Genomic DNA, 57,671 nt, shown 5'->3' with positions numbered 1-57,671 from the left:
GAGGGAGATGAGGTATCGCGGCCACCGATAGATGATTGCATGCATATCCCCAAGGACCCGCCTTATCGTTTGATGGTGATCAGCATATCCTCATCCCGAAAAGCAACCTGAAGTATCTCCTTCTCCATATGAAGCCGCTGATGATCCCTGAGAAATGAAACTATCTCTTCCTCTGTCCTGAGTGTGTTCCTTGCACGCTTCAGGGCTAGTTCAAAGGGAAGATGGAAATTCCGTATGAATCCATCAAGCAGGTATTCAATACCGAGGGCTTCAAGGATAGCGGTGATATGCCTGTAGCTTATCTGCTCGGCAGGACCGCTTGCAAAATCAAGGAGGGGATCACGTTCTCCTGCCCGATAGATGAAGAATGAACCTTTCTTTCCATGGTTGATCGCCCGCCTGAGAAAACTGGTGATACCTTCATCGATGAAACTGTATGCAGCGAGGGTATAATCAACAGGCGGGATCTCCCCGGCTGCTTTTTCATCCCATAGAGAACAGATCATCTCACATTCACCTTTGCTTTTAAGGATGGAGAGGTGATATTCCGAGGGATCAAGCGCAATGACATGGTGGCCCGCTTCTGCAAGCGGGATTGCAAAAGCCCCTGTCCCTGCACCAATATCCAGGATGGTTGATTCCGGTTCAATACGGGAGAGAATTGTCGGGACAATCTCCCCCGGATACCCTGAGTGTCGGATCATCTCATCGTAGAGACCATACTCCCGCCAGAACTTATCATGGCTTATCTGCCGCTCCTTGAGGATTTTATGGTAGGTGCATGCATTCAGTGCTGTAACCCATGCGGCTTCGTCACTCATGCACCAGACCTCTGTATATTGACAAATGTCTCCATATTGTAGATTCCATAGAGCGGATCGGTCTTCCATCCGGTGAATGCCGTATTGTAGGGTGTCACAATCTTATTCCAATAGAGCGCGATTCCAGGGAGGTTTTCCGCATAATAATCCTGCATCTGCCATGCGTACTCACGCTGTAGGGAGGGATCTGTTGTATCCCGCATCATATCACAGAGTTCAAGGAAGGGGGGGTCATCAAGGTAATGCAGAACACCCTGCCCGGTCCTTCTGCTGTCAAAATACCCGGTTCCATATCCTGCATGCATATACATTCCCCAGGGTGTCGTCCGGGTAATCGTCAGATCATAGGAGTAACTATCCTTTAATGTAAACCAGGTTGTTGCATCCACGGTCTTGATGGTTGTTCTCACCCCGATATCATTGAGATAGTCGGCTATCAGCTCGCCGGTACGTGCGTATTCTGATCGGATAAGAATCTCAAGCCCGATTTCTTCTCCATCCTTTCCCTGCCGGTAGCCGTTTCCGGTTTTGTCCGCATATCCGGCAGCATCAAGAAGCGCTTCTGCATGGGCCGGATTGTATGAGAGGGGGGGTGTATCCCTGAAGAATTCCATTGATGGAGGAACAAATCCACGGTTTGGCACTTCTCCATATCCGAGAGCATCGATCCGGATGATCTCTTCATAGTTTATGGCATATGCGATCGCCTCACGGAATGCCGGATCATCTGTTGGTGCGCTCTTCAGGTTCAGTCCGAGAAATATCAGCCCGACATTTGTTGTCTCGATAAAATCGAAATTTCCGGTTGCTTCAAGACGCTGGATGCCGGTATATGGATATGATCCAGCATATCGGTAGAAGGTATCAACATCTCCCCGTTCAAGAGCAAGCATGGCGCTGTCAATGTTGCTGTACGAATGAACTTCGATACGGTCGATTGATGGCTCTTCTCCTCTCCAGTGCTGGTTTCTCTCGAATGTGAGTATTCCTGCCTGAAGATTGATATCATCCAGATAGAAGGGCCCTGATCCGGTATATGGTCCTCTGCTGGTATATTGGAGAGGCTCATCAATGGACTCCCAGTCTCGTGCAGGAACAATTCTGTATGAGCAGAACTCCAGATCAATGGTGGTGTACGGCTGGGTAAAGATAAAGCTGACATAGTTGTCACCTATCAAAATATCATCCAGGTTTTCACCGATCCAGCGTGCTGATGGTATCTTCTCTCCGTACGTGGTTATTGAGAAGGCGACATCCTCAGGGGTGACTGGTGTTCCGTCACTCCAGAAGAATGAGTCATCGATATAAAATGTCCAGATCCGGTTATCATCTGAAACGGTATAATGAGATGCAAGATACCCGATAATCTCACCATTCTCGTTCATCCGAGAGAGTGTCGGGTTTGAGAGGGCGAAGAAGATACCAAGATTATAATCTCCAAAGACATTCTGGCTTTTTATCTCCATCGGCGTTCCGATCCGGAGGACGTTCTCATGATCAGCCGGGTCGCCGCCAACACACCCTGCTGTCAGCAGTATGCTCACAGTTACAAAGACTATTCCTACTGTGTGTATTCTCATAGTATCTTAACCCCTTACCATCGAAAAATAATTACTAATCGTAATACTATATCTTAAGCAAAGGTATAAAGGTGTCGTTTTTTCATGATAATGATTGATCTATATATAAAAAAACGTGATTCTCATCAAGTATTTGGATCTTTAGTAAATAAAAATTGATTTATAGTAGAAAATTTTTCTTGTTATGTGCGAGCTGTGTTCATCCAACCACCCGGACAACCGAGACCCGCCACTCCTCTCCATGCAGGCTGACTGTCGTCCAGATCGCTTCCTTCGTCTCTCCGCGGAAGATATAGGTTCCTTTTCCCTGCCTCTCCTCAGTGACCCGTGTGACAAGAGCAATCAGCTCAGGGAACGGGCTATAGGCGGGATCATCGAGGGGGAGGCCTATCTGGTCGGGATCGGTATCATAGAGGACCCGCCCCTCCGTATCCACAATAGTTACCGTATAGGGGGTTCCCGCCATGACTGGTGAGACTATTTCATCGAGGAATACGTCCGGATGAAAGACGATGGATGTAAATCCGATGAACTGCCCTTCAGTAGCTGCCCCCTCGCCATGCGAGAAGATGGGGGATCCGATGAAGGTCGCCTCCATTCCTTCCACAACCGGGATGATCCCGCTCATGATCGGTCGTTTCGTCATGAGAATATGTCGGGTCGCCTGCTGGTGGGAGACATCGACCCCCTCGACGGTATGATAGGCGGGCGGTTCTGCTGCGATGATGATCCCATCCGGATCGACGGTGGTGCAGTCGATGATCGCCGGATGGCGCTTGCTGAGTGAGAGGAGGATCTCACGTGCGTCATCCCCCTCGATGCCGGTTTCGCCGAGTGCATATGCGGCGACAGCGAGGTCATGATCAAGCGCTTCAAGGGCTTCGGTGATATCTGACTGAAGATGGATGAGGGAGGTTGATGCATCATCCCTCTCATAGATGGGCGTTACCAGGGAGCCGATCACAACCCCGATGAAGAGGCAGGTGATCGCGATGGCTATCGTCTGAACCGGGCTGTTCATATAACTGCATCTCTTTTTTATGATATAAGATATCTATCTCCTTGTGGAGTTCTTATATCCTGAAACGGGTCATCACCGATGCTGAAACCGCCTCTGTCGTTGTGTGAAGATACCGATCCGACAGGTATCATGATCCCGTCAGTCCAAAGGCCATCCCTGTACAACCAGCTCCTTGATCCGCTTCCTCTTCTTCTCCGGAGGTCTGTCTGCCGGATACCCGAGCGGGGTAAAGGCGATCGGCTCCTCACCGTCCGGAAGATGAAGATGGCGACGTGCCGCCCTGGGATCGAAGGCAGCCACCCAGCAGGTCCCGAGCCCGAGACTGGTTGCCGCAAGGATGATATGGTCCATCAGAATTGCCGCATCCACAAGGGCATAGTTGACCCCGTCCTTCCGCGTCCATGCTTCTGCGGGGGCTGCTGTCACGCAGAGGAGAAGGGGGGCGGATGCAAACCAGCTCTTCGGATAGATATCGGCAAGTTTCTCTTCATGCCCCTTTGTTGGAAGGATGTATATCCTATATGGCTGGCGGTTCACTGCAGACGGCGCAAGGCGGCCGGCCTCAAGGATCTCTGCCAGGATCTCGTCACTCACCGGATCCGGACGATACGCCCGGACACTATACCGCGTGGTGAGTACCTCCATAAACTCCATCGTCAGAACCTCACTCCACAGCCGTTTTTCCCCTGTTTTTTAAAGTACTGCTGATGATACTCTTCAGCAGGCCAGAATCGTCCTGCAGGAATGATCTCGGTCACGACCGGACGTCTGAACCGGCCTGACGTATCCATCCGATCCCGGGAGGCGACCGCCTGTGCATACTGTTCATCGGAATGCGTGAAGATGGCGGAGCGGTACTGGCTCCCGATATCAGGCCCCTGCCGGTTCAGTGTCGTCGGATCATGCATCGTCCAGAACCGTATCAGCAGATGATCATAGGAGATGATTGCGGGATCGAACGTCACCTCGACTGCCTCTGCATGACCGGTACTCCCGGAACAGACATCCTCATAGGTCGGGTTATCCACTACCCCCCCGGTGTATCCGACCCGTGTCGATATGACACCGTCAAGTTCGGCAAACGCCGCCTCAACACCCCAGAAACATCCTGCCGCGAATGTTGCGATCTCTTGCGCACCCATGATACACCTCAGGCGAACCGCTCAAACCGATCCTTATCAACGCCGCAGATCGGGCAGGTCTCCGGCGGGTGTTTCCGTGCACAGAGATATCCACAGACACGACAGCGCCAGACCGGGAGGGCAAATCCAGCCCCTTCTTTTATGACAATCTCTCTCTTCCGTTCAGCACGTGGTGGCCGCCGTTCCGGTATACATTCGATCTCTTCCTCTCCTGAGAGAACCTTTTTTGAGACGTACAGGGAGCAGTAGCAGGCATCATACTCATCGATGTCCTGATCCCGGTAGTCACAGGGGCAGATGATATCGATATCCTCCTCTTTCCTTCCAAAAGAGAGGCGGCAGGGGCATGCCGGATATCCATACCGGCGGGAGTTTGTGATCAGCCCCTTCAGAAGTGCATGCAGCGCCTCCCTGTCCGGGGTGAGGTGGTAGCCATGTGCCTCCGCTTCAGATCCAAGCATCTCTTCAAGAGTGGCAATCTCTTCCTCTGTCGGCTCAGGAGTCATCGGGCAAACAGCCTCCGGATGTCATCTTCACGGTAGCCGACGATCGCTTCTTTCCCATTGATCACAAGGGTTGGGAAGGATCCCGCAGGGTTGAACCGCTCGACCTCGGTGATCACCGCCTCAAGCTCTTCAGGGGAGAGAAGATCGGCATAGATGTACCGGAACTTCAGGTTCAGGCTCTGCAACAGCTCTTTTGTCTTTGCACACCACCGGCAGGTGGAGAGTGCATAGAGGACCAGATCTCCGCGTTCCTCTCCATCAACTACAGTATATTCCATATATCCTGACAGGAGCCAGTACCCTTAAGGGTATCGGAGGGGATCTCTGATGAGAGGTACCTGGTGGGGGTACCTCCCGACTGCCTCGGAAATATTTATAAAAATATAGTTATATAATTCCCCTGATGAGACCGATCGATCAGGATGATGCCATATCGATCCTCTCGATCATTCTTCATCTTCTTCTGCTGATAATGATCATCACCGTCACCTTGTATCTTTTCATGTATTTTCCTGGCGAAGAGCCGAAGGGCCTATATGTACGGGCGATTGAGGTCAGCCGCGGCACGATGCAGGTTGCCGGTGATCCGCTCGGCTACTCCTCGGTTCCCCGTGAAACAGATGGTGTTGTAATACTCCCTTCTGTCCATAATGAGGAGGCCATCGGAGCCGTCAGGGTATCCTTCTCACCGGTTATCGGCGATATTGCAGTTGATATCAACAAAATATCGGTCTTTTTGTATCAAGGTGATGAAAAGATCCGGCTCACCCCCTCGCATCAATCTCCCCTCTCTTCTGGTGAATGGATGGTACTCCACCGGAGAGAATCCCGTATTATCAGGGAAACCGGTGATAGATCAACCATCGGTCTTGGTGAAAGCTTTGATATCCTGATCGTCCTTCCCGGACCTCTGGTTTCAGGTGACCGGCTCCGGCTCTCCATCTTCCTCATGCCGGATACCGCCATCCCTATCGAGCGGTCGATCCCGCACCGGGTGGCCTATACAACTCTTCTCTCCCCATGAACCATTCCAAAGCGTTTATCAGCTTTAAATCGGTAATACCAGTTAGTTGGTCAGGATGAGTGAGGGAAAAGAACTGAATCTATCTGAATTTGATATCCTGAAGAGGACCTTTGAGGCGATCGAGGACCCCATCTTCTATCTGGATACAAACGGGGTCATTCTTCATGCAAACAGTGCTTCAGGCAGACTCCTCGGACTCCCGCCCGAGAAGATTCTTGGTGAGCAGTGCTTCCGGGTTGTCCACCATACCCCGACCTTCATCCGGGGGTGCCCGTTTGTCAAGGCGAAAGTAACAGGAAGACGCGAGATATATACCGTCAACCTTGCGAACCACTGGTACCAGGTCTCCGTCGATCCGGTGAAGGACGAGAGCGGGGCAGTCATCGGGGCCGTTCATATCCTCACCAATATCGATACGGTGAAGAAGGTTCATGAACTTCGGGCAGTACTCGGGGCCATCATCGAGATGACCCCGGATGCGATCCTTGGAGAAAAGCCGGATGGAACGATCATCTCCTGGAATCATGGTGCCGAGGAGACATTCGGGTACTCTGCAGACGAGATGATCGGAGAAAGTGTCGCAAAGATCATCCCCCCGGGTTATCTGGATGACTGGAAGGGAATACTCATGCGTGTCCAGCGTGGTGAGCGGATTGAACAGTTGGAGACACGCCGGATACGAAAAGGTGGTGAAGAGCTTGAACTCTCCCTCTCCCTCTCCCCGATCCTCGATGAGCGAGGGATTGTCACCGGGATAGCGGTCATCGGCAGGAATCTCACCGAGATCCGAAAGGCAGAACGTGCACTCATCGCCTATGTGACTGAAGCGGCACTCCGGATCAAAAACCCGGTCGAGATCATTGCCCATACTCTCGAGGAGATTCGCCATCTCCATCAGGCTGGTGCCATCACTGATGAGGAACTCAGTACAACACTTCTCATTCAGGTGAAGCATGCGATGAAGATCGTCGAGAATGTCGGTGATCTCCAGCAGTCCATCATCAGCGGCCTTGAGGAGATACCGGAATCGTACCGGCGGTTCCTGATGGACGAGGAGTGAAGGAATGGGTATTGCAGATAGTGAAGGGTCGTCGATATATCTCTATATCTCAGATCCTTCCAGAATGAAACAGATGAACCTGAATATCGTCAATGATCTTGTGAGGAAGAACACCTCCTGTATCATCGTCACGACAAACATCCCGTCATCGATCCTTGCAAATCTGTACAGAAAAGAAGGTATTGTGATGGAGAAGATCCATTTCATCGATGCGATAACGAAGTATTCGCTCGGTTCAGCACCGGCCGATCAGGAGAATACCACGTTCACCTCAAACCCGGGAAATCTCACAGAGCTCGGTATCGCCATAACAGAGGCTTTGAAGAAGCGAAAAGAAGAGGATACCGCTCTGATATTTGATTCCATCAGTACCCTCCTCATCTATCTCTCATCACCGAATATCTCAAAATTCATCCATTTTCTCTCAAACAAGATCCGGCTCCTTGATCTCAAGGGGGTGTACCTGAGCGCTGCGAAAGGTCTTGATCCCCTCCTCCTGACCCAGATCAGCTCGATCGTTGATGAGGTAGTGGAAACTCCAAAAGAATAATCTTTTCTTTGCCCTATCGCCCGAAATACTCCCAGGATGCCTCAAGTGCTGCTACAGCAGGGAGCTTCTTGCCGGTCAGAAACTCGATGCAGGCTCCCCCGCCTGTTGAGAGGTGGGAGTATGCTGATTCAAGCCCCATCTTCTCGATGACAGCGGCGGTATGGCCTCCCCCGACGACGGAGAACTCGACACCTGCTGCTGCTCGGACGAGTTCATACGTCCCGATAGCAAAGTCTGGATCCTCAAAGACACCGGCGGGACCGTTAAAGACGATGGTGCCTGAGGATCGGATCTGGTCAACCATGCTTCGTACCGATTCGGATCCGAGATCAAGGATCGGAGTATCCTGTGGAATTCCGCTCACCGGGTACTCGGCCCTCTCCCCCTTCTCTCGTACTGCAACTGTTTCGGGGAGGAGAACCTGATCCGCATATTGCGCAAGGATATCCCTTGCTTTCTGGATCTCCCCGGTATATCCGAGGCTCTCGATCAACTGGCGTGAAGGCTCTCCGATCGCTCTTCCTTCTGCCGCAAGGAAGATGTTTCCCACGACACCAATGGCAAGGATCCTGTCTGCGATCCCATTCCTGAGAACATGATCGGCAACAGCGATGGAATCATCCACCTTGGTTCCACCCAGAATGAAGGTGATCGGGTGGGGTGCGCCTGACGAGACCTTTGAGAGCATCGTTATCTCACGTTCCATCAGAAGACCGGCGACCGTCTTCATCACTCGTGGTATCCCTACAACAGTTGGTTGTGAGCGGTGTGCAGTTCCGAAGGCATCATTGACGAAGAGATCCCCCATCTCAGAGAGGCGGCGAACGAGATGGGTCTTTGCCGCATCCTCCGGTTTCATCGTCAGATTCTCCTCGGCATTGAATCTGACGTTTTCGAGCATAAGAATCTCCCCCGCCCGCATCGTCCGGATCGCTTCATGTGCGGTCCGTCCGAAGATATCATCAATATAGGTGACAGGCCGGTGGATCAAGCGTTCAAGCTTCTCTGCATGTGATGCAAGCGTGGTAAAATCTTTCTTCCCCGGCCGGCTCTGGTGTGTAACAATGACGACCTTTCCATCTTCAAGTGCCCTGATCGTCGGGATATGCTCTCGAAAACGCTTATCATCAAGGATCATCTCTGATGTGGGATCGATAGGAGAGTTGAAATCCACCCGCACAAGCACCGTCTTTCCTCTGATATCAACATCCTGCAATGTACCAAATGCCATAAAACTACCTGCCGAACTCCTGATATATCATATGAAGACCTAGACAATATTCATTTCTAATAAAGCCCAAGCATATCCATCATGGATTATATCTTTACCTTTTTTGAAGAGCTCACGATGCTGGGACCGGGGGATGACCGGGTAACCAGAGAGATCATCGACTCTCTTGAGATCCCGGAGTCTCCGGTGATACTCGATATCGGATCAGGGAAAGGGCGTCAGACACGAGTACTTGCAGCAGCAAAACCGGATAGCAGGATCATCGCAGCCGATATTCATCTGCCGTACCTCAGGGAGCTGGTGGCGATGCGGGAGGTCTCTCCTGTCTGTGGATCGATGGATAGTCTTCCATGCAAAAAAAGCTCCGTTGATCTGATCTGGTCTGAGGGGGCGATCTATACCATGGGTTTCTCCGCAGGCCTGACCGCCTGGCGACCTCTGCTGAAAGAGGGGGGACATCTCGTTGTATCCGAGATCTGCTGGCATCGATCCGATCCACCCGAAGAGCTCCGAAGATTCTGGGAAGAAGATTGTCCGGGGATCGGATCGGATGACGATCGGATACGGGATGCAGAAGATGCGGGCTATTCTGTAATAGCCACACCACGGCTTTCGAGGAAGGCATGGGAAGAGTATTACACGCCAGTGATCGGGCAGATTGAGATCTGGAAGAAGATATATGATACGCCCGGGATTATGGACTTTTTATCGGAGATGGAGAAGGAGATCAGGATATTTCGGGAATATGGGTCGTATTATGGTTATACGTTTTTTATTCTAAAAAAGGATGGATCAGGCCTGTGACCGGGCCTTAATCTTCTTTAAGCGGAAGAGCTCTTCACGCTCCATCTCATCGAGACGCATCTTGATGAAGTCACGTGCCTCCGTCTGTTCGGGGATGACCTTGAACTCAAGAGCGTTGACACGCCGTTTGGTACGTTCAATCTCATCGAGGAGCCTTTTCATCGTCGTCTCGATCTCAGCGTTGTGGATGATCGTCTCGAGGAGATCCTCAAACGCATCCGCGGCCTCATCAATGACCGAAGAGGTACCGATGATGCCGTATCCCCGCTCCATCGGGTTCTTCCTCACACTTGAGGATTTGATGTCAGGGACGACGACTCCCATGATGTTCTTGCTTTTGAGCTCGATCTGTGGTACATCTCCAACAGAGAAGGCAGCAGCCTTCACACCGATGGCGCCTTCAACCGTATCTGCGATGGCGATCATCTCCTGTGCCCGTTCATACTTCCGGGCAAGCTCGTCGCGGGTGTCCTTCGCCTGTTCAAGGATCTTGAAGAACTCAAGGATCAGCCCGTCACGTTTCATCTTCAGGAGCTTATAGCCGCGCTCTGAGAGCTTGATCCTCCTCTTGAGGGCGATCAGCTCAGATCGGGTCGGCTTTACGTCGCGGAGCGCCATGGCAGGTTACTCCTTCCGGTACTTGGGATGGTACTTCCTGATCAGATCACGGTCGATCCTGACGAGCTGCTCTTCCGGCAGTGTTGCAAGGAGCTCCCAGCCGACATCGAGGGTTCTCTGAATGGTCCGATCTTCATTAATGCCCTGACGGACGAACTGGTTCTCAAAGTAGTCTGCAATTTCAAGGAAGAGCCGATCACGCTCGGAGAGCGCATCTTTTCCAACGATTGCGACGAGACCACGGAGATCGTTTCCTTCCGCATATCCTGCATAGAGCTGATCCGAGACCTTTTTGTGGTCATCACGAGTCAGTCCCTCGCCGATACCGAGGTTCATCAGACGCGACAGCGATGGAAGAACATTAATCGGCGGGTAGATGCCTTTCCTGTGAAGTTCACGGGAAACAACGATCTGACCCTCGGTAATGTACCCGGTGAGATCAGGGATCGGATGGGTGATATCATCACCCGGCATCGTCAGGATAGGAATCTGGGTGACAGAGCCTTTGACTCCCTTGATGATACCGGCACGCTCGTAGATGTTGGCGAGATCGGTATACATGTATCCCGGATATCCACGTCGGCCTGGAACTTCTTCACGGGCTGCACCGATCTGACGGAGCGCCTCACAGTAGTTGGTCATGTCCGTGAGAATGACAAGAACATGGTATCCAAGCTCGTATGCAAGATACTCTGCGGTGGTCAGTGCGAGACGCGGGGTGATGATACGCTCGACAGCCGGATCGTCTGCAAGGTTTAAGAAGACGACCGCACGCTCAAGAGCACCGGTCCGCTCGAAGTCCTCCATGAAGTGGTTGGCTTCCTCTTTTGTGATACCCATTGCAGCAAAGACGACAGCAAAAGACTCAGTTGAGCCTGGAACCTTTGCCTGACGTGCGATCTGCAGCGCGATATCATTGTGGGGAAGACCTGATCCTGAGAAGATCGGAAGCTTCTGTCCACGAACGAGGGTATTTGTACCGTCGATTGTGGAGATACCTGTCTGGATGAAGTCCTTCGGGTTTCCACGTGCGTATGGGTTGATCGCGGCACCGGTGATGTCGAGCCGCTTCTCAGGGACGATCTCAGGTCCACCGTCGATGGGCTTCCCGCCTCCGGAGAGGATACGGCCGAGCATTTCACGTCCGACCGGCATCTTGATCGATTCACCAAGGAACCTGATCCCAGAGTCCCTGCCGATACCGGCAGTCGTCTCAAAGACCTGCACGACGACGAGATCATCGCTTGTATCAAGGACCTGGCCACGCTTGATGGTGCCGTCTGCGAGCACGATGTTGACCAGTTCCTGGTATCCGACCGGCTCGGTCTTCTCGACAAAGACGAGAGGACCGGCGATCTTGGTCACTGTCTTATATTCCTTCATGCTCCTGCCCTCAGTGCGGTGAACTCAGACTCCATATCCTTATGGATCTGCTCAAGCATCGGCTTGTAGTCACGGGTGAACTTGGTCTGCGGGAGATCTGACTTCGCCTTGATGCTGATGATCTGCTGCGGAGCAACACCGGCAACCTGTGCAGCATATGCAAGCTCAGCATACACCTTGATGGCCTTCATGATATCAAACTGCTTCGTCATGTCACAGTAGGTATCGACATCATCGTAGGCATTCTGCTGGAGGAAGATCTCACGGAGCATCCGGGCAACCTCGATGGTGATCTGCTCAGATTCGGGGAGTGCGTCGGATCCGACGAGCTGAACGATCTCCTGCAGTTCTGACTCCTTCTGAAGAACTTCCATCGCCCAGGAACGGAGCTTGTTCCATTCAGGGGAAATATTTTCGTCATAGTAGTCATGGAGCTGGTCAAGGTACAGGGAGTACGAGTTTAACCAGTTAATTGCAGGGAAGTGCCGCCGCTGGGAGAGTTTTGCATCCAGTGCCCAGAAGACCTTCACAATACGGAGTGTGTTCTGGGTAACCGGCTCGGAGAAGTCACCGCCTGGTGGGGAGACTGCCCCGATGACAGTAACGGATCCGGATCCACCTGCGAGCGTATCGACGAGACCCGCACGCTCATAGAACTCAGAGAGACGGGCAGCAAGATATGCAGGATATCCCTCTTCACCTGGCATCTCTTCAAGACGGCTTGAGATTTCACGCATTGCCTCAGCCCACCGGGAGGTAGAGTCTGCCATCAGGGAGACATCATAGCCCATGTCACGGAAGTACTCCGCGATGGTGATTCCGGTATAGACCGATGCTTCACGTGCAGCCACCGGCATGTTTGAGGTGTTGGCGATCAGGACGGTCCGCTCCATAAGGGGCTTTCCGGTCTTTGGATCATCGAGATGCGGGAACTCTGTAAGAACCTCGGTCATCTCGTTGCCACGCTCACCACAGCCGATATAGACGACTATCTCTGCATCAGACCATTTTGCAAGCTGCTGTTGGGTAACGGTCTTTCCTGAACCAAATGGTCCCGGAATAGCTGCCGTTCCGCCTTTTGCAATTGGGAAGAGACCATCAAGGATACGCTGCCCTGTGTTGAGCGGGATCTTCGGGTTCTTCTTCTCTGTTACCGGACGTGGAACACGGACCGGCCAGATCTGCATCATCGGGTACTGAGATCCATCCTCAAGGGTGATGACGGTCTCATCGACTGTAAATGATCCTGAGCTGATCGACCTGACGACCCCGCCCTTTGCGTTGGGGGGGATCATGATCCGATGCATCTTGTTCGTCTCCTGGACCTCGCCGATGATCTGGCCTGGTTGGACCCGGTCACCTGCTTTGACGAGTGCTTTAAATTCCCACTTCTTCGATCTGTCAAGACCGGGGGCAGTCACACCACGCTCAATGAAGTTCCCCATCTTATCGACGAGGACCTCAAGAGGTCGCTGGATACCATCATAGATACTGGTCAGGAGCCCGGGCCCAAGCTCGACTGCGAGCGAGAGGCCCGTGTTGGTGACGGGCTCACCCGGCTTGATACCGGAGGTGTCTTCATAGACCTGGATGATGATATTCTCACCATCAATCTTGATCACCTCACCCATCAGCTCCTCATTACCTACCTTGACGACATCATACATATGTGCGTCAAGGTTGATTGCGGTGACCACGGGCCCCGCAATCCTTTTGAGAATTCCTGATTGCTTTCTTACTTCCACAGATCAACACCCACTGATCGCTTTATCCGCTCTCTCAGGGAGAGACCACCTGTTTCGCCACCGATGGAGATGACGGTTGGTTTCACCGAGTTCTCGAGGGCTACCTGGAGTTTTCTCGGGACCTGTTCCATATCTGTACTCTGGAGGACGAGGATGCCCACATTCGGATCCTCAAGGGTCCGAGTGATCGCCTCTGTGAGTTTCTCCGGGGTTTCAGCTGCATAGGTCTTATGAATCCCTGCGAGCCGGAAGCCAAGAATAAACTCATCTTTTCCGATTACTGCGATCTCCATCATATCACCAGATAGTTCTCGATCCTCTCAGCAGGAAGGTTTGCCTGCTTCCCCCGTGCGAGTGCCCGAAGATTCGTCACCTCATACTTCTTCTTCTCAAGATAGACGAGAATCGGATGAATTGAGAATGGATTTCTCTTCGAGAGCCGATCCATATACTCAAGCTGTGCACGGATCAGGGCATTTTCGACTTCATGAATGGGTTTCTCTTCACGAAGCCCCTCCAGGACCTCAACAAGTGTGGAGCTCCTTACCTTCTTCTTCAGAGCATCAATAAGTTCATCGATACTCTCCATCTGTGAGAGCCGCCTGAGTTCTTCTTCGCTGAACGAGGCACCGGGAATGAAAAGACCTTCCATCTCTTCCTGTGAGCTGACATGCCCTCTCAGCCTGAAGATTGTCTTGATATTTCTGGTATCGATATCCAGCTGGATGGATTTGAGGAACTGATCTCCACCCTTCAGTCCGCCGGATGCCTCATTAATGAGATCGGCATAGAACTGGCGGTAGAGTTCGTTCTCAAGTCGTCCAAAGGATCCCTTCTCGATCGCGGCAGGCAGCTCCCGTTCGATGACGGCATAGAGGGGGAGCCCTTTGAGCATCTCGATTGCACGTTCGCTGGACTCTTCTGAGATCATCCGGTCCAGGAACTGTACATCGAGTGATCCAGCCGGTACGACGACTTCCTTGATCTTCCCTGCTTTCATCCCCTGGTTCTTACCACGGATGATGGTGAGAACATTCTGGATGTCCCACCTGCGGAGATAGGATTTGGTGAACTGCTTAAGGATGCCAGGGGTGATCTCCAGAATCTTCTGGAACTCTTTTGCGAGATTCCAGGAGAGTGCCTCCTCGACGAGATCTATCCCGTCGAAGGATGCGGCAAGCTCATCGATCTCCCGTTTATACTCCATCTCCTCGATATGACGGGTGATCTGGGGAAGGCTCATATTGAGCATCCGGAGGTATTCTTCTCGCGGGAGCAGTTTGGATTTACGGACACGCATTCGCGTGCAGACGTAGACATAGGGCGCTGTTCCGCCAGTCACCACAGACATCAGCTCATTCCCCCTACCCAAAGAGAATATCCGAGGCGTCTTTTAACCCGGATTCCCAGACTTCGTCGAGGAAGGTCTGATAGCTGAGGTCTATGGTCAGCTGATCGTCTGCACTTTTGACAACGACGCCACCATCGATATCGATGACACCGCCAAACGAGTATCCGCTCAGAGTCTTCAGTTCGGAGAGGGCAGCCTCCACGGCTTGTTTATCACGACTGTTGCAGAAGACACGTCCTTCTTTGATCTCCTTAACGATCGCCTTGAGGAGTTCGCGGACCGCCTTTGCATGGGCGGTCTCGGAAAGCTCTGATATAGCGACCTTCGTCTCGTTATAGATCTCATCGAGCATCTCTTTCTGCGCGTTGAGGACTTCACGCTTGACGAGGAGATTTGCGGCTGAGATCTCCTGTGCCATCATCTGGCCGATCTGCCGCTCTATCTCTGTCTCTGCATCCTGTTTGATCAACAATGCCTTTTCTGCTGCTGCAGCTATGATCCGTTGGGCCTCTTCGTTGGCCTCATTCCGGATAGCAGTGGCTTCTCTCTGCCCCTTCTCCCTGATCTCTTCTGCGACAACTTCTAGTCCCATTGTCGGCTCCACTCAGAACAGGATCAGCAGTGAGACAACAAGGCCGAAGATGACGATCGTTTCCGGAATAACCGTAAGCAGAAGTGCCAGACCGAAGATATCCTTGTTCTCTGCGGTTGCACCTACAGCAGCTGCACCGATACCCATTTCGGCAACACCGGCACCAATACCGGTGAGACCTACTGCAAGTCCGGCTCCAAGTGCCTTCATACCCATCTGCGATGCTTCGACCATTTCAACTGTTACGATTGCTGTTGCTAAATCCATTTTTAATCCTCCGTTAATCTCTTTTTCATTCCAAATGGTTTATACTTCTCTCCACCGCCTTTGTAGAATTTGGTGAAGAACTCAACGTACTGCAACCTGAGAGACTGCAGACCGCCTCCAAGGAGACCAAGTGCCGTATTGAGAAGATGGCCTACGAGAAGGACGGCAATTCCGACCACAATAATGATAATTCCGACAACGGTCAGCTCTTTGAGGTTTGGCTCAATGAGCATCTCGATAGCGATGAAGTTTACCACCATTGCAATCGCCACTGATGAAAGACCGACAGCGGCAAGACGCGTATAGGAGAGCGCATGGCTGACGATCGAGGGGATCTCAATAAGTTCGAGAGGAGATTCTCTCATGACTGCAATGGTTCCTGCCACAAGAAGCAGAAGACCAATAATACCTGCTGCATTCAGTCCCATTACAACTGCCGGGAGCATCGTCAGGTCAGGCATCAGCGGAATCGCTGCAATAGACCAGATAAGGAGGAGTGCACCCCACATTAATGCTATCCAGCCAACCTGTCCCATGACATGTACCATATCACGGTGACGATAATGGTTGACAACTCCCATGCATCTACCCATGGTCATTTGAAGAATGCCCAGCCATACTGCAAATACCAGAAGAACAGCGATATCACCCTGGTGATGGGCGTGTGATCCGATAAGCAGGTGTCTGCTCAGAAGTGGTTCCCAGAGCTCAATATCCAGGGCACCTGGATGAGCACCGAATATCTCGGCATATATGACACCAAATATGATGGCTGATATACTGGCGTTTCTTAGAACATTGAGTAGATGTTCGACAGTTTCACCTTTCAGCACCCGTTTCAGACCGAGTGCAAGACCAAGCAGAACCAATCCATACCCTATATCTCCAAGAATAATTCCGAAGAATAATGGGAATATGATCGCAATCATCAATGTCGGATCAAGTTCGTCATACTTGGGTCGTGAATAAATATCCACAATCGTCTGTGTCGGTTTTGCAAAATCCGGGTTGTTATACTCAACCGGTGGTTTGCTCTGTTCACCCGCACTCTCTTCCGCTTCCATCACAAGGATCCGGTCGCCGGTTGCCTGTGACAGCCCGGATTTGACGGTCTCTACATCACCCGTCGGCACCCAGCCATCGGCGATGAAGATGAGCTCGGTGGTTGCGAACCTGAGTGGCGCTTCTGCCTGCTCGACATCTGCACTCAGAACCTCGTCACATGCTGCGAGGAACTGCCCGTTCTCGGATTTGAGTGTTTCAATCTTCCGGTCGATCTCCGCAATCTCTGCGTTTAAGGTAGAGATCTCTGACCTGTACTGGTCGATCTTCTGTCGGACAGATCCATCCTCCGCCGGAATCGGGATCTGTTGGAATTCTGCGTTCCCCAGAGCCTCTTCGACGGCACTCCGATCTCCGTTTTTAAAGAAGATGACCATTGTGCCGCCACTCTTGGCGGGTGTGTAGAATTTTTCATGTGGAACAGGAATATCGATGTCGCGGGATGTTCGTCCTGCGATGACTGATATGGAATCATATCCATGATATAAACCAAGTTCCAGTGGTATCACGGAGAAGGGCTCTAACTCTGCGATACGCTGTTCGTTTACCCTGATTCGTGCTTCGGCCGATGATCGCTGTGCCGTGAGATTGCTGACCTTTTCTTCAATTTTTGGTAGGTCACGCTCGATAATCTCTCTGATCGAGGCCGCAGGACGTTTCGGGGCGCCGAGATAATCGTCAGGTGTCAGTCCGAAGGTATTCTCGATGGACCGGATCTTGATGAGATCGGTTGAGAGCTCAGTTGCTCCTGCCATCGGCTGTCCGATTCGGACTCCTTCAAACCCTTCTTTCCCCTGATCGGTATAATCGGTGATGTGAAATAGGTGATGACGATATAGTTCAGTCACAGCTGACGACATCTGCTCCTTTGATCCAACAATGAGCAGACGCGTCATCGTCTTAGGCTGTAACATGAACTCTCTCCTTGAATCTCTCGATGAGTAAAGAAACAGCTTCTTTCTGTCGCTTATTACCCTTTGATCTGAGTGATTCAGCTTGCTTTCTGCCTTCCTCCAGGATTAGGGAATGCTTCTTTGCAGCTTCGTTTCGTGCATCTGTGAGACGCTTCTTCTTGTACTCCTCGGCGACAGATGCCGCCTTGGCAATCTGATTATCAGCTTCAACCCGGGCATTTGCAATGATCTGCTCACGCTCAGCCGATGCTTTTTCGATCATCAGACGGTACTCTTCTTCGGTCTTTTTGATGCTCTTCAGAACCTCAGTTTTCATCCAACCCTCCTCTCACGGCAACAGAATAATTGGTTGATGGAAGCTCTTATAATTGTTGTTCTGTTTCCAGAGGCTCATTCGGGAGATAGCTCCATGATTTTACCCCAGAAAGGTTTTCAACAAAAATAACGCCATCTTTGCCGGATAATACGCCTCCGGAGAGATCTTCACCTGAACAGAGGAGATGCTGCTCTGGATGTGTGCCCCGGATTATCCCGCATGAGAGGTGGATCTCCGGGCCTGCTGATAGAAGATATCTGAGCCTTTTTGATCCCGGATGCTCTTTTGGAAGAACCAGAAGGGGTTGATCATAGAGCCGGACGAGATCAAGAAGATACTGTGCCGGCCGGACAAACCCTCCTTCGGGTGCAGAGACGGCGATGATGTCATCAGGCATAATACCCTGGACAAATTCGTCATCGAAGGTATCGATGATGAGGGGAAAGCGCCTCCCTGCCCGGGCAACAATGAGAAAAGAAGTATGTCCTCTGATGAGGACTGCACGATCACCTGGTGTCAGGATCATGCTTCTGTGAGGTTATCGGACTGGCAGGTCGGACAGATGGGATGTTTCCCAACCGCTTTGAAGGTTGCATTGCAGTCACGGCACCGGTAATCCTTCCCCTTTACCCGATCCTCTTCCATCTCCACATCATGGGCTCCACCAACAGTACACATGGTTCAATCACCTACGTTTCTTTTCCCGTAGAGATATAATAAGGGTATCGCAGAAAAGTTTCCGATTAAAAGATTGCAAAAATCACAAAGGCCGCAAGGACCATGATACAGGAATGCTTGACGCCGGCAGCCAGTGTCGATTCGCCCATCAGCCCTGCGAGGAGTCCTGAACAGATCGCCTGGATGACAACGGCATGGTAGAAGAGCCGGCCGTAGGTGAGTGCTGATATCGCACCGACTGCCGAGAAGGCTGTCCCGGCAGGTGCACTATCGGTATCTGCCATCTCAATGACCGGAAGGAACTGGGTTCCGATGACCATCACGACGAAGATGAAGACAAAGAAGGCAAGGTAGACGACGGCGGTATAAAGGAACATCTCCCCTCCCCGTTCTCTCTTGAGGGTCTCGCTCATCTCGGCATCACTTGCGGCGATGTTGAGTACCTGTCCGATCTCGCCGCTCATCGCGCTTGCACGCGTGATCAGGGTGACTGTGCGGGAGATGGATGGTGTTGAGAGGCGTTCCTCAAACCTGACAAGAGCATCTTCCACATTGGCACCCCATTCGAGATCACGCTTGATCTTTTTGATCTCATAACTGAGAAGGCCGAGATTCGTCCTGACGAGGATTGAGAGTGCCTTGGCAATAGTGAGGCCGACCTCATTGATCCCTGCCAGCCGCTGGAGGAAGTCGGGGAGTGATGCTTCGATCTCACTGATCCGCCTGCTCCAGATGGTATGTGCAATGGCATACGGGCCGAAGATGATGAGGAATGTGGCGATGACGTAATCGTCAAATACCCGGATGAAGAGCTCGGTATTCCCATAATCGGGGATCTGAAGATACCAGAAGGTGAGATAGATTATCCCAATCGGGACGGTGAAGTAAAAGACCCGACTTGGAAGGACAAGAAAGTAATGAAGGGGATCTGAGAAGAACTCGCGAACCCGTGTCATTCTGTCGTACTTTTTCAGCCTCTCGATGAGTCCTTTCTCATGACTTTTCTGTATATCCCTGACCCTGACATCGGGGTACTCATGCAGCTCCTGGACGATTGAATACCGCTGCACCTTATCAGGCTGGGAGGTGATCATATCGATGAAGACGATGAAGATCGCTGTTCCGATAGGTATCAAGGCATAAATGACGATGTTGAGCTGCATCAGTGCGCCAGGCCCCATCATCCCCATAACAACCATGACAATGATCAGGAAGAGTGGCCCGGCGACGAAGAGGGTGACATACCCTTCTGCCACGAGGGAGAGGGTGCTTAGAAACTGTTTCTGCTCAAACCGTGCCTCATCCTGGTAGAGATTGACCTTTGCCTGGAGGAACCCTGTCATGTTCCCCCCGCTCTCGATGACCGAGAGGAGATCCTGGATGAAGTCCTTCATCTTTGCAGACGGTGTGGAGAGCTGAAGTTCACGGAGTGCGGAGACGATATCATGGCCGAAGAAATCACAGTCCCTGACCACCTGCCGAAATTCAAGTGAGACCTCTCCATAGACATGAGCGTTCTCAGAGAGTGACCGGAAGATCTCGATCAGTTCTGCCCCTCCCCTCCTCATCGCATACATATAGGCGACGGCATTGTGGAGTGTCAGGTTAATTCGTGTTGCACGATTGGATTTTACAAGGGCCGGAAATGCAAGTGCTAACCGGAAGGCGGCATAGGCGGATATGCAGAATATGATAATTGATGCAACACTCCGGAAGAGGAGATCCTCAAATGGAAGCTCACCAAGGAGCGGTACTCTCAGGAGGTTCTGGCGGGAGAACTCATAGGCGGCCTGTGATATGACGATCGGTTCAAAGACACCCGCAAGGAAGAAGAAGAGAATACCGAAGATACCACCCGTCAGGCATCCCATAAGGAGGGCATTAAAAAAGAACCGCTCGACGGTGATCCCCATCCGTGCGGAGAGGATATCATTTCTGATATGCTGGAACCGGAGAGGGTCACGGCGGGCAAGCCGCCGGATCCGTTCGTACAACATCATGTGAGGACCTGCCTGAGATCCCCAATCTCTGCGAGGATCAGATCCGGGGTGATCGCAAAGACCGAGAAGATCTCTGAGACTGATTTGAAATCAGTTATTCCCTGGTCATGCATCGCAGTGATCACCTGCCTGCGGCGTTCAATCTCAGCTGAGAGCTCTTCCCTGCTCCATCCCCTGTTTGCGGCTATGGCAGAGTAGACATGGGATCTCCCGGAATATTTCATCTGATCAGAGACGGGATCATACTCAAAGACGTTGTTGAGGAGGACATTCCCTGAGTTTGGTTCAATCCCTGTGATCTCAACGATCTCCTGGCATCTCCTGACCCGTTCACTTCCCCGGAAGATGAGTGCCTGGACCGAGATGATATTCAATGCCTGGAGCATGTTCCTGGGCACATTCAGGGGCTCGGATTCGAGACGGTGAATCGTTGCATCAACCCCGCCGGCATGCATCGTCGAGTAGGTGGTATGGCCGGTGTTCATCGCCTGGAAGAGGGTCTGCGCCTCCGGTCCACGTACTTCGCCGACAATGATATATTCCGGCCGCTGCCGCATCGCCGCTTTGAGGAGGTCGAACATATTGATGCTTCTGCTCCCCTCTGATGAGACCGATTCACGGGTGACGCTGGCGATCCAGTTCTCCCGGTAAAGCATAATCTCACGGGTATCTTCTATCGAGACGACTTTTGCAAGCGGCGGGATGAAGAGTGACATCGCATTCAGTGACGAGGTCTTCCCGGATGCGGTTCCTCCAATATACAGAAGGCTCTTGTTGTTCTCGATGGCAAGCCAGAAGTAGACGAGCTGATCGACGGTGAAGGTACCTTTCTCCATCAGTTCCACCGGGGTGAACGGCTCCGGCCTGAACTTCCTGATGGTGAATGATGAGCCCCGGCTCGTCACCTCGGTTCCAAGCGTCAGTTGCAGGCGGGAGCCGTCGGGGAGGGTCGCATCAAGGATCGGGTTTCCGATTGAGATATGCTTGCCTGATCGCTGGGCGAGGGTGATTGCAAGCGAATTCAGTTGCCGTTCCGGAAATCTGATATTAGTTCTGATGTTCCGATGGACACGGTGGTAAAGGAAGATCGGGATATCATGTCCGTCACAGGAGATATCCTCAATATCGAGATCCTTCATCAGCGGCTCTATCCGTGACCAGCCGAGGAAGTTCCTCTTCAGATAGTACCGTATCTTGTACATCGTCTCCGGCTCAAGGATCAGGCCATACTGGTGGAGGAGATCTTCAGTCTTTCTGAAGAGGATGATGGCGGGCTTCTCCCGGATCTCAATATCCGTCAGGATGAGGATATCGCGGAGATCCTCGTACAGCCGTTCAAGCAGCTCATATTCAAATGTTGTCAGGATCGGTTCGAAGAGATGATATTCCTTCAGCCTCGTCTCTCTGTTGTACGTGATCGATACGAGGGAGAGTCCGGGTTCAATCCAGTACGAATCGACCTCCTCCTCTTTCTCCTTCAGGACGGCAGATACAAGAGGCCCGATGGTCTCATATTCATACTCCGGAATCAGGAGGCTTGCTTCTTTCTTCCCGAAGATTCTGAGGAGTGACCGCCTCTCCGGCAATCCGGGTCCCTGAGCGGCGGCATCGACCGGATCAGCGCGCGTTAAGGTGATCCCCTCCTCTTCTTCACCTATACGATCATCAGGAGTGATCATCTCTGATTCCGGGGTCTCATCAGGTGAAGGGGGTGCATCAGGGGGCAATGCCTCTTCCTCTTCGCGATTCTCCGGGAGGATCACGGCCTCTTCGAGAGGAGGGATCTGCTGGAGCGGGTCTTGTACGATACGGTCATCGTTCACCTCCCTGGATGGGTCGTTGGGTTCAGATGGGCTCTTCTGCTCTCCCTTTCGACGTAAAAAAGAGAAAAAATCTTTCTTTCGTGGTGTGGTATTCTGGTTCTCCCTGAAATGATCGCTCTCCGGTTTCGGGAGATCGCGATCATTCTGTTTCTCTTCATCGAAAGCCACCACTATTACCCCATTGAACGGTCCAATCTCCGCTATTACAGGTATGCTTATCTCACAAAGGGATATATCTTATCCTTAGAAATTGTGGATCCCATGAATTATGGGATCTCTTGTGGGGAACTATTATATGCCTGAAGACACAGTTAGCCGGATGCCGACCGGGATTGCATCACTTGATCCGGTGTTAAACGGAGGCGTGATACCCGGATCGCTCATCCTCCTTCTCTCTGATATTGGTGCAGGAAGTGCTGAATTTGCCTATACCTCACTTATCAGCCATTCCCGGATGGGAGAAAGCCCGGCAACCGGATATGTCGTTCCTGAGGAGATTCGCTATATCAGTATCACCCGGACAAAAGAGGATATTGTCAGGGAGATAACCAGCTCATTTAAGGGTGATCTCACATCCGGAATCCCCGGGAAGGTCGCCTTCTCGGATCTTTCAGGCGGATACTTTGACCGGAGTATCGTCCCTGCCACCTGGTATGACAGCCAGGAAGGTATTATTGCACGGATGCAGCGGAAGAAGGCAGAGAATGACAACATCTTATCTGACCTTATCGGTGAACTCGGTGCAGGGAAGAAGAACGGACTAGTTGTCATCGACTCCCTCACCGATCTTGCAGGCCTCCACACCGATCCCTTACGATGGAAGAACCTTGTCGCCTTTCTTCATGGTCTTCAGAGGGTTGCGAAGACATGGAATACGACGATTCTCCTCCATCTCGCACGTGGTATCGTTGATCCCTCCCGGGAGCTGGAGATCTGTGATGCCGCCGATGCCGTCATTCTCTTCCAATGGGAGGAGAGCTCGGCTCAGCGGCGGCAGAGAACGATGTATTTCCTGAAGTTTCGTGGAGTGATGCCGTATCTTGAAGAGCGGGATCTCGTCAAGTTTGCGGTAAAAATCAGCGATGCCACTGGATTTGAGGTGGCAAATATCAGGATGGTGATCTGAGTGGAAGATGATTTCTCGGCACTTATGGATGAGCCTGTACAAGAGATAACGCAGAGCCGATCTTCAGGACAGGCGGGTGGAAGAGACGAAAAAAGGATAAAAATCGGGATAGAAGGTCTCGACGAGATGCTCGGTGGTGGACTGATCAAGGATTCGGTCTCGTCTCTCATCGGAACATACGGTACAGGGAAGACCACCTTCGCCATCAGCTTTATTTTTGAAGGGCTTCTCAAAGGAGAGACCTGTGTCTTTATCAGCCTTGATGAACGGGCAGAGATGATCATGGAGAGTATCAGGCGGAGAGGATATGATATTGATACCTACCTGAATAAGACCTTCTTTCTGATAAAACTGGATCCGACGGATTTCACGCTTGCCATCAACAGCATCAAGAACGATATTCCTGCCCTTATCAGGGAGACGAAAGCATCACGGGTCGTCATCGATCCCATCTCCCTCTTTGAGGGTCTCCTCCCGGATGAGGCGACCCGGAGGCTTGAGATGTTCCGGTTCGTTGAGATGATGCGGGATGAGAACTGTACCCTGGTGCTGACAAGCGAGACCGATACACAGATCCCCTATGCGAGCAAATACGGGCTGGTTGAGTATCTCGTCGACTGCGTTGTGCTGCTCCGGTATGTCCGGGCAAGTGATCTCTCCGGGACCCACCTTGCGGTTGAGGTGGTGAAGATGCGGCGGTCCCAGCACTCACGGGAGATCAAGCCATATGAGATCCAGCCTGACGATGTTATCGTCTACTCTGAGGCGAGTGTCTTTTAAAGGGCTCCATGCCGCCTGATATGCTCCCAGGCTCTCTGCAGGGCGGGATCTCCTCCTTCCTTCCGGTAGATTCCGGTATCTTCCCTCCCGTACAGGATACGATCTGATCCGATCGGGCAGACCTTGATACAGATGCCACAGGGGGAGATACCCTTCCGGGAGAGTGAGGCGCTGTATTTCGCACATGCCTGTTTATTTGTCTTTCCTTCCGGATACCCCTCTGAACTGACGGCTCTGACAGGGCAGGCTGTGACACATTCCATGCACCGGGTGCAGAGCTCGTCTTCCCGGATGGGATCGGGTTCGATGACAGCTGTTGTCAGGACCGATCCGAACCTGACCCGTGGGCCATACGCTGGTGTGAGGACCATATTATTCAGCCCGAATGTCCCAAGGCCGGCGAGGTATGCTGCATGGCGGTGTGAGAAGAAGGCGACCGGATTTTTGATCAACGCCTCAATTCCTCCATATCCATCCCGTGGGATCGAGACGGAGGGGAAGCCGGCCTGGTTGAGCCGTTCTGCTATCCGGTAGGTGTACTGGTCAAGGAGGGAATTGACGGTTCTGTACATCTCCGCGTACTGAATTGATGGCGATGATTCGAGGGATGGGAGATGGATGGGGAGGCCGATGACGATGACAGATCTGCATCCCGGATAGATCGAATCCGGGTGGTACTCCTCCGGAACCTCTCCTCTCCACCTCGTTGCATCCGCCACCCCCATAAGGGGAATCTCATGATCCGTACACCAGCGTTGCAGAATCTTCTTCATCATGAAAACCAGACTGATCTCGTCTTCTTTGTTTAAAAGATAATGTTTGTCTGATGATAGATCTGGGGAAAAAAGGTGGCAGGGATGCCTGTCTCTCTACCCGACGAGCCGCATATCCGAAACCCGGACTGGTGGAACGATGACCGATCCGATCCGGCGTGGCGTCTCCCCCATCCCGACGATCTTTCCGAGCATCTCAAAGATATTTCCGGCAAGCATCGCTTTTCTGATGGGATCGCCTTTCTCTCCGTCTTTCATGAAGAAAGAGTTCTGTACTTCGACCGAGAAGTCTCCGGTGAGCGGGTTGGCGGTATGGGCGCCGATGACATCGTGGATATAGACGCATCTTCCCTCACCCGGCTCAGCCATCCGTTCGGCATCAAAGATCATATTATGAATCCCTATCCCGATCCCCCCGCCCGGACCGCCATGTGATGCGTTTCCGGTGCTCTTCGTCCCAAACCGGTATGCGGTCTTGAGATCATAGAGGTAGGATGTCAGGATACCATCTTTGATGAGGTCTATCTTTGATGTGGGGACACCTTCTGCATCGAACCGGGTACTTCCAAGGCCGCCCTGGTAGAAGGGATCATCGGTGACGGTCAGATCTTCCGATGCGATCACCTCTCCGAGCTTGCCTGCAAGGAAGGATCTTCCCAGATGGACATTTCTTCCGTTCAGCGCTGACTGAAGGAGGGATGCGGCGAGGCTTGCGAATGCCATCGGTGAGAAGAGGAGATCATAGGTTCCGGTTGTCATCGGGACACCATTTCTGGATCCTGTTGCCAGTTCAGCCGCCGTCCGTCCAATTGCATGGGGATCGATGTCCATGAAGGCTGATCTGTCATACTCAAAACCAGTGGACTGATCCGCGATCGCTTCAAGGGATGCGGAGACCGAACTATGCTCTTCGTGGTAGCTGATTCCGGCAGAGTTTGCAAGGAGGACGGTACTGAGTGAAAAACCTGCCCCGCCCCCGACAACCATTGCTTCGGGATACTCTTCTGCACCTTTGAGAAGGTCGTTACAGAAGGAGAGGGCAACATCCGGATTGAGCCTGACCGATGGATCGAATGCAAGCGGTTCACCTGGGAGTGGAACCGGTCCGGGGAGACCTCCCCATGGGACTGCCTCTGCCAGGCGGGCGCTTGCTATTGCCTGATCGAGGCAGGAACGCCATGTATCCGGGCTGCTTGTGCTCGATGATCCGATCCTTCCGCCATCGATGACCCTGATGATGAGACCGGTGCCATAGGATTCTCCTGCATGAGCCGGTACCGTCTTCTTCAACTCAATCGAGACGCTCTCACTTCTGATGCAGGCGACCTCAACTTCATCGACGATACCCATCCCATATTCGATGATATCGTCTTCAATGCCTTCAAACATCGCCACTTCCTCCGATGATCGCTTCTTCAAGGAGAAGATGGGGTGACCCGTCCGATACAGGGACGCTCTGTCCCCCTTTTCCACAATATCCCGGATGCATCCGGAGATCATTTCCACAGAGGGCTATTGTGTGGAGTGTCTGGAGTATCTCGCCAGAGAGTGAGACATCCTTAACCATCTCCTTCAACTCGCCCCCTTCGATGAGATATCCGTACTCGGCATTGAACTGGAAGACGCCACGGCCAGGATCGACCTGGCCGCCACGGGACCCCGCAAGGAGAATGCCATCCCGGCATTCCTCGACGATCTCATCGTAGCTGGCATCTCCCTCTGCAATGAAGGTGTTGCTCATCCGGACGATCGGGACATTGCCCGGCATCGCCCGTGCATGGCCCGCATCTCCGGATCCGACTGCTGCAAGGGTCTCACGTGAATGGATGTACCGCTTCAGGATGCCGCCTTCGATAATCGCGGTCCGTGCACCCCCGATCCCTTCAGCATCGATCGGCTCAAATCCAAATGATCTGAGGGTCGGATCATCGATGATCGTGACGACCGGGCTTCCGATCGCTTCACCGATCCGATTCCCAAGAACAGATGCACCTTCCTTGACGAGATCTCCCTCGCTTGCATGGCCGACCGCTTCATGGGCAAAGACACCACCCAGTTCCGGATCAAGAACCGCCCGCATCCGTCCTCCCTTCGGCTTCTTTGCATCAAGGAGTGCAACCGCACGTTTTCCGGCCTTCTCTCCGTCAGATCCCCTGTGCCTGATATTGAGTCCGTCAATCGTATGATCGCGGACATATCCCATCTCCATCATTCCGTTGCGTTTTGCAACAGCCATCACAGAGAAGCCTGATCTGCAGATGGTATGCGAGGTCTCATATCCGGTCGAGTCGAGGAAGAAGACCGTCTCGTTCCGCTCGGTATAGGTGCCACGGGTGCTGGTAATACCAGGAAGGGAGGCTGCCTGTGTGATCTCCATCAGGAGTGCCGCCTTCTCCTCGAGGGATACCTCACGGGGATCCTCCTTCATCGAAGGAACAGGAAGGGGTTTCCGGTTCTCTGCGTCTGCAAGGACGACGTCCTCCCGGGTGACTACTGCAGCTTTTTCTGCCCGGCTGAGGTACGCAGAGAGCGAGGCCCGATCATCAGGGTCAAAGGGGGAGACGGTCACGATTCCCCACCCTTTCGGGCCGAGGGCACGGATGACCGCCTTTGAGAAGAAAGAGACGCCTGCAGCCTCAATATCTCTGTTATCGATATCTATTCCTGTATGCTCTCCGCTGACATACCGGAGATCCCAGTACCTGAGGTTTGTATCCATTGTTATGCAACACCTGGTTCGGTCTGGCTCTGTGATTTCTGGGGCTGGACGGCATGTTCGGCGAGCTTCCTGAGTTTGACAAGGAAGCCTTCCCGGTTCTCGGGGACGAGAGCACGCTCAAGGATCTCTTCGATATGGGAGACCGGAATGATCTCTATCATACTTTTATATCGGTTCTCGATGAGGACATCCCCCAGATTTGATGCCGGGATGAAGACCTGTTTGATCCCTGCTTTTGCCGCCGCCTCGATCTTATAGGTGACACCTCCGATAGGGAGGACATCCCCCCTGACCGAGAGTGATCCGGTCATTGCAACATCCTGCCTGACCGGGATGCCTTCGATCGCTGAGATGACCGCTGTTGCCACCGAGACGGATGCCGAGTCGCCTTCTACACCCTGGTACGTGCCGATGAACTGGACATGGATATCGATATTCCTGATATCCTTCCCGGTGAACTTCTTCAGGATTGCAGAGACGTTTTTGATCGACTCCTGTGCAATCTCCTTTAAGAGACCGGTTGCGATGACCGTCCCGGATGCCCCCTGTGCGGGGGTCACTTCAGCGACGATCGGAAGGACCGATCCCGAGTCACTCCCCATCACGGCAAGCCCGTTGACCTTCCCGATGGCTGTTCCGGAGACGATGGTGAGATCATAGTCCCGGCTCCGCCTGATGTACTCGTCTGAGATCTGGTCTTCGACTGAACGGGCTGTCTCTTTTGCGGCGATGACATGCTGAGCGGTCGTCACCTCAGCACCTTCTCCCCGTGCGATATCCCCGGCGACACGGACAAGACCGCCAAGATCACGGAGTTTGAGGGTGAGATGCCCCTTCCGGTTCGACCGCCTCCGTGCTTCCCGAATGACTTCGCTGATGGCACTGCGGTCAAATGGCGGGATCTTCCCGTCATTTTTGACCTCCTGGGCGATGAACCTGATGAACTTCTCCCGGTTCTTCGGGGTATCATCGATCGTCTCCTTCATGTAGACCTCATACCCGTACCCACGGATACGGGATCTGAGGGCTGGATGCATCCCCTGCATTGCATCGAGATTACCTGCGGCGATCATGACAAACCTGCAGGGAACCGGCTCGGTCCTGACCATTGCACCGCTTGAACGCTCGCTCTGCCCGGTGATCGGGAATTCTCCCTCCTGAAGGGCGGTAAGGAGGTTCTGTTGCGAATGCGGGGTGAGGGTGTTGATCTCATCGATGAAGAGAACTCCTTTATGCGAACGGTGAATGGCGCCTGCCTCGACACGGTCGTGGGACGGGGTCTCAAGACCTCCTGACTGGAACGGGTCGTGGCGGACATCGCCGAGGAGAGCTCCTGCCTGGGATCCTGTCGCATCGATGAACGGGGCTTTTGCATCTTTGCTGGTTGATACAAGGAGTTTTGGCACCATCACATCGTCGCGTGGCATCATCGTCCTGAAAGCGAGGAAGATGAAGGCAACAGCGATGATACCCATGAGGAGCATCCCTGAGATGAGGGCATATCCGATGATACCAAAGACGATCATCAGCATCAGCATATTTCGCCATTGTGCCCGCTTTCGTGCATCCATCTTATGTGCGCCGACGATCTCTTTTCCCCTGCCGGATGGTACGGTCCGGATGAGGGGGTTGTTATTATCATCAGAGTTTGGATAGACGAGAATGTCCTGCATCTCCTCTTTTGGCAGAAGCTCGGACATCGCCTTTGCAAGCATCGACTTGCCGGTACCTGGTGTTCCGATCATCATCACATGCCGTCGCTGGATCGCTGCCTTTCTGATCACCTCGACTGCCTGCTCCTGACCGATCACCTGATCGATGAGAGACTGGGGTACTTCGATATCCGCCGTTGTGACAAGGTCGATCTCACCGAAGAGTCCTTCCTCATCCTGATCCGCCACCGGCTCATCAGTCAGTTTTACCGTATCCATTCTGAAGTATACCTCACGAAACGTTGAATGCTTATATATAGCAGGTCAATAGTTTAAGTAGTTTCAGTACAGGGAGATACGTAATATGAAGGTCGTATGCACGGAAAAAACCCAGATTCTCGGAGCAAGAGTTGCCGAAGAAATGGGCGCCCCTCTGGGTGAGGTGAAGGTATCCCGGTTTCCTGATGGAGAGTTCTATCTCCGGGCATTGGACCTTGATGATGAGACGGTGATCGTCTCGTCATTACCTGATAATGATGCCTTTGTCGAGCTCCTCCTGCTGATCGATGCATGTGAGGGATCTGATGTAACCCTGGTTCTTCCCTATATGGGATATGCACGCCAGGATAAACGGTTTCATCCGGGCGAGCCGATCAGTGTCCGGGCGATCGCCTCGGCATTGAGCAGGGGTGTTCAACGGATCATCACAGTCAATATCCATGAACCTGCGGTACTGCAGTACTTCAGGGTGCCTGCAGAGAACATCTCCATCGCACCGGCTGTCGGGACGTACCTCTCCCGGACCGGTATTGTTGATCCTCTCATCCTTGCTCCGGATGATGGTGCATCGGAATTTGCCAGAGGAGTTGCATCCATGGCAGCGTGGGAGTATGATTTCCTTGAGAAGACCCGCCTCTCCGGTCATGAGGTCCGGATTGAGCCGAAGAACCTCGATGTCAACGGGAGGAGGGTTGTTATCGTTGATGACATCATCTCGACGGGAGGGACATTAGCAACTGCATCACAGATGCTTGGAGAGCTTGGTGCGGTGAGTATCCAGGCTGCCTGTGTTCATGGTGTCTTCTCAAGCGGTGGATATGCCCGTCTTATCGCTGCGGGGTTCTCTGATGTTGCCTCGAGTGATACCATCGAGCGGGGCTGCTCAAAATTCTCTGCGGCTCCCTCCATTGCAGAGGCGCTCAGGCGATGAAGGTTATCGACGGCGCCCTGCTTGAAGGGGGTGGCCAGATCGTCAGGGCCGCCGTCGCCCTGGCATCCCTGACCGGGGAGGAGATCAGGGTTATTGATATCAGGGCTGCCCGTTCCCCGCCGGGCCTTGCTGCCCAGCATGTTGCCGCCGTGAAGGCTGCTGCCGCCGTCTGCCATGCCCGGATGACGGGTGTCACGGTGGGATCACGGGAATGTACCTTTCTTCCCGGTACCCCTGAGAGGAGGACGGTCGCTATTGATATCGGCACTGCAGGGAGTATTCCGCTGCTCCTCTCAGCATGGCTCCCACAGGCTCTTTTCACCGGCGGCGTGATCACCGTTACCGGAGGAACCGGGGCGATCAATAGTCCGACCATCGATTACTTTAACGAGGTCTTTCTTGGCTATCTCCGGGCTCACGGGGCTGCGATCGATCTGGTGATCGAGAGGAGAGGGTACTATCCGGTTGGTGGGGGCTCAGTCACCGTAACTGTTCTGCCATCCGATCTGGCTCCCCTCGGTTCATGTACACCAGTTGGTGCCGGGATCATATCTGCTTCATCAGGACTCCCTGATCATGTCGCATCACGGCAGGCAGCTGCAGCAGCTGCGGTTGTTGGTGATCTTCCTGTCCGGATCGTCAGGCAGGCCGGACCCGGGGTCGGCTCGACATGCACCGTCTGGAGCCCCGGTCATGGGGGTTCAGCCGTCGGGAAGAGGGGGCTTCCGGCAGAGGAGGTTGGGAGAATGGCTGCGGAGGCATACCGTGACGGGCTTGGATGTGATTGTGACTCCTATCTCTTTGATCAGTTACTGATCTACCTCGCCATCTCTGGGGGTAGGATTAGGACCTCCCGCCTCACGCTTCATGCGGAGACGATGATCCATCTCCTTGAACAGTTCGGGTACTCCCTCTCCCTCACTTTTCGTGACGGGTGTGTGGAGGCGTCGGCATGATGGTCGTCTGTGATGCTTCCTTCTTCTTCGGCGAGTATCCTCTGGATGCCGGGCTTGTTACGACACCGGAGGTGGTATCCGAGCTCCGTGATCTGGGATCAAAGTGCAGATTCGACCTTCTCCGGGAGCAGGGGCTCACCATTGCCAGCCCGAATCCGGGATCCATCAGCCGGGTGAAGAGGGCCGCGGCATCAAGCGGGGATCTTGGTGTCCTCTCAGAGACTGATATCGGCCTCCTTGCTCTTGCAGATGAGATCAACGGGGTGATCGCAACCGATGACTTTGCTATCCAGAACGTCGCTGCCGTCCTTGGAGTTGCCACGCGGCCGATCCTTCAGCGGAAGGCAAAGAAGCGTCAGTGGAAACTTGTCTGTACAGGGTGTCTCCGTGAGGTCGAATCCGGATCTGACTGCCCGGTATGCGGCGCATCGCTGAAACGAAGAAATAAATAGATGGGTATCGATCGTACTTCCATGTCATCCCTCACCGATCTGAAAGAGCGTGCCCGCCTCCTCCTTGAAGAAGGGCACAGCCAGGGCCAGATTGCCGATGAACTCTCCCTCTCGATGGAGACGGTCACCTGGCTTCTCACCCAGCCAAAAGGAGATGTGGCACCGCGGGATGTGCACATTGACTGGACGGCTGTCAGCTGTGATGCGAACCAGCTTGAATCGGTCGCCTCGATGATGATCGACCGGTATCGTGCCTCCTGTAATGGATCAATGAGCCTTGATGCTGATGTGATGATCGGCATTGCGATCTCCGGCATCCCGCTTGCGACCCTCATCGGTGCACGTGAGGGATGCAGCCTCGCCATCTATCACCCGGCAAAACATGCCGTCTCTGAGACGCCCATCGGTTCAATATCCGGCAATTTCGCCTCTATTGTAGAGAAACGCTGTATTATCGTCGATGATGTCATCACATCAGGGAAGACAATTGCCGAAGTTATCGGGTATCTCAGGAGGCATGGCGGTGTTCCGGTTGCGGTCTTTGTTCTCTTTGATAAGCGCGGTATCACCGAGGTTGACGGTGTCCCGGTCTACTCACTCTTCAGAATATCCCGGATCGACTGATCTCCTCCATGATCTGGCATATATTTATATAGAACTTCAAAGCAATTTTTACCGATACAGGAGGATTATACGTTGGTACAAGGCATGCAGTCATCCGGGCAACCGGTGATTATTTTACGACAAAACGTCGATCAGACCCGTGGGTTTGAGGCACAGCGTTCGAACATCCTCGCGGCAAAGGCGATCATGGAGGCGGTCAGGACGACACTTGGCCCCCGTGGCATGGATAAGATGCTCGTTGCAGGCGATGATATCACCATAACAAACGATGGGGCGACGATCTTAAGTGAACTCTCTGTCCAGCACCCTGGCGCGAAGATGGTCGTTGAGGTCGCAACCGCACAGGATGATGAGTGTGGCGACGGCACGACGACGGCAGCAATCATGGTCGGTTCATTCCTCGACCAGGCCGAACGCCTCATCAAGATGGGTATCCACCCGACAAATATCTCCAAAGGCTACAGCCTCGGGATGAGGAAGGCTCTTGAGATCATCGATGAGCTCTCCATCACCGTCACCCCTGATGACAAGGAGACATTACAGAAGATCGCCACCACCGCGATGCTCGGTAAGACCATCGAGGCGATCCGGGAGAAGGCATCCGGCATCGTCGTTGATGCTGTCTCAACCGTGGCCAACCGCTCAGGCGAGCGGATCGTCATCGATGAGGATGATATCCTTGTCAAGACCCAGAAAGGCGATACGATGGATAACATCGAACTTGTCCGCGGGGTCATCATCGGCAAGGCCCGTGTCGATGAACAGATGCCGAAGATGGTCAATGGTGCAAAGGTCGCAATGATCAGCTCTCCGCTTGAGATCACCAAGACCCAGACGAAGTCAAAGATCAGGATCTCCTCCTCAGAGCAGGTTGCTGCGTTTGGCGATGCCGAGCGTGCATCCTTAAAGAAGATCGCCGACGAGATCATCGCCTCGGGAGCAAATGTCCTCCTCTGCCAGAAGGGAATCGCCGATGCGGTTCAGTTCTATCTCGCAAAGGCAGGAATCTATACCCTTGAGGATGTTCCTGAGAAGGAGATGAAGTACGCGGCAAAGGCACTCTGTGGAGAGATCGTCAACAAGCCCGAGGATCTCACAACCGAGACTCTCGGAACCGCAGAGCAGGTCGAGCAGATGGACGGGGAAGACCTGACCAAGATCTCAGGATGCGAGAATGCAAAGGCGGTCACCATCCTGATCCGCGGCTCGACCCAGTATGTGGTTGATGAGCTCGACCGTGCCATCAACGATGCAAAGCGTGTTATTCAGGATGCGATGGAGGATGGAAAATATACCATCGGTGGCGGCGCTGTCGAGACCGAGCTTTTAATCAGTCTCCGTGACTATGCATCAACCATTGGTGGCCGTGAGCAGATTGCAATCGAGGCATTTGCACAGGCATTTGAGATCATCCCGATTACCCTCGCCGAGAACTCAGGGTATAACCCGATCGATAAGCTCGTTGCCCTGAAGAAGGCACACAGCGAAGGGCAGAAGAATGCCGGCCTGAATGTCTATACCGGAGCGGTCGTTGATATGGCTGCAGAAGGTGTCTTTGAACCAATGCGGGTGAAGCGCCAGGCGATCCAGAGTGCGGCAGAGACTGCGGCACTTCTGATCCGGGTTGACGATATGATGGTCACCCAGTCCCACTAATCGCGGGATCCCAACCTCTCTCTTTTATTTTTATTTTCAGCGCGATACCAGATAGTCGCCAAGCTCATGCAGATCGGAGACGATCGTCTCAACACCCGGGAGATCCTCAAATCTGTTGATATCGTCTTCCGCAACACGGGCAATGAACCGCACCCCGGTCTCCTGGGCTGCCTGCCAGTCCTGAGGGGCGTCACCGACGAAGAGGGCGTCCTCCGGGTGGACACCTGCCTCGGAGAGGATCTCCCTGATGCAGTCTGCTTTGGATCGCGGGGATCCATAGATCCTGATGAAGTAGCCGGCAAGCCCTCGCCTCTCCGCGATGGTATGCATCTCCTCTTCAGGGGTGGCAGAGACGACGTAGAGGGGGATGACTGCCGCATACCGGCCGAGGAGGGCTTCTGCCCCCGGGATGAGGGGGATGGTGTACATCGCCTGCAGGATCTGCTCCTGGTACCTGGTTGCAAGCACCTCCTCCTGTTTCCTGGTGAGGGGCTGATGGAGAATATCCCTGTAGATATTTTTGAATTTGACATATCTGGACATGCCGCCGTTATCGAGATGGTACCTGACGATCTCGTCCTGATGTTCTGGAACGAAGGAGAAGGTCTCGCGGAATGCCTCTGCCTTGAGAGGGATCGAGTCTGCGATGACACCGTCGAAGTCGAAGATAAGGATGCGGGGCAGTCGGTTCTGCATAATAGGATGTTCGTATCCCATCCTCCTTATATTCTGCTTTTCAGGAAGGATGGATATACTGATTCAGAAGCCTTAATACCTCCGTAAGGCAAATATAGTATCCCGGTGCCGAGGTAGTCTAGCCCGGGAAGGCGGTGGCCTCGAAAGCCACTGGTGTTCTGCGCCTCGGGAGTTCAAATCTCCCCCTCGGCGTTATTATCTCTTCTATTCATCCCCTCTCCCGGTGTGGCGTCGTCGTTTCTCAAAAGAAGTCCTCTGTTCGCCTCCTCGAGGCGGCCGAGCGCCTCCTTCAGGGTCGTGATATCCCGGATCGACTCAATCGCCCCGGCGATGTTCCCTTCGCTGTCATAGAGGGGGGCGGCCTTCCCCCAGAGGGTGAGATTCCGGCCGTCCGGGTGGCGGTATGCGATCTCTCCGATGGTTGATGCACCGTTCTGATGCACACTGTCGTACCAGCTCCTGATCTCGTCGCTCTTCGGGCTCATCACGAGATCAACGAGCATCGGCCGGCATACGCCATAGAGGGGTTCTGCATAGGCGTTTCCGCCCCTCCCGAGCATCTTCCCGTGTGGTATGCCGGTCAGCTCCTCCATCTTTTTGTTCCATGCGACGACTGTTCCCCTGGTATCGATGATGAAGGTGGGATCCGGCAGGAAGGCAATGATCTCCTGTATTCTCTGTTCTGAGTTTTTATGTGCCCTCTCTGTGGTGATGATCGCCTCCATCTGCTGCCGCATCTCCTCTTCTGCTGCTGCAAGCTCTTCGTTTGCTTCAAGAAGGTGCAAATTTCTCTCGCGGAGTTCCAGCTCCTGGCGTTTCCGCTCATTGATATCGGCGATGATTCCGGCGATCTTCACCGGTTGTCCGGATGATGGATCTCCGACAGCAGCACCGACACCCTTCAGCCAGATATATGATCCATCTGATCGCCCCACCCGGCAGCTCACCTCAAAACGTCCGGCGGTTCCATCAAGATGGTCCTGCAATGCTTGTCGTACCTCAGGATAATCGTCCGGGTGAATGAGGCGACGAATATCGTTTATATGATAATTCATCTCCGGAGGGTGTCCAAGCATGAGGCCTGCCCGCTTCGAGAGCCTGATCGCCTTTTTGGTGATATCCATCTCCCAGCAGGCGAGGTTTCCTGCATCCATCGCCCGTTCAAGCCGTTGAAGGCTCTCTTTCAGTGCGAATCTTGAGGATCGCTCCTCGGTGATATCCCTGCACCCGATATAGATCCGGGTATCGCCTGCGGCATCAATATGGCAGTGCATCTGGACGAAGAGCCATCGGACGACTCCGTTCCTGTGGTTGATCCTGATGTCGTATCCGACTCTGTCGCCAGGGGCGACTGAGGTTATATTCTTCGTATAGAGCTGGATATCATCCTGGTGGATGAGGAACGAGCAGTCCCCTCTCTGCCGGATCTCCTCGATGGTATAGCCGGTGATCTCATAGACTGCACCGACCATCCAGTCGTGGTGGCATCTCCCGTCCTTCTCCCTGACACATGAGCAGGCAAAGTCCGTCATAACGGATGATATCCTCCGATGCCGTTCCTCGCTCTCAAGGAGCCGCCTCTCTGCTTCCTTTCTGGAAGCGGCATGCTGGATTTTATGAGTCAGTTCCGCAAACTGTGCCTTCGGGTAGCCTCCCTTCTGAACATAGAAGTCGGCTCCTTTATTAAGTGCCTCAATGACGATCTCTTCCCGCCCTCTTCCGGTGAAGATGATGAAGGGGGTGGTATCTCCGGATGCCCGCAGGGTAGAGAGGAGCTCGATCCCGGTCATCCCCGGCATCTGGTAATCGGAGACGATCACATCGAACTCGCCGGTCCTGATGAGATCCAGGGCATCACGGGGATCAGATGATGTGGTGACGGAGAGATAGCCTGTCCGTTCAAGAAAGATCTTCCCGATTTCGAGAAGGGTGTTCTCATCATCGATGTAGAGGACAGAGATTGTGGTGGTGTTGTTTCTGGCAAATATCAGGGGGATCACCTCTTCAGATAGAGTAATAATCGCGGTTTCATCATGCTGGCCGGATCACCGGGAGCTGATCACCCGGTCTGAGAGGTAGGTGTCCAGTACCTGTTTCAGCTCCGGGAATGTGACCGGTTTTGGCAGATGGCAGATGATCGAATCCCGGTACGGTTTAATCTCCTTCTCAGAGACATATTTTGCGGTAAAGAGGATGACAGGAACGCCTTCCAGCCCGTCTCTCTTCAGTTCATCAAGAACCTGCCAGCCATCGATCGGGGTCATCATCAGATCGAGGATGACGAGATCAGGCATCTTCTCCCGGATGGCGGCAAGCCCGTCCCACCCGTTATCAAATGTGATTGTGTCGTGTCCCAGCTTTGCAAGCAGGAGTTTCATCATAACCAGGTTTGCTGTATCATCATCGATGACCATTATCGTCTTCTTCATTTTTTCTCCTCATGTGGTAACAGGATGGTGAAGCTGCTCCCTCTGCCAAGGGTACTCTCCACGATGATATCTCCTCCATGCAGCTGCACATACCGCAGGGCGAGCGGGAGTCCAAGCCCCATCCTGTTATACTCTCTGGTGAGGTGCTGGCGATCTGCGATGCTGAACGGCTCAAAAATTCTGGGACGAAGGGATGGATCGATACCTGTGCCGTTATCTTTGATGGTGATCTGGTGGTATCCTCCATCAGGGGCATAGCGGATGGAGACCTCCCGGGGTGGATCATTGTACCGGACTGCGTTTTGAATGATATCATTGAATACATACGAGAGGAGGATCTGATCTCCCTGTACAATCGCAGAAGGGGGGATCTCATCCCTGATGACGGCGTCCCTCCGGTACCCTGACAGAGTGATTATCTCCTCGATCATCTGGTATAATGCAATATCCTCAGAGGATGGTGTGAGTTTTCCGGAGTCCGCAACCGAGAGATCGAGCATCCGGTCCACAATCCGGCGTTCCTTCTGGATATTCTTCTCGCAGTTGCTCAGAATCTCAAGAACCTCATCGGTGAGTCCAAATCCTCCGGGATCGGAGGTGAGGAGGGTAAGGTATCCGAGTGCCGGCTGAAGCGGGGTCCGGAGCTCATGGGCTGCGACCATCACAAAGTCTGACTTGCGTTCTATCTCTTCCTTCAGTGCATTCTGGGCGATGATCAGCTCCTCAAGCTGGGATCGTAACTCTTCTTCAGTAAAAGCAAGCTCTTCGTAGTTTCTTTTGAGCTTCTCCTCGGTCTTCCACGATATCTCTGCAAGCAGCGTGATGACGGCTGCAACCGTGATGAAGATCAGTACCCTGACGAGTCCATTGAGAAGATGATCATACCCTGCATACAGAAGAAGCATTCCGAGATAGGTGAATGAGAGGATGATGGAGAAGAGGAAGCCACGCCTGATGTAAAAGACACAGGCGATGATGATCGGGATATAGAAGAGATTCTGAAAGATGATGTAAAAACCTGATGAGAGGGAGGCGAGACTTACAGCTAATGAGATGAAGGTCGTTGAGATGATTGCAGCAAGGGGTCTCCAGGAGGTGGTACTATTCTGCATGGCCGGATTCTTCTTCTCCTTCGTATTGTTTCCCCTCTTCTTTCATCCGGGCATTCGCCGGGTTCTGTCTCATGATGAGATAGAGTCCGACAATCGCCTGATGCATGTGTATGTCATATGTGCAATGCAATAATTCGATTGATCTTCGATAGTATTAATCTTCTGATATGAAATTTGGTGAATGGGTCTGTCTTCCCGGATAGGTATCGGTTCTTTGTAACTTGACCTGATATCGTTTTACCTCCTCTCTCTGCCGCTCGATCATCAAATCAGTGTCTTTATGACTATTCTTCTTCAATATCTGCGATGCGTCTTCCGGCGGCCGGGCAGGTCTGCTTCTCATTTGTGTTCAGGATACCATGGTCAGGGGTCGGGGGGGGGAGCAGCCGGATGCCGGTAGCCATTGCAGGGGGCATCACCTGCTTCCGATCTCTGATTGCCCGGCCGATCGCATCGCATGCCTCCCGATGGTACGGCCGCATCATGGAATTATCGGGAACTGTGAAGAACCTGGATACCGTATTCCCGAAGTGGGTGTTCAGCCGTTCCCGCAAGGCCTTCGGCGTATGGAAGGTCGAAACCTGACGTGAACGGTTTAATATCTTTTGTATTTGCTGTGTGCCTGATTGATTCCCATTATGTCAATGACATAAACAGTGGATTCTGTTTCCTCGATTTGGTAAAAGATGGTATATTTCATGTTTATATGCAGGCGATGGGTGTTATATCTCGCTCCTTTCAGGGCTTTTTTATTGCATAGTGTCGTTTTAATGAAAAGATAGGTATCCAAACATTTATTTATTCCATCCAAAATTACGTTATATGATGTATCATCCAGTCCTTCAAGATATTTGATTGCCTTTTTACTCAGGAGTATCTCAAACCCGGATATTGAAATCACCTGCGTGAGAGAGCGTTGAGTGGTGTGAATGTAGTAGTCTTCCGAATGGTGTTCATGTCGTTTTCAATCTTTTCTACATCCCACTCCTCTTCACTTTCCGATAATTTCAGAACCTCATCCGCCATAGTGGAAATCAGGGAATCATATGACTGCCCGTCCTTTCGCAGTCTGGAAAGTTTCATCCTTGTTTCATGGCTTATTGTGATCGTCTCCCCTTCACTTGCCATAGAATATAATACTCCGCAGATGATTTGAGAGTTTGCATGATCCGGATCGTCCCCCGAAGGCTATGTATATCATATTGGCAATTCAATAATTCGATTGATCTTCGATACTATTAATCTTCTGATATGAAATTTGGTGAATGGGCCTATCTTCCCGGATAGGTATCGGTTCTTTGTACCTTGATCGGATATCGTTTTACCTCCTCTCTCTGCCGCTCGATCATCAAATCAGTGTCTTTATGATGTTCTCCCTCTAATATCTGGTATGCATCTCCCGGCGACAGAGCGAACGTGCCTGTCATTTTCATCTCAGATGTTTCAATCGGGGTCTGCCTGATGAATATTCAGGCAAAGACGATTCTTATTATCATCGGGCTCTCCCTCCTCCTCATCAGCGGTATCGGGGTGATATCCCATCTCTTCATCCTTGACGGGTTTATCTCCCTTGAAGAGAAGGATCTTGATGCCACGCTCGATCTGGCAGTCCGGACGATTGAGCGTGATCAGCAGTTCATGTTGACGGTTGTGCATGACTGGGCGGTCTGGGATGATACCTACCGCTATATTCAGGGGGAGTATCCGGAATATGAATCCGTCAACCTCTATGATGATGTCTTTGAGTACCTCGATCTCAATATCATCGTCTATACGCACCGTGATGGCACCGTCGTCTATGCCGGAGGTTTTGATGCCGCTACCGGGGGGGAGATACAAATCCCGGATGCTGTCTATGGGGTCAACTCGTATCTCCTCTCCTCCGGGGGTGACGAACTCGCCGGGCTGTATGGGACTGAAGCGGGATGTCTGCTTGTTGCTGCCAGGCCGATTCTGATGAGCTCGGGGGAGGGGCCTCCCATGGGTACCCTCCTCTTTGCGAGACTGATCGATGATGCCTGGGTGGATGGGATCTCTTCGCAGGTGGGCGTCCCCATCACCCTCGATACCGGGTCGCCCCCGGCAAAGGTGGTATCTCCTGATGCCTCGGAGATCACCGGTTCCCGCATCCTTTGGGATATCCATGGGGAGCCGGCACTCACCCTCTCCATCACGCTTGATCGGGAGATCTACAGGCTTGGCCTTCTCTCATTCCGGTCGATGATGGCTGCTATGGTCATTCTCCTGCTGATCATCTCTGTCTTCCTCTATCTTCTCATCCGCCACCTCTTCCTGACAAGGATCAATACGCTCAGCACCGAGGTGGGGGGAATCGCGGCTGTGCCAGATCAGAAAGGAGTCGTCTCTGTCCGGGGTGATGATGAGATTGCATCCCTCGCCGGTTCGATCAATATCATGCTCCATTCCATTGAAGAATATCAGGAGAGGGTTCGGGAGAGTGAGGCACAGTTCCGGATGTTCGCCTCTCTCGCACCTGCCGGCATCCTCATCGCGAACCGGCAATGGAGGACGATCTATGTCAATGAGAGGCTCCTTGACATACTCGGATGTTCAGGAGAGGATATCCCTGATATCGAATCCCTCTGCAATCGCATCCATCCGGACGGGGGTGGCGACCATACCGTTCATTCCGGGTGGGGATCAGCACTCTTCGATGCAGGTGGGCTGCCATCCGGGAAGAGGCCGGTGACGGTGGCCATGCCGGACCCGGACGGGCAGCTCCGTCATCTTGAGATCAGAACTGCATCGACCGGGGATCTGAACTGCCTTCTCCTGACTGATATCACTGACCGCAAAGCCGCCGAAGAAGCTCTCCATACCGCACATGCAAAACTCCGGCTCCTCTCCGGCATCACCCGGCATGATATCCGCAACCAGCTCATGGCACTCCAGGCATATCTCGGACTGGCACGGGAGGATTCCGGTGATCTGGCAGTGTCCGGGTATCTCGGTGGTATGGAGAAGGCGGCAGCTGCCATCGAAAGGCAGATCCGGTTTGCAGAAATGTATGAGGATCTCGGTATCCTGGCACCCGCATGGCAGTCGGTAACTGCCATCATCGCGATGATCGGTTATGATGAACGGCTCCCTATCCGACATGACTGTGGGGGATACTTGGTCTATGCTGACCCGATGTTTGAGAAGGTCTTTCAGAATCTCTATGACAACACTATCCGATATGCGAAAGGGGCAGAGAACGTCCACATCCGGTGCTATGAGCGGGAGGATCATCTCGTCATCGTCTGTGAGGATGATGGCTGCGGTATTCCTGATGATCTGAAGGAAGAGATCTTTGAGAAGGGGTTTGGCAGAAACACTGGTTTCGGGCTCTATCTTTCCCGCGGGATCCTTGCCATCACCGGGATTGCCATCCGCGAGACGGGGGTGTATGGTGAGGGGGCGGTATTTGAGATTATGGTGCCTGCCGGGAAGTTCAGGATCGAAAAGAGATAGGGGTCTCTGCCTCTTCCGGCCCCTTCTGCATGGGGGTAATCTGGTATGTGGTATCTCTCGCATGCTCTCCATCCCGGGGGTGTGTGAAATGTCTTTTTTTAATCCTGTGCCTGATTACCCTGAATTAAAGGAATTGATAGCGGGATGTTCCGGTATTCCTTTTCGTCGCAGAGCTATGTATCCTCCCTGAATCATTTCGATATCTTTTTACTATATCGGGTAAAAGAAAGTGATTGGATCCATTTGCATATCAATTAATCATTGCATAAATGGAGAACACTATACGCTTGCTATTGGTATGGTGCTGATATCGGGGCTGTCTCCGCTGGATGGGCGACAGGTCTCCGGGAGCTTCAGATCGAATCCCCCACCCCCGCTGGTCATGCACCACCATCGCAATGAGAGGGAAGAGATCCATGTCACAGGGGATTACTGGAACATTTCGAAACATGAAGATGGGGACGAAGATCCTTATCATATGTATGGCGCTCGTCATCATTCCGACGACGCTCCTTGGTGTCGTCGCATATAATTCGGCGAGCGGGGCGGTTGAAGATCAGATTGAGAGACGGCTGACAGTTCAATCGCACGATATCGAAGGTATGGCTGACGGAGTCTATACCCTGACGATGGAGCTGGTGCAGTCAGGGCTGAATGTCCTCAGATATAACTTCAACAGTCATGGTACACCGGAGATCCGGGACGGCCAATTGGTGCTTGTGAATGCCGGAGGGCAGGTCTATATCGTCAATGATAACCACGAGGTCGTCGATGGCCTCGCCAGACAGTTTGATGGCGCGGCTGCGACGATCTTCCAGGTGCAGGGCAACCAGGCGATCCGGGTCTCCACCTCGATTTACGGGGCAGATGGCAGGCGTGTCGTCGGGACACCTGTGGCACAGGATGTCTATACTGCTGTCGTCTCGCGTGGCGAGACCTTTTATGGGACTGCCAATGTCGTCGGTAGAGAGTATATCACCGTATATGAACCGATCCGTGGACCGGGTGGTGCGATCATTGGTATCCTCTTCGTCGGTATTCCTGAAGAGACGTCCCTTGGTGTTCTCAAGGAGGAGATCCGGCGGACTGTTATTGGTGAGAACGGATACGTCTTTGTCGTCAATTCTCAAGGAACTCTCCTGGTCCATCCAACCATCGAAGGTGACAATCTTGGAAATGAGGACTTTATCAAGAGGATAATCAGTCAGGGCGAAGGCGTCATCCATTATCAATGGAATGGAGTGGACCGGATTGCCGGGTTTGCGTATTTTGCGCCCCTTGACTGGCATGTTGTCGGAGCTGCGGATGTTGCCGACTTCACCGGACCGATCGATGAGATCAGAAATGCGATCCTTGCCATTGTGATCGGTGCCATCATCATCGGCGGCGGTATCGCGATCTTCTTTGGCCGTTCAATCGCCCGAAGAATGGATGAGCTCGTCGCCCTCGGCAGGCGTGTCACCGACGGCGACCTCTCCGGCACCGTCAAGGTCGATGGAAGCGGGGATGAGATCGGACAGGTAGCAAGTGCGTTTGGCGATGTCGTCACGACGATCCAGCGGTTCGGCAGTGAGATGAATACGATCAGTGCTGCCGCCGCTGAAGGGAGGCTCGATGTCCGTGGTGATGCCGGCCAGTTCAAAGGTGATTATGGCAGAATCATCGGGGGCGTCAATGAGACCCTCGACTCGGTCATCGGTCCACTGAATGTTGCTGCCGAGTACGTCGAGCGTATCAGCAACGGTGATGTTCCTGAGAAGATCACCGATGAGTACAAAGGCGACTTCAACGAGATCAAGAACAACCTCAACAAGTGTATTGATGCGGTTGATCTCCTTGTCCGGGATGCCAATATGCTTGTTGAGGCTGCTGTTGAAGGGCGGCTGGATACCCGTGCCGATGCGACGAAGCACCAGGGTGATTTCCGAGCAATTGTTGAAGGTGTGAATGAGACCCTCAATGCAGTTGTCGGTCCCCTGAATATGGCTGCCGAGTATGTCGAACGTATCAGCAACGGTGACATCCCGGAGAAGATAACCGATGAATACAAAGGTGACTTCAACGAGATCAAGAATAATCTGAACAAGTGCATCAATGCCGTGGACCTTCTTGTAGCAGATGCAGATATGCTCGCAAAGGCGGCAGTGGATGGAATGCTCGCCACCCGTGCCGATGCGACGAAACACCAGGGTGATTTCAGAAAGATCGTGGCAGGTGTGAATGAGACCCTCGACTCGGTCATCGGGCCGCTCAATGTTGCTGCCAAATATGTCAATCGGATCAGCAACGGTGACATTCCTGAAAAGATCACAGACACCTATAACGGTGACTTCAACGAGATCAAGAACAACCTCAACAAATGTATCGATGCGGTTAATCTCCTTGTCGGGGATGCAAATGTTCTTGTTGAGGCTGCTGTTGAAGGTCGGCTGGATACCCGTGCCGATGCGACGAAGCACCAGGGTGATTTCCGAGCGATTGTTGAAGGTGTGAATGATACCCTTGATGCCGTCATCGGCCCTCTTAATGTTGCTGCCGAATATGTTGATCGGATCAGCAACGGTGACATCCCGGAGAAGATAACCGACGAATATAAAGGTGACTTCAACGAGATCAAGAACAATCTGAACAAGTGCATCAATGCCGTGAACCTTCTTGTAGCTGATGCAGAGATGCTCGCAAAGGCTGCCGTTGATGGAAAGCTTGCCACCCGTGCCGATGCAACGAAACATCAGGGCGATTTCAGAAAGATCGTGGCAGGTGTCAATAACACCCTTGATGCGGTCATTACCCCTGTAAACGAGGTGATCCGGCTTGCAGACTCCTTTGCAAACGCCGACTTCAGCACCCGGTTCTCTGAGGATGTCAACGCCCGTGGTGATCTTGAGAAGCTGAAGAACGCGATGAACAACGTCAGCACCCAGATCTCCCTTGCCGTCGCCGATGTCTCCCGGATGATGGAGGAGCTTGCCGCAACCTCCGAAGAGGCGAGTGCCGGTGTAGAGGAGGTCGCCTCCGGTTCACAGCAGGTCGCCCGGAATACCGGAAAGGTGAGTGAGAACTCCGAGAAGGCGAACAACGGTGCCAGGCAGGTCCTCCGTGCGATGGAGGATCTCTCCGCCGCCGTCGAGGAGGTCACCTCGAATGCCGAATCGGTCGCTGCAATTGCCCGGAATGCCGATGAACAGTCGAAAGAGGGTGCAAAACTTGCCGCCGCCGCCGAGAAGGGTATCGGTGAGATCAGCACCTCTGCCTCGGATGTTGATGCCATCATCAAGGATATCAACGACCAGATGAACCAGATCGGAAAGATCGTCGGCCTCATCGCTGATATCTCGAACCAGACGAACCTCCTCGCCCTCAATGCCGCTATCGAGGCGGCCCGGGCCGGCGATGCAGGCCGTGGGTTTGCCGTCGTCGCCGCCGAGGTCAAATCGCTCGCACAAGAGTCGGGTTCATCCGCCGAGAGCATCGCAAGCATGATCGGTGAACTCCAGACGAAGGCGAAGCGTGCCGTCGATGCGATGGGAACCGCCAACACCGCCGTCGAAGCCGGTTCTGACCAGATGGAGCAGACGATCAAGGCCTTCAACCAGATCGTCGATTCGGTCGAGAAGATCTCCCGTGCAATCGAGGAGGTTGCAAGTGCCGCAGAAGAGCAGGCGGCAACCGTCGAGGAGATCACCGCCAGTGTCCATGAGGTGACCGGTCTCATCGAGGAGAATGCCCGTGAGGCAGGCGATGCCGCCGCCGCGACCGAAGAGGCATCGGCAAGCATCGATGAGATTACAAGGATGATCGAGAATGTCAGCGATGTTGCCAACAAGACGCTCCAGATGAACCAGAAGTTCAAGCTGGCGAAGTAGGTGTGCGACAATGTCTGCAAGAACAGAGAATGAGCTGGAGGCGGGTGCAAACGGGTCAATCCAGGTCGTTGAGTTCGTCCTCGGCGATGAAACCTTCGCCATCGACCTCTTCGAGGTCCGTGAGGTGGTGGAGTACACGCGGATCTCCGCCCTCCCCAACTCTCCCTCCTACATCAAGGGGATCATCGATCTCCGTGGCGAGATCACCACCATCATCGATCTCAAGGCCCGGCTGAACATCATCGGATCGAGCCGTGCCGAGGAGGAATCCCGGATCATCGTCCTTGACGAGAATATCACAAAGAAGAAGGTCGGGATCATGGTCGATGATGTCCTCTCGGTCTCGACCTTCGAGATGAGCCATGTCGATCAGACCGGGGCGGTCGATTCGGATGATGACTCGTGTATTCTTGGGATCATCAAGAAGAAGGCTCAGGGAAAGGATCGGGATGCGACCGATCTCGTCATCTGGATCGATATCAAACAGCTCCTTGGTGAGATGCTCTCCGAATAGCGGGCTGAAGCAGAACCGCCTGTGGGGATAGTATATCTCCAGGAAATTATTCCTTTTTTATAATCTTAGAGTAATCTATATCTCCCTATCTATTTTATTTATATAATAATTATAAATAAAATATAATTTAAAATAACTTTTTTATCTTAGGATGTATTATAGGTATTGTTTTGTTATCCTCGTCTGATCTGCTCTGGTTCGTAATCCATCAGTTTTTTGGCGAGGAGATCAGAATTCCAATGAAATAATAAGTTCCCGTAGATTGGCTGATCAACGGGTCTTTAATGATACATACAATCAACCCATCCGGAATCCGGGTATTCCAGTGGGTCTGATGGTGGAGGTGTGGTTATGTCAAATGGTGTACTAGCAGGCTTTAGAAACATGAAGATCGGGACGAAGATTCTGGTCATCTGTATCGCACTCGTCATCCTGCCGACGGTGCTCCTTGGTATCGTCGCTTATAATTCTGCAAGCGGGGCGATCGAGGAACAGGTTGAAACGCAGTTTGCCCTCATGGTTCAGGATACGCGACAGGAGACGGAGAGTGTCTATACCCTGACGATGCAGCTGGTCCGGGGAGGCCTGAACGTCCTCCGCTATAATTTTAATGCTCAGGGGACTCCGGAGATCCGGGACGGGCAGCTTGTCCTTGTTAATGCAGCAGGGCAGGTTTATGTTGTCAATGATAATCATCAACTCGTCGACAGCCTCTCAAATCAGCTTGATGGTGCTGCTGCAACCATCTTCCAGGTGCAGGGCAACCAGGCGATCCGGGTATCCACCTCGGTCTTCGGTGCGGATGGCAGGCGTGTTGTTGGAACCCCGGTATCACAGGAGGTCTATACCGCTGTCGTCTCGCGTGGGGAGACCTTCTATGGAACTGCCAATGTCGTTGGCGTTAACTATATCACTGCATATGAGCCGATCAGGAACGCACAGGGAGCGGTCATCGGTATTCTCTTTGTCGGGATTCCTGAAGAGGCAACCCTTGGAGTCATTCAGCAGAATATCAGGGATGCCGTCGTCGGCCAGACCGGATATATGTATGTCATGGACAGCACCGGCACCCTTCTGATCCACCCGACGATGCAGGGCCAGAGCCTGGCACAGTACGACTTTGCCCGGGAGATCCTCGCAGAGAGGGATGGAGTTATCAGGTACAACTGGGAGGGTGATGACAAGATCAGCTCGTTTACCTATTACCCTGATCTCGACTGGTACATCGTTGCCGGTGCCGACTGGGCAGACTTCACCGGGCCGATCGATGAGATCAGAAATGCGATCCTTGCCATTGTGATCGGTGCCATCATCATCGGCGGCGGTATCGCGATCTTCTTTGGCCGTTCAATCGCCCGCAGGATGGATGAGCTCGTCGCCCTCGGCAGGCGTGTCACCGACGGCGACCTCTCCGGCACTGTTCAGGTCGATGGAAGCGGGGATGAGATCGGACAGGTTGCACGTGCATTTGGGGATGTCGTCACGACGATCCAGCGGTTCGGCAGTGAGATGAATACGATCAGTGCTGCCGCCGCTGAAGGGAGGCTTGATGTCCGTGGTGATGCCGGCCAGTTCAAAGGTGATTATGGCAGAATCATCGGGGGCGTCAATGAGACCCTCGACTCGGTCATCGGTCCACTGAATGTTGCTGCCGAGTACGTCGAGCGTATCAGCAACGGTGATGTTCCTGAGAAGATCACCGACGAGTACAAAGGCGACTTCAACGAGATCAAGAACAACCTCAACAAGTGTATCGATGCGGTCGATCTCCTTGTCGGGGATGCAAATGTTCTTGTAGAGGCTGCTGTTGAAGGGCGGCTGGATACCCGTGCCGATGCGACGAAGCACCAGGGTGATTTCCGAGCGATTGTTGAAGGTGTCAATGATACCCTCGATGCGGTCATCGGGCCGCTCAATGTCGCTGCCGAATATGTCGACCGGATCAGCAACGGTGATATCCCGGAGAAGATAAACGACGAATACAAAGGTGACTTCAACGAGATCAAGAACAACCTCAATAAGTGTATCGATGCGGTTAATCTCCTTGTCGGGGATGCCAACATGCTTGTAGAGGCTGCTGTTGAAGGGCGGCTGGATACCCGTGCTGATGCAACGAAGCATCAGGGAGATTTCCGTACAATTGTAGATGGTGTGAATGATACCCTCGATGCGGTCATCGGGCCGCTCAATGTCGCTGCCGAATATGTCGACCGGATCAGCAGTGGTGACATCCCGGAGAAGATCACCGACGAGTACAAAGGCGACTTCAACGAGATCAAGAACAACCTCAACAAGTGTATCGATGCGGTCGATCTCCTGGTGGAAGATGCAAACTATCTTGCCGCTGGTGCCGTCGAAGGAAATCTCTCTGTTCGTGCGGATGGATCCAGACACCAGGGTGACTTTAAGAAGGTCATCGACGGCCTGAACAATACCCTTGATGCCGTCGTCAGACCGCTCAACGGGATGGCTGACTCGGTCAACCGCATCAGCAATGGTGACATCCCTGAGAAGATTACCGCTGAATTTGCCGGTGATTACAACCAGATGAAGGTCAGCGTCAACAAGTGCATCGATGCAATCAACATGCTGATTGCCGATGCAAACCTGCTTGCAGATGCCGCTGTTGAAGGGAAACTTGCCACCCGTGCCGATGCATCGAAGCATCACGGCGATTACCGGAAGGTCATCGATGGCTTAAACAAGACCCTCGATGCCGTCGTCCAGCCGGTGAATGAAGTGATCCGGCTCGCCGATGCCTTTGCCAATGCAGACTTCAGCACCCGGTTCTCTGAGGATGTCACCGCTCGCGGGGATATGGAGAGACTGAAGAAGGCGATGAACAACACGAGCACCCAGGTCTCCCTCGCTATTGCTGATGTCTCCCGGCTGATGGAGGAGCTTGCCGCCATCTCGGAAGAGGCAAACGCCAGTGTTGAGGAGATCTCCTCCGGTTCACAGCAGGTTGCCCGGAATACCGGACGGGTCAGTGAGAACTCCGAGAAGGCGAACAACGGTGCCCGGCAGGTCCTCCGTGCGATGGAGGATCTCTCCGCCGCCGTCGAGGAGGTCACCTCGAATGCGGAATCAGTTGCATCGCTTGCACGAAACGCCGATGATCAGTCGAAAGAGGGTGCAAAACTTGCCGCCGCCGCCGAGAAGGGGATTGGCGAGATCAGCACATCAGCTTCTGATGTTGATGCCATCATCAAGGATATCAACGACCAGATGAACCAGATTGGAAAGATCGTCGGCCTCATCGCTGATATCTCGAACCAGACGAACCTCCTCGCCCTCAATGCCGCTATCGAGGCGGCCCGGGCCGGTGATGCAGGCCGTGGGTTTGCCGTCGTCGCCGCCGAGGTCAAATCGCTCGCACAAGAGTCGGGTTCATCCGCCGAGAGCATCGCAAGCATGATCGGTGAACTCCAGACGAAGGCGAAGCGTGCCGTCGATGCGATGGGAACCGCCAACACCGCCGTCGAAGCCGGATCTGACCAGATGGAGCAGACGATCAAGGCCTTCAACCAGATCGTCGATTCGGTCGAGAAGATCTCCCGTGCAATCGAGGAGGTTGCAAGTGCCGCAGAAGAGCAGGCGGCAACCGTCGAGGAGATCACCGCCAGTGTCCATGAGGTGACCGGTCTCATCGAGGAGAACGCCCGTGAGGCAGGCGATGCCGCCGCCGCAACCGAAGAGGCATCGGCCGGCATCGACGAGGTCGCAAAGATGATCGAGAACGTCAGTGAAGTTGCAAACAAGACACTTCAGGCAAACCAGAAGTTCAAGCTGGCAAAGTAGGTGCAGGGTAATGGTACGTGAAGCAGAAGGTGAGGACGGGATGCGTTCAAACGGCTCCATCCAGGTTGTGGAGTTCGTCCTCGGGGATGAGACCTTCGCCATTGACCTCTTTGAGGTCCGCGAGGTGGTGGAGTACACGCGAATCTCCGCCCTCCCCAACTCCCCCTCCTATATCAAGGGGATCATCGATCTCCGTGGCGAGATCACCACGATCATCGATCTCAAGGCCCGCCTGAATATCATCGGGTCGAACCGGGCTGAGGAGGAGTCCCGGATCATCGTCCTTGATGAGAATATCACGAAGAAGAAGGTTGGGATCATGGTCGATGATGTTCTCTCGGTCTCAACCTTCGAGACGAACCAGGTTGACAGAACCGGGGCGGTGGATTCGGATGATGACTCCTGTATCCTTGGGATCATCAAGAAGAAAAACCAGGCGAAGGATAAAGAGGCAACTGATCTCGTCATCTGGATCGATATCAAGCAGCTCCTTGGTGAGATGCTCAGGGAGTGATCTCATACCTGGAGAGAAAGAGGAGGGTCTTCCCCCCAACCCCCGGACTTCCCTCTCCGCTGATCTCACTCATTATCCGGTATCATTTTTATTCATGAATAACCAAATAAATAGTATGTTTCCCCCCTCCGGATTCCTTCTTCCGGTTCAGATGAGAGGGAACCGTATGTTTGTCACAAAAGGCGGGAATCCTGCATCCCTCCGATCAGGTGGAGGAGCCTGATGATTCGGCTGACTGATAGCCAGCTCCGTCTTGGGACTGTCCTCCTCACCACTGTCCTCTCCCTCGTCGTCGGAGTGATCTCTCTCTCGTCCGGGGTCTATATTATATTCCAGAATCTCTTCTATATCCCGATCATCCTCGCCTGTGTCTTCTTCTTCAGGCGCGGCCTCCTCTTCTCCATCATCCTCTCCTTCGTCTATCTTGGGATGCTCCTTCTGTATGCGGGCCTCGCCTACCTCAATGACGGGCTGATCCGGGTTCTCCTCTTCATCGCCATTGGAATCGTCATCACCGTTCTTGCAGAGAAGTCGCGTGGGATTGAGGCATGCCTTGAGGAGATGAATGAGGAGCTCTCCCATACCAATACAGCTCTGCTGGAGATGAACGAGAAATTATCCGCGGCAGAGGAAGAGACGCGGTCACAGCTTGAGGAGCTGGTCATCACCCAGCAGGCGCTGAAGGAAGAGATCGAACGCAAGTCAGATTTTGTGATGGTCGCCTCTCATGAGCTCCGGACCCCGCTTCAGCCGGCACTCGGGTACCTCAGCCTCCTCACCTCCGATCCCAAAGGATTTGGCCTCTCAGGCGATGTGGTGACGATGCTGAAACACTGCCAGCAGAACATAGATCATGAAAGGAGGATCATCGATCGTATCCTCGAACTCTCCCTCCTCGACTCGGGGAAGGTCATTCCATCCTATGAGAGCATCCCCCTTCATGACTTCATTGAGAATATTATCCGGGGATCAGATCACCGGGCTCAGGCAGAGGTTCACAATGATATCCCCTGCCATGCCCTTCTGCCGGGTGATCCGGGTCTCCTTTATCAGGTATTCGCAAGCATCATCGGAAACGCGGTCCGGTACAATGAACCGCCCCGGCAGGTCTCCATCCGATATGAAGAAGATCCTACATCACACTATATCAGGGTTATCGATAACGGCATCGGGATCGATCCGGAGGCACAGAAGAAGATCTTTGAGCCGTTTCATATCGCAGATCTGAATGCCCTCTCACGGGAATATAACCGGCTTGGCCTTGGCCTGCCGCTTGCACAACGGTATCTACAGCTCCATGGAGGAGATATTACTCTTCAGAGCTCGCCGGGAGAAGGGAGCACCTTCATCATCCGGATTCCTGGTACGATCCCTTCCTGAACCTGACCAAAACAGGATATCCATTCGGATACCATATGATAAGGAGATACAACAATGGCATTTACATATTTTTTCAGGGATCTCCAGACGCTGGAGGTGATCGCCGATCATATCCTCCCCACACTGAAGGGCCGGAGGACTATTGATGTATGGAGTGCAGGATGCGCAATGGGCCAGGAGCCCTATACCATTGCGATTCTATTAAAGGAGAATATGGGGTCGATGATATTTCGGAATGTCCGCATTCTGGCAACAGATATCGACCACTCAAACCTCTTTGATGCCATCATCTCAAAGGGAAGCTATCCTGAGCAGGAACTGAAACGGATGCCAAAAGAGTATTTCAGCAGGTACTTCACTCCTGATCCTGAGAAACCAGGGAACTTCATCATTGCTGAGGAGATACGAAAGCGGCTCACCTACCAGCGGCATAATCTTCTCACCCTCCAGCCGGTGAGAACCAATATCTCGCTCATCTCCTGTAAAAATGTCCTCCTACACTTCACCGAGGAAGAGCGGATAAACGTCATCCGGATGTTTTACGAGAGCCTCGCTGATGGAGGCTTCTTCCTGACCGAACAGACGCAGAAGCTGCCCTCCGAGTGTGGCGATCTCTTTGAACCGGTCGTCTCAAATGCCCAGGTCTTCAGAAAGATACCTCTATAATATCGGATTGTGGTGAAATGCAGGGAGTCATCTCTTCCGGCACTGCCCGGAAGAGGTGAAAAGGAATATCCCAAACAGGGTGTCTGGCTGATATGAAGATCTATAATCTGACAGAAAAAAGCAGCATATACACATCCAACGCCTACCTCATCACCGGAACATGGTGTTCACTGGATACCCGAAATACCCTCATCGATACTGGGAGGGATCCGGCGATCATCGAGGCGATCCATGCCGCCTCAACCGGTGTCGGGAAGCGGAAACTCGACCAGGTGATCATCACCCATTCCCACTATGATCATGCCTCCCTCCTTCCGAGGATCAGGGAGCTCTTCTGCCCGGTCGTCTATGCCTTCTCCGGCCACCTTGAAGGTGTTGATACCGTCGTCAGAGGTGGCGAACGGCTGAAGGCGGGTGATCGGATCTTTGAGGTGATCCATACCCCCGGCCACAGCCATGACTCGATATGCTTCTTCTGCGAAGAGGACGGGGTCTTATTTGCAGGCGATACCCCGCTCGTCATCCGGTCCAGGGGCGGGACCTATGAGGAGGGTTTTATCCAAGCTCTCGCAGACATCTGCCAGCGGGATGTCAGGGCGATATACTTCGGGCATGGCCCGCCACTCCTTGAGAACTGCAACCAGGTGTTGCAGACATCACTTGGAAATGTGCGGGCAGGCCGTCGTGCTGACAAGGTGTGAGGGGGTGAGCCTCACCCCGTCGCATTCAGCAGCTCTGCATAGAATATGATATGGATGAACCGAAGATTGATACGTCTGAGCACTGGTTTTCAATTATCTTCCCACGATCTGGTATGGGATACAGAAGAGATGCTCAGTCACAGCCAGAGTCACAGCCAGAGTCACAGCCAGAGTCACAGCCAGAGTCACAGCCAGAGTCTCTGGCACTACGAATGGCCCGGCTTCTTCAAAGTGAACCCCCCCTGGCAAAATCAGAAATCTCCACTGGTCCTGGTCAGAAGGGAATCTCTGGCCAACTGAATCATGTAAAAGAGTGCGGGGGCAGAGCCCGGATTAACTGTCTGTCAGATAAGGTGGCGGATCTCTTCCTCGGGCAGTCCGGTGATCTCTGCGATCTCACTGATGGGCATCCCAAACGCCTTCATCCTCTTCAGGAGTCTTCGCTGCCCCTCAGCTATTCCTTCCGCCTTCCCTTCTGCCTTTCCTTCTGCCTTCAGCTCAGCGGTCCATCGTTTTACCTTTTCTGCTAGCATAGTCTCCCCACAAAACGGATTTGGTAGTGGTTTATTGTTATCTGTCTTTAAGGTATTCTCAAAGAATAGCGAAAAATCCCGGCGCAGAGGATCGAGATCCGGATTCGTACTCATCCATGCGTTCAGCCGCTGGCCGAGCAGGAAGAGATCCGAAGTTTTGGATGACTGCTCCAGACCAAAGAGGCTGGCTGCAAGGTTTCTCGTCTCGTCGAGATGATGCATTGTCAGCCGCAGCTCATCAACAACAAGATACGGGACTGACGGCCTGAACCGGAGAACGGGGTCGGGCATCAGGATGGCTGCACCGATATCATCCGGTACATTCCATGGACTCTCGCCATTATAGAGGACGATCGGAAGTATCCCAGGCAATTGTTTTCGTACAGAGTGTTTTCCTGTCCGTATCAGATCCTGCCAGAGGAGCGCCATATAGGACATGATCCGGATCGGCATCGTCGGATCGGGTGTGGATTGAAACTCGATTAAGAGATAGATGATCAGGGTCCGATCCCCATATCTCACGCTCCAGATGAGATCATCCTCGCGCTCCCTGAGATCATCGGTCACATAGCTGCCATTACACCGCTTCAGTGTCGTAACGTCACAGGCAGCAGCAAATCCGGGATCAAGAAACCCGGAGATGAGGTCTGCCATCATCTCTTTGTGGCTGAAGAGGCGTTTATATGGGTGATCTGAATCTGTGATTGTTTCCAACTCCCTTGATCGCTCCTGTATCCTCAATGCCTTGAGCAGATCTCCACTCCATCCTCCTGCAGGAGGAAGCCCCTCGTCAAGACGCTCCAGGGCACTGATTATTGAGTATTCCGTCAGATAGCCTCATAAGGATCGGGAGCGGGGGGTGAAAGTGAAGAGGAATGGAGTTGAGGCGCCCCCCCCTTCTCGAGAGTCTTTCAGACCTGGGAGATCCAATTGGAGGAGGGGTGAGATGGTTCTGATGACGGGCTCTGGCTCCGGAATATGCGGAGAGAGTCGGCTGCTCCGTCTATCTGTTCGCCCATCTCATCCGGCTTCCCGTGTTATAAAAACCATCGGGCAGAGTACAGAAGTCGCTGTACGGAGAAAGGGAAGATCATAAAAAAGGAAATGTGTCGTCCGGATGGCAGGGAGACCTCATCTCTCCGTAATTACCATAACCCGCCAGTCGGTTCCATGGAGTGAGACGGTCTCCCAGACAATGTGGTGCCAGATGGCTGAACTGTTGATGATGGCAGCTCCTCTCGCCTCATTGCCGATTCGATTGAGGAATTCTGTATGATCAGCAGAGATCCCAACCCCGTCCTCTGAGAAGAGTTTCTCGCCAATCTCTGCATCGTCCGGAGAATAGAGGATGACAGAATCGGTCTGGATCACCATCACCGAATAGGGCTCAATGACCTCTGCTCCCTCCAAAACCTCGGAGATGAAGATATCCGGGGCGAATATGGCTGATATTCCCCCAATGATCTCATTGTCCGGGCTTCTGAGAGGGTAGGCAATGGATACTGCATCTGGTCCCTCCACTGACAGGAAGAGGGGTGAGAGAGTTGGTTCTCCCGCCTGTAATACTCTCTGGATATGTGATTGTGCTGAGATATCTATCCCGATAGATGAAGCAAACTCCGGGGGCTGGACAGCTGTAATTATCCCATCGGCATCGTAAACGACGACATCGATCACGGACGCCTGCGAGCCTGCAGCATAGGCGAGTACCTCTTCCGTTGAGGGATCGTCCATCCCGACTACTTCAATGTGGCGGGCGGTATCCGCGACATCCTGATCAAATGCGGCAAGTCGATTCCGGATCTCCTCTTTGAGCCGGGCGTTCTCTCCCATCATTACAGCTTCAGATCCGATGGTGCTCTTCCCTGTCAGGTAGATCCCGGCACCAATCCACCAGTCATCATCGACCTTTGTGACATACGCCATCTTTCGCCGCTCTTCCATGCCGTGTGACGGGTCCGGATAGTCATAATAGATGAACCCTCCACCGATTTGTACAAGCCCTATCTCAACTTTTGTAACATTGACTCCATGTGAGTCCTGGAGATCGATCATACTCGTCCCGATCAGTTCGGGCTGGTGTGGAAGGGCGAGAGCAATCCCATTCATATCAAGGGCATGGATATACAGATCGCCTCGGACAAATGGACCGGTTTGATCATTGAAGGTACGAAGTGCCTCATCCCTGCCCACATCCTCTGCATATTCTGCCGCATCCATGACGAATCTTCTCAGTGCCTCCCTGACAGCCTGATCCGGAATCCCGGGTTCATCTTCTGAGTAAATGCCCGATCCAAGCACCCATCCTTCACCCCCGGGCATCACATAGCTCAGCTTTGGTTCGGTTGCAAAGTCTCTGGAGGGATCCGGATAGAGGTATCTGACAACATCGCCGCCCGACCGACCTGCTTCGATGATCTCCCTGATAAAATATTTTCCCTCTGCATCCTGGTGATCATATCGACTGGTACCGATCAGCTCTGGCTGGAATGGGAGGGCAAGGGTTCGTCCGTCCTCCTCATAGGCAAAGATATAGAGTTCGCCCTGTATGAACTCTCCCTCAGGATCATTGAAGGCCCTGACTGCCTCATCCTTCCCATGAACCACAGCATATTCAAAGGCATTTTGTACAAAAGCCACCATCTCATCAAATGTCTGTTCTTCGTCAACCTGCTCAGAAGCACCTGTGCAGCCGGATACAAGAAGAAGGAGGAGGAGGATGACTCCTCCTTGTATAATGAGGCGATTTCGCATAAGGAATGCTTTTGATGGTTATTATATATAATGGGTCTTGCCATTCCGTCTACATCATCCGCCCAAACGCAAGGATCTCCCGGCCATCTCTGGAAACTCTTCCTTTCCCGGAGGATGAGATGGTTGTTCCTGTGCCTGAAAAGTCTTCCCTTCATCTCTGATGGAGGAGGTGAGCCTCCAGAATGTTGTGGTGCTGGTCTGTCATCGGTACTCTCTGCCCCGTCTAAATATTTCAATAATCCTGACTGAAGAGCTATCGACGGCATAAATAATACGGTACTCGCCAACCCTGAGACGATATTTTTTTGGATGGGAGTCTGTAAGGATCTTTATATCAAGGCCGGAACGGGGAGTAAATGGATCCGGTGCCAAATCTTTTAATGAGTTTCGTATTCGGTTGCGGGCGTCCTCACCCAGTATCTGAAATTGCTTTTGAAAAGTTCGTGAAACCAGGACCGCATACGTCACAGTGCATCAAGAGGAATGAATTCATCTTTTTCCAGTATGGTATTCCAGCGTTCATTCAGGCTTTTCCAGTGCACTTCGCAGAGAAGCCTCCGTATGATGGCATCATAACTCTCACCTTCTTCGCCTGCTCTCCGAAGCATCTCTTCTGTCTCGATAGATACTGATATGGTCGTTACCGCTGCCATAACAATACTATGTCATCCATTCTACCATAAGAGCCTTCTTACCGTGTACACATTGTTTTTGATTCCATCGAATAATCAGAGTTATAGCAATCTATATCTTCGTGAACTACCCCCCGCTTGTGCAGGGGGCTTCCTGCGAGTG

At 52.9% G+C, this 57,671-nt stretch carries 55 protein-coding genes and 1 tRNA gene (1 of these 56 running past the window's edge); 20 read left to right on the top strand and 36 right to left on the bottom strand.

The window, feature by feature from the left end:
- From RJ53_RS08935 to RJ53_RS08900, 8 genes are all read right to left on the bottom strand, one after another.
- On the bottom strand, nucleotides 1-45 hold the 5' end (the start) of the coding sequence (locus RJ53_RS08935; RefSeq protein WP_211531277.1) for an ABC transporter permease. Its footprint begins 903 nt before the window's first position; the window shows 45 of its 948 coding nt (coding positions 1-45); the start codon lies at nucleotides 43-45; its stop codon lies beyond the left edge, outside the window.
- A gap of 17 nt (nucleotides 46-62) precedes the next feature.
- Nucleotides 63-821 carry a class I SAM-dependent methyltransferase gene (locus RJ53_RS08930; protein ID WP_211531276.1) on the bottom strand — a complete coding sequence of 253 codons (759 nt, stop codon included), beginning with the start codon at nucleotides 819-821 and terminating at the stop codon, nucleotides 63-65.
- Nucleotides 818-2,401 (bottom strand): ABC transporter substrate-binding protein, encoded by a 1,584-nt coding sequence (locus tag RJ53_RS08925; RefSeq protein ID WP_211531275.1) that lies wholly within the window; start codon nucleotides 2,399-2,401, stop codon nucleotides 818-820. The genes RJ53_RS08930 and RJ53_RS08925 overlap by 4 nt, the downstream gene beginning before the upstream one ends.
- Before the next feature lie 199 nt (nucleotides 2,402-2,600).
- The gene (locus tag RJ53_RS08920) at nucleotides 2,601-3,422 is read right to left on the bottom strand and encodes a cache domain-containing protein (protein WP_211531274.1); all 822 of its coding nucleotides are present in this window, start codon (nucleotides 3,420-3,422) and stop codon (nucleotides 2,601-2,603) included.
- A 138-nt stretch (nucleotides 3,423-3,560) separates the two neighbouring features.
- Entirely contained in the window at nucleotides 3,561-4,076 is a 516-nt protein-coding gene (locus tag RJ53_RS08915) for a nitroreductase family protein (RefSeq protein WP_211531273.1), read from the bottom strand.
- A 2-nt stretch (nucleotides 4,077-4,078) separates the two neighbouring features.
- Nucleotides 4,079-4,564, bottom strand: coding sequence for a peptide-methionine (S)-S-oxide reductase MsrA (gene msrA / locus RJ53_RS08910; protein WP_211531272.1), 486 nt, complete (start codon nucleotides 4,562-4,564; stop codon nucleotides 4,079-4,081).
- An 8-nt stretch (nucleotides 4,565-4,572) separates the two neighbouring features.
- A complete protein-coding gene (locus tag RJ53_RS08905; RefSeq protein ID WP_211531271.1) occupies nucleotides 4,573-5,070 on the bottom strand; it encodes a ferredoxin-thioredoxin reductase catalytic domain-containing protein in 498 nt (165 codons plus the stop codon).
- Nucleotides 5,067-5,348, bottom strand: coding sequence for a glutaredoxin family protein (locus RJ53_RS08900; RefSeq protein ID WP_211531270.1), 282 nt, complete (start codon nucleotides 5,346-5,348; stop codon nucleotides 5,067-5,069). Before RJ53_RS08900 ends, RJ53_RS08905 begins: the two co-directional genes overlap by 4 nt.
- Nucleotides 5,349-5,473: 125 nt before the next feature.
- Here RJ53_RS08900 and RJ53_RS08895 point away from each other — a divergent pair, with 125 nt between their 5' ends.
- Genes RJ53_RS08895 through RJ53_RS08885 form a run of 3 tightly spaced genes read left to right on the top strand, consistent with a single transcriptional unit; the run spans nucleotide 5,474 to nucleotide 7,704 of the window.
- Nucleotides 5,474-6,094 carry a hypothetical protein gene (locus RJ53_RS08895; RefSeq protein WP_211531269.1) on the top strand — a complete coding sequence of 207 codons (621 nt, stop codon included), beginning with the start codon at nucleotides 5,474-5,476 and terminating at the stop codon, nucleotides 6,092-6,094.
- Nucleotides 6,095-6,149: 55 nt separating this feature from the next.
- A complete protein-coding gene (locus RJ53_RS08890) occupies nucleotides 6,150-7,154 on the top strand; it encodes a PAS domain-containing protein (protein ID WP_211531268.1) in 1,005 nt (334 codons plus the stop codon).
- 4 nt (nucleotides 7,155-7,158) lie between these two features.
- Nucleotides 7,159-7,704, top strand: a complete 546-nt coding sequence (locus RJ53_RS08885; protein WP_211531267.1) for a DUF7504 family protein — start codon at nucleotides 7,159-7,161, stop codon at nucleotides 7,702-7,704.
- Between the two features lie 13 nt (nucleotides 7,705-7,717).
- On the opposite strand, the gene RJ53_RS08880 is transcribed toward RJ53_RS08885, so the two are convergent.
- Nucleotides 7,718-8,935 (bottom strand): phosphoglycerate kinase, encoded by a 1,218-nt coding sequence (locus RJ53_RS08880; RefSeq protein ID WP_211531266.1) that lies wholly within the window; start codon nucleotides 8,933-8,935, stop codon nucleotides 7,718-7,720.
- 81 nt (nucleotides 8,936-9,016) lie between these two features.
- Here RJ53_RS08880 and RJ53_RS08875 point away from each other — a divergent pair, with 81 nt between their 5' ends.
- Nucleotides 9,017-9,739 carry a class I SAM-dependent methyltransferase gene (locus RJ53_RS08875; RefSeq protein ID WP_211531265.1) on the top strand — a complete coding sequence of 241 codons (723 nt, stop codon included), beginning with the start codon at nucleotides 9,017-9,019 and terminating at the stop codon, nucleotides 9,737-9,739.
- Here the strand turns inward: RJ53_RS08875 and RJ53_RS08870 are convergent.
- The 13 genes from RJ53_RS08870 to RJ53_RS08810 form a co-directional block, all read right to left on the bottom strand.
- On the bottom strand, nucleotides 9,728-10,357 hold the full coding sequence (locus RJ53_RS08870) for a V-type ATP synthase subunit D (protein ID WP_211531264.1): 630 nt from the start codon (nucleotides 10,355-10,357) through the stop codon (nucleotides 9,728-9,730). The genes RJ53_RS08875 and RJ53_RS08870 overlap by 12 nt on opposite strands.
- 6 nt (nucleotides 10,358-10,363) lie before the next feature.
- A complete protein-coding gene (locus RJ53_RS08865) occupies nucleotides 10,364-11,740 on the bottom strand; it encodes an ATP synthase subunit B (RefSeq protein WP_211531263.1) in 1,377 nt (458 codons plus the stop codon).
- Nucleotides 11,737-13,485 carry a V-type ATP synthase subunit A gene (locus tag RJ53_RS08860; protein ID WP_211531262.1) on the bottom strand — a complete coding sequence of 583 codons (1,749 nt, stop codon included), beginning with the start codon at nucleotides 13,483-13,485 and terminating at the stop codon, nucleotides 11,737-11,739. The genes RJ53_RS08865 and RJ53_RS08860 overlap by 4 nt, the downstream gene beginning before the upstream one ends.
- Entirely contained in the window at nucleotides 13,476-13,778 is a 303-nt protein-coding gene (locus RJ53_RS08855) for a V-type ATP synthase subunit F (protein WP_211531292.1), read from the bottom strand. The genes RJ53_RS08860 and RJ53_RS08855 overlap by 10 nt, the downstream gene beginning before the upstream one ends.
- Nucleotides 13,778-14,836, bottom strand: a complete 1,059-nt coding sequence (locus RJ53_RS08850; protein WP_211531261.1) for a V-type ATP synthase subunit C — start codon at nucleotides 14,834-14,836, stop codon at nucleotides 13,778-13,780. The genes RJ53_RS08855 and RJ53_RS08850 overlap by 1 nt, the downstream gene beginning before the upstream one ends.
- Before the next feature lie 13 nt (nucleotides 14,837-14,849).
- On the bottom strand, nucleotides 14,850-15,428 hold the full coding sequence (locus tag RJ53_RS08845) for a V-type ATP synthase subunit E family protein (protein ID WP_211531260.1): 579 nt from the start codon (nucleotides 15,426-15,428) through the stop codon (nucleotides 14,850-14,852).
- Nucleotides 15,429-15,440: 12 nt separating this feature from the next.
- Nucleotides 15,441-15,695, bottom strand: coding sequence for an ATPase (locus RJ53_RS08840; protein ID WP_211531259.1), 255 nt, complete (start codon nucleotides 15,693-15,695; stop codon nucleotides 15,441-15,443).
- A 2-nt stretch (nucleotides 15,696-15,697) separates the two neighbouring features.
- The gene (locus tag RJ53_RS08835; RefSeq protein ID WP_211531258.1) at nucleotides 15,698-17,671 is read right to left on the bottom strand and encodes a V-type ATP synthase subunit I; all 1,974 of its coding nucleotides are present in this window, start codon (nucleotides 17,669-17,671) and stop codon (nucleotides 15,698-15,700) included.
- Nucleotides 17,658-17,987: an ATPase gene (locus tag RJ53_RS08830; protein ID WP_211531257.1), complete on the bottom strand. Its 330-nt coding sequence runs from the start codon at nucleotides 17,985-17,987 to the stop codon at nucleotides 17,658-17,660. The genes RJ53_RS08835 and RJ53_RS08830 overlap by 14 nt, the downstream gene beginning before the upstream one ends.
- A 46-nt stretch (nucleotides 17,988-18,033) precedes the next feature.
- The gene (locus RJ53_RS08825; RefSeq protein ID WP_211531256.1) at nucleotides 18,034-18,513 is read right to left on the bottom strand and encodes an alpha/beta hydrolase; all 480 of its coding nucleotides are present in this window, start codon (nucleotides 18,511-18,513) and stop codon (nucleotides 18,034-18,036) included.
- Nucleotides 18,510-18,665, bottom strand: a complete 156-nt coding sequence (locus RJ53_RS08820; protein ID WP_211531255.1) for a hypothetical protein — start codon at nucleotides 18,663-18,665, stop codon at nucleotides 18,510-18,512. Before RJ53_RS08820 ends, RJ53_RS08825 begins: the two co-directional genes overlap by 4 nt.
- A gap of 65 nt (nucleotides 18,666-18,730) precedes the next feature.
- A complete protein-coding gene (locus RJ53_RS08815) occupies nucleotides 18,731-20,665 on the bottom strand; it encodes a type II secretion system F family protein (protein WP_211531254.1) in 1,935 nt (644 codons plus the stop codon).
- Nucleotides 20,662-22,344: a type II/IV secretion system ATPase subunit gene (locus RJ53_RS08810; protein ID WP_211531291.1), complete on the bottom strand. Its 1,683-nt coding sequence runs from the start codon at nucleotides 22,342-22,344 to the stop codon at nucleotides 20,662-20,664. The genes RJ53_RS08815 and RJ53_RS08810 overlap by 4 nt, the downstream gene beginning before the upstream one ends.
- Before the next feature lie 439 nt (nucleotides 22,345-22,783).
- On the opposite strand from RJ53_RS08810, the gene RJ53_RS08805 reads away from it, so the two are divergent.
- Both RJ53_RS08805 and RJ53_RS08800 read left to right on the top strand, forming a co-directional pair.
- Nucleotides 22,784-23,614 (top strand): RAD55 family ATPase, encoded by an 831-nt coding sequence (locus RJ53_RS08805; RefSeq protein ID WP_211531253.1) that lies wholly within the window; start codon nucleotides 22,784-22,786, stop codon nucleotides 23,612-23,614.
- Nucleotides 23,615-24,394, top strand: coding sequence for a KaiC domain-containing protein (locus RJ53_RS08800; RefSeq protein ID WP_343221871.1), 780 nt, complete (start codon nucleotides 23,615-23,617; stop codon nucleotides 24,392-24,394).
- Here the strand turns inward: RJ53_RS08800 and RJ53_RS08795 are convergent.
- The 4 genes from RJ53_RS08795 to lonB all read right to left on the bottom strand — a co-directional run bounded on the left by RJ53_RS08795 (nucleotide 24,391) and on the right by lonB (nucleotide 29,817).
- The gene (locus RJ53_RS08795; RefSeq protein WP_211531252.1) at nucleotides 24,391-25,170 is read right to left on the bottom strand and encodes a 4Fe-4S binding protein; all 780 of its coding nucleotides are present in this window, start codon (nucleotides 25,168-25,170) and stop codon (nucleotides 24,391-24,393) included. The two genes, RJ53_RS08800 and RJ53_RS08795, sit on opposite strands and share 4 nt — an antisense overlap.
- A 93-nt stretch (nucleotides 25,171-25,263) precedes the next feature.
- Entirely contained in the window at nucleotides 25,264-26,556 is a 1,293-nt protein-coding gene (locus tag RJ53_RS08790) for a TldD/PmbA family protein (RefSeq protein WP_211531251.1), read from the bottom strand.
- Complete coding sequence (locus RJ53_RS08785; RefSeq protein WP_211531250.1) at nucleotides 26,549-27,886, bottom strand: TldD/PmbA family protein; 1,338 nt, start codon at nucleotides 27,884-27,886, stop codon at nucleotides 26,549-26,551. The genes RJ53_RS08790 and RJ53_RS08785 overlap by 8 nt, the downstream gene beginning before the upstream one ends.
- Nucleotides 27,887-27,888: 2 nt before the next feature.
- On the bottom strand, nucleotides 27,889-29,817 hold the full coding sequence (gene lonB / locus RJ53_RS08780) for an ATP-dependent protease LonB (RefSeq protein WP_211531249.1): 1,929 nt from the start codon (nucleotides 29,815-29,817) through the stop codon (nucleotides 27,889-27,891).
- Nucleotides 29,818-29,902: 85 nt separating this feature from the next.
- Between lonB and RJ53_RS08775 the strand changes: the two genes are divergently transcribed.
- From RJ53_RS08775 to thsA, 5 genes are all read left to right on the top strand, one after another.
- Nucleotides 29,903-30,748 carry a ribose-phosphate diphosphokinase gene (locus RJ53_RS08775; protein WP_211531248.1) on the top strand — a complete coding sequence of 282 codons (846 nt, stop codon included), beginning with the start codon at nucleotides 29,903-29,905 and terminating at the stop codon, nucleotides 30,746-30,748.
- Entirely contained in the window at nucleotides 30,745-31,704 is a 960-nt protein-coding gene (rtcA, locus tag RJ53_RS08770) for an RNA 3'-terminal phosphate cyclase (protein ID WP_211531247.1), read from the top strand. The genes RJ53_RS08775 and rtcA overlap by 4 nt, the downstream gene beginning before the upstream one ends.
- On the top strand, nucleotides 31,701-32,156 hold the full coding sequence (locus RJ53_RS08765; protein WP_211531246.1) for an NOB1 family endonuclease: 456 nt from the start codon (nucleotides 31,701-31,703) through the stop codon (nucleotides 32,154-32,156). The genes rtcA and RJ53_RS08765 overlap by 4 nt, the downstream gene beginning before the upstream one ends.
- Before the next feature lie 21 nt (nucleotides 32,157-32,177).
- Nucleotides 32,178-32,780 carry an orotate phosphoribosyltransferase-like protein gene (locus tag RJ53_RS08760; protein ID WP_211531245.1) on the top strand — a complete coding sequence of 201 codons (603 nt, stop codon included), beginning with the start codon at nucleotides 32,178-32,180 and terminating at the stop codon, nucleotides 32,778-32,780.
- Nucleotides 32,781-32,864: 84 nt separating this feature from the next.
- Nucleotides 32,865-34,436: a thermosome subunit alpha gene (gene thsA / locus RJ53_RS08755; RefSeq protein WP_211531289.1), complete on the top strand. Its 1,572-nt coding sequence runs from the start codon at nucleotides 32,865-32,867 to the stop codon at nucleotides 34,434-34,436.
- Between the two features lie 36 nt (nucleotides 34,437-34,472).
- Here thsA and RJ53_RS08750 read toward each other — a convergent pair whose 3' ends face one another.
- Nucleotides 34,473-35,132, bottom strand: a complete 660-nt coding sequence (locus RJ53_RS08750) for an HAD family hydrolase (protein WP_211531244.1) — start codon at nucleotides 35,130-35,132, stop codon at nucleotides 34,473-34,475.
- 107 nt (nucleotides 35,133-35,239) lie between these two features.
- Here RJ53_RS08750 and RJ53_RS08745 point away from each other — a divergent pair.
- Nucleotides 35,240-35,324 (top strand) — tRNA-Ser (locus RJ53_RS08745).
- Here the strand turns inward: RJ53_RS08745 and RJ53_RS08740 are convergent.
- The 5 genes from RJ53_RS08740 to RJ53_RS08720 form a co-directional block, all read right to left on the bottom strand.
- Nucleotides 35,306-37,132, bottom strand: a complete 1,827-nt coding sequence (locus RJ53_RS08740; RefSeq protein WP_211531243.1) for a response regulator — start codon at nucleotides 37,130-37,132, stop codon at nucleotides 35,306-35,308. The genes RJ53_RS08745 and RJ53_RS08740 overlap by 19 nt on opposite strands.
- 45 nt (nucleotides 37,133-37,177) lie before the next feature.
- Nucleotides 37,178-37,561, bottom strand: coding sequence for a response regulator (locus RJ53_RS08735; protein ID WP_211531242.1), 384 nt, complete (start codon nucleotides 37,559-37,561; stop codon nucleotides 37,178-37,180).
- The gene (locus tag RJ53_RS08730) at nucleotides 37,558-38,673 is read right to left on the bottom strand and encodes a sensor histidine kinase (protein ID WP_211531241.1); all 1,116 of its coding nucleotides are present in this window, start codon (nucleotides 38,671-38,673) and stop codon (nucleotides 37,558-37,560) included. The genes RJ53_RS08735 and RJ53_RS08730 overlap by 4 nt, the downstream gene beginning before the upstream one ends.
- A 284-nt stretch (nucleotides 38,674-38,957) precedes the next feature.
- Nucleotides 38,958-39,158: a hypothetical protein gene (locus RJ53_RS08725; protein WP_211531240.1), complete on the bottom strand. Its 201-nt coding sequence runs from the start codon at nucleotides 39,156-39,158 to the stop codon at nucleotides 38,958-38,960.
- Between the two features lie 412 nt (nucleotides 39,159-39,570).
- Entirely contained in the window at nucleotides 39,571-39,801 is a 231-nt protein-coding gene (locus RJ53_RS08720; RefSeq protein ID WP_211531239.1) for a DUF7557 family protein, read from the bottom strand.
- A 288-nt stretch (nucleotides 39,802-40,089) separates the two neighbouring features.
- Between RJ53_RS08720 and RJ53_RS08715 the strand changes: the two genes are divergently transcribed.
- From RJ53_RS08715 to RJ53_RS08680, 8 genes are all read left to right on the top strand, one after another.
- Complete coding sequence (locus RJ53_RS08715) at nucleotides 40,090-42,147, top strand: sensor histidine kinase (RefSeq protein WP_211531238.1); 2,058 nt, start codon at nucleotides 40,090-40,092, stop codon at nucleotides 42,145-42,147.
- A gap of 416 nt (nucleotides 42,148-42,563) precedes the next feature.
- Nucleotides 42,564-46,013, top strand: coding sequence for a Cache 3/Cache 2 fusion domain-containing protein (locus RJ53_RS08710; protein ID WP_211531237.1), 3,450 nt, complete (start codon nucleotides 42,564-42,566; stop codon nucleotides 46,011-46,013).
- 10 nt (nucleotides 46,014-46,023) lie between these two features.
- Nucleotides 46,024-46,527: a chemotaxis protein CheW gene (locus tag RJ53_RS08705; RefSeq protein ID WP_211531236.1), complete on the top strand. Its 504-nt coding sequence runs from the start codon at nucleotides 46,024-46,026 to the stop codon at nucleotides 46,525-46,527.
- A 351-nt stretch (nucleotides 46,528-46,878) separates the two neighbouring features.
- Nucleotides 46,879-50,328, top strand: a complete 3,450-nt coding sequence (locus tag RJ53_RS08700; protein WP_211531235.1) for a Cache 3/Cache 2 fusion domain-containing protein — start codon at nucleotides 46,879-46,881, stop codon at nucleotides 50,326-50,328.
- 10 nt (nucleotides 50,329-50,338) lie between these two features.
- A complete protein-coding gene (locus tag RJ53_RS08695) occupies nucleotides 50,339-50,842 on the top strand; it encodes a chemotaxis protein CheW (protein WP_211531234.1) in 504 nt (167 codons plus the stop codon).
- A gap of 222 nt (nucleotides 50,843-51,064) precedes the next feature.
- The gene (locus RJ53_RS08690; protein WP_211531233.1) at nucleotides 51,065-52,222 is read left to right on the top strand and encodes a sensor histidine kinase; all 1,158 of its coding nucleotides are present in this window, start codon (nucleotides 51,065-51,067) and stop codon (nucleotides 52,220-52,222) included.
- A gap of 54 nt (nucleotides 52,223-52,276) precedes the next feature.
- Nucleotides 52,277-52,888 (top strand): CheR family methyltransferase, encoded by a 612-nt coding sequence (locus tag RJ53_RS08685; RefSeq protein WP_211531232.1) that lies wholly within the window; start codon nucleotides 52,277-52,279, stop codon nucleotides 52,886-52,888.
- A 92-nt stretch (nucleotides 52,889-52,980) separates the two neighbouring features.
- On the top strand, nucleotides 52,981-53,589 hold the full coding sequence (locus tag RJ53_RS08680; protein ID WP_211531231.1) for an MBL fold metallo-hydrolase: 609 nt from the start codon (nucleotides 52,981-52,983) through the stop codon (nucleotides 53,587-53,589).
- 344 nt (nucleotides 53,590-53,933) lie between these two features.
- Here RJ53_RS08680 and RJ53_RS08675 read toward each other — a convergent pair whose 3' ends face one another.
- From RJ53_RS08675 to RJ53_RS08660, 4 genes are all read right to left on the bottom strand, one after another.
- Nucleotides 53,934-54,836 (bottom strand): Rpn family recombination-promoting nuclease/putative transposase, encoded by a 903-nt coding sequence (locus tag RJ53_RS08675; protein WP_281412439.1) that lies wholly within the window; start codon nucleotides 54,834-54,836, stop codon nucleotides 53,934-53,936.
- A gap of 417 nt (nucleotides 54,837-55,253) precedes the next feature.
- On the bottom strand, nucleotides 55,254-56,876 hold the full coding sequence (locus RJ53_RS08670; RefSeq protein ID WP_211531230.1) for a cache domain-containing protein: 1,623 nt from the start codon (nucleotides 56,874-56,876) through the stop codon (nucleotides 55,254-55,256).
- Between the two features lie 201 nt (nucleotides 56,877-57,077).
- Nucleotides 57,078-57,344, bottom strand: a complete 267-nt coding sequence (locus tag RJ53_RS11920; RefSeq protein WP_211531229.1) for a type II toxin-antitoxin system RelE family toxin — start codon at nucleotides 57,342-57,344, stop codon at nucleotides 57,078-57,080.
- On the bottom strand, nucleotides 57,341-57,529 hold the full coding sequence (locus RJ53_RS08660; RefSeq protein ID WP_211531228.1) for a hypothetical protein: 189 nt from the start codon (nucleotides 57,527-57,529) through the stop codon (nucleotides 57,341-57,343). The genes RJ53_RS11920 and RJ53_RS08660 overlap by 4 nt, the downstream gene beginning before the upstream one ends.
- Nucleotides 57,530-57,671 lie beyond the last annotated feature (142 nt).

This window comes from Methanocalculus chunghsingensis (assembly GCF_018132105.1).
Classification (GTDB): Archaea; Halobacteriota; Methanomicrobia; order Methanomicrobiales; family Methanocorpusculaceae; genus Methanocalculus; species Methanocalculus chunghsingensis.
The sequence above is the reverse complement of the archived record's forward strand: the minus strand, read 5'-3'. Positions and strand labels throughout refer to the sequence as shown.

Coding starts and splice junctions, on each gene's coding strand:
- RJ53_RS08930 (WP_211531276.1), bottom strand. CDS start 821: ATGAGTGACGAAGCCGCATGGGTTACAGCACTGAATGCATGCACCTAC.
- RJ53_RS08925 (WP_211531275.1), bottom strand. CDS start 2,401: ATGAGAATACACACAGTAGGAATAGTCTTTGTAACTGTGAGCATACTG.
- RJ53_RS08920 (WP_211531274.1), bottom strand. CDS start 3,422: ATGAACAGCCCGGTTCAGACGATAGCCATCGCGATCACCTGCCTCTTC.
- RJ53_RS08915 (WP_211531273.1), bottom strand. CDS start 4,076: ATGGAGTTTATGGAGGTACTCACCACGCGGTATAGTGTCCGGGCGTAT.
- msrA (WP_211531272.1), bottom strand. CDS start 4,564: ATGGGTGCGCAAGAGATCGCAACATTCGCGGCAGGATGTTTCTGGGGT.
- RJ53_RS08905 (WP_211531271.1), bottom strand. CDS start 5,070: ATGACTCCTGAGCCGACAGAGGAAGAGATTGCCACTCTTGAAGAGATG.
- RJ53_RS08900 (WP_211531270.1), bottom strand. CDS start 5,348: ATGGAATATACTGTAGTTGATGGAGAGGAACGCGGAGATCTGGTCCTC.
- RJ53_RS08895 (WP_211531269.1), top strand. CDS start 5,474: ATGAGACCGATCGATCAGGATGATGCCATATCGATCCTCTCGATCATT.
- RJ53_RS08890 (WP_211531268.1), top strand. CDS start 6,150: ATGAGTGAGGGAAAAGAACTGAATCTATCTGAATTTGATATCCTGAAG.
- RJ53_RS08885 (WP_211531267.1), top strand. CDS start 7,159: ATGGGTATTGCAGATAGTGAAGGGTCGTCGATATATCTCTATATCTCA.
- RJ53_RS08880 (WP_211531266.1), bottom strand. CDS start 8,935: ATGGCATTTGGTACATTGCAGGATGTTGATATCAGAGGAAAGACGGTG.
- RJ53_RS08875 (WP_211531265.1), top strand. CDS start 9,017: ATGGATTATATCTTTACCTTTTTTGAAGAGCTCACGATGCTGGGACCG.
- RJ53_RS08870 (WP_211531264.1), bottom strand. CDS start 10,357: ATGGCGCTCCGCGACGTAAAGCCGACCCGATCTGAGCTGATCGCCCTC.
- RJ53_RS08865 (WP_211531263.1), bottom strand. CDS start 11,740: ATGAAGGAATATAAGACAGTGACCAAGATCGCCGGTCCTCTCGTCTTT.
- RJ53_RS08855 (WP_211531292.1), bottom strand. CDS start 13,778: ATGGAGATCGCAGTAATCGGAAAAGATGAGTTTATTCTTGGCTTCCGG.
- RJ53_RS08850 (WP_211531261.1), bottom strand. CDS start 14,836: ATGTCTGTGGTGACTGGCGGAACAGCGCCCTATGTCTACGTCTGCACG.
- RJ53_RS08845 (WP_211531260.1), bottom strand. CDS start 15,428: ATGGGACTAGAAGTTGTCGCAGAAGAGATCAGGGAGAAGGGGCAGAGA.
- RJ53_RS08840 (WP_211531259.1), bottom strand. CDS start 15,695: ATGGATTTAGCAACAGCAATCGTAACAGTTGAAATGGTCGAAGCATCG.
- RJ53_RS08835 (WP_211531258.1), bottom strand. CDS start 17,671: ATGTTACAGCCTAAGACGATGACGCGTCTGCTCATTGTTGGATCAAAG.
- RJ53_RS08830 (WP_211531257.1), bottom strand. CDS start 17,987: ATGAAAACTGAGGTTCTGAAGAGCATCAAAAAGACCGAAGAAGAGTAC.
- RJ53_RS08825 (WP_211531256.1), bottom strand. CDS start 18,513: ATGATCCTGACACCAGGTGATCGTGCAGTCCTCATCAGAGGACATACT.
- RJ53_RS08820 (WP_211531255.1), bottom strand. CDS start 18,665: ATGTGTACTGTTGGTGGAGCCCATGATGTGGAGATGGAAGAGGATCGG.
- RJ53_RS08815 (WP_211531254.1), bottom strand. CDS start 20,665: ATGATGTTGTACGAACGGATCCGGCGGCTTGCCCGCCGTGACCCTCTC.
- RJ53_RS08810 (WP_211531291.1), bottom strand. CDS start 22,344: ATGATCACTCCTGATGATCGTATAGGTGAAGAAGAGGAGGGGATCACC.
- RJ53_RS08805 (WP_211531253.1), top strand. CDS start 22,784: ATGCCTGAAGACACAGTTAGCCGGATGCCGACCGGGATTGCATCACTT.
- RJ53_RS08795 (WP_211531252.1), bottom strand. CDS start 25,170: ATGATGAAGAAGATTCTGCAACGCTGGTGTACGGATCATGAGATTCCC.
- RJ53_RS08790 (WP_211531251.1), bottom strand. CDS start 26,556: ATGTTTGAAGGCATTGAAGACGATATCATCGAATATGGGATGGGTATC.
- RJ53_RS08785 (WP_211531250.1), bottom strand. CDS start 27,886: ATGGATACAAACCTCAGGTACTGGGATCTCCGGTATGTCAGCGGAGAG.
- lonB (WP_211531249.1), bottom strand. CDS start 29,817: ATGGATACGGTAAAACTGACTGATGAGCCGGTGGCGGATCAGGATGAG.
- RJ53_RS08775 (WP_211531248.1), top strand. CDS start 29,903: ATGAAGGTCGTATGCACGGAAAAAACCCAGATTCTCGGAGCAAGAGTT.
- rtcA (WP_211531247.1), top strand. CDS start 30,745: ATGAAGGTTATCGACGGCGCCCTGCTTGAAGGGGGTGGCCAGATCGTC.
- RJ53_RS08765 (WP_211531246.1), top strand. CDS start 31,701: ATGATGGTCGTCTGTGATGCTTCCTTCTTCTTCGGCGAGTATCCTCTG.
- RJ53_RS08760 (WP_211531245.1), top strand. CDS start 32,178: ATGTCATCCCTCACCGATCTGAAAGAGCGTGCCCGCCTCCTCCTTGAA.
- thsA (WP_211531289.1), top strand. CDS start 32,865: ATGCAGTCATCCGGGCAACCGGTGATTATTTTACGACAAAACGTCGAT.
- RJ53_RS08750 (WP_211531244.1), bottom strand. CDS start 35,132: ATGCAGAACCGACTGCCCCGCATCCTTATCTTCGACTTCGACGGTGTC.
- RJ53_RS08735 (WP_211531242.1), bottom strand. CDS start 37,561: ATGAAGAAGACGATAATGGTCATCGATGATGATACAGCAAACCTGGTT.
- RJ53_RS08730 (WP_211531241.1), bottom strand. CDS start 38,673: ATGCAGAATAGTACCACCTCCTGGAGACCCCTTGCTGCAATCATCTCA.
- RJ53_RS08725 (WP_211531240.1), bottom strand. CDS start 39,158: ATGATGCGGCCGTACCATCGGGAGGCATGCGATGCGATCGGCCGGGCA.
- RJ53_RS08720 (WP_211531239.1), bottom strand. CDS start 39,801: ATGGCAAGTGAAGGGGAGACGATCACAATAAGCCATGAAACAAGGATG.
- RJ53_RS08710 (WP_211531237.1), top strand. CDS start 42,564: ATGTCACAGGGGATTACTGGAACATTTCGAAACATGAAGATGGGGACG.
- RJ53_RS08705 (WP_211531236.1), top strand. CDS start 46,024: ATGTCTGCAAGAACAGAGAATGAGCTGGAGGCGGGTGCAAACGGGTCA.
- RJ53_RS08700 (WP_211531235.1), top strand. CDS start 46,879: ATGTCAAATGGTGTACTAGCAGGCTTTAGAAACATGAAGATCGGGACG.
- RJ53_RS08695 (WP_211531234.1), top strand. CDS start 50,339: ATGGTACGTGAAGCAGAAGGTGAGGACGGGATGCGTTCAAACGGCTCC.
- RJ53_RS08690 (WP_211531233.1), top strand. CDS start 51,065: ATGATTCGGCTGACTGATAGCCAGCTCCGTCTTGGGACTGTCCTCCTC.
- RJ53_RS08685 (WP_211531232.1), top strand. CDS start 52,277: ATGGCATTTACATATTTTTTCAGGGATCTCCAGACGCTGGAGGTGATC.
- RJ53_RS08680 (WP_211531231.1), top strand. CDS start 52,981: ATGAAGATCTATAATCTGACAGAAAAAAGCAGCATATACACATCCAAC.
- RJ53_RS08670 (WP_211531230.1), bottom strand. CDS start 56,876: ATGCGAAATCGCCTCATTATACAAGGAGGAGTCATCCTCCTCCTCCTT.
- RJ53_RS08660 (WP_211531228.1), bottom strand. CDS start 57,529: ATGGCAGCGGTAACGACCATATCAGTATCTATCGAGACAGAAGAGATG.